The organism is Nitratireductor sp. ZSWI3, assembly GCF_024655565.1.
Classification (GTDB): Bacteria; Pseudomonadota; Alphaproteobacteria; order Rhizobiales; family Rhizobiaceae; genus Nitratireductor.
Map to the genome: position 1 here is coordinate 1 of NZ_JANKOF010000033.1, position 45,484 is coordinate 45,484.

General features: G+C 66.4%; 45 protein-coding genes. 21 read left to right on the plus strand and 24 right to left on the minus strand.

All coding sequences use genetic code 11. From position 1 onward, the window contains the following. Positions 1-39: 39 nt before the first annotated feature. Complete coding sequence (locus NUU27_RS12150) at positions 40-1,608, minus strand: alkaline phosphatase (RefSeq protein ID WP_257762374.1); 1,569 nt, start codon at positions 1,606-1,608, stop codon at positions 40-42. Between the two features lie 126 nt (positions 1,609-1,734). Then, positions 1,735-3,792 carry a M3 family metallopeptidase gene (locus NUU27_RS12155; protein WP_257762375.1) on the minus strand — a complete coding sequence of 686 codons (2,058 nt, stop codon included), beginning with the start codon at positions 3,790-3,792 and terminating at the stop codon, positions 1,735-1,737. A 146-nt stretch (positions 3,793-3,938) separates the two neighbouring features. Here NUU27_RS12155 and NUU27_RS12160 point away from each other — a divergent pair, with 146 nt between their 5' ends. The 3 genes from NUU27_RS12160 to NUU27_RS12170 all read left to right on the plus strand — a co-directional run bounded on the left by NUU27_RS12160 (position 3,939) and on the right by NUU27_RS12170 (position 6,518). Further along, positions 3,939-4,412, plus strand: a complete 474-nt coding sequence (locus tag NUU27_RS12160) for a MarR family winged helix-turn-helix transcriptional regulator (protein WP_257762376.1) — start codon at positions 3,939-3,941, stop codon at positions 4,410-4,412. Further along, positions 4,409-5,671 carry a multidrug effflux MFS transporter gene (locus NUU27_RS12165; RefSeq protein ID WP_257762377.1) on the plus strand — a complete coding sequence of 421 codons (1,263 nt, stop codon included), beginning with the start codon at positions 4,409-4,411 and terminating at the stop codon, positions 5,669-5,671. The genes NUU27_RS12160 and NUU27_RS12165 overlap by 4 nt, the downstream gene beginning before the upstream one ends. Before the next feature lie 235 nt (positions 5,672-5,906). Further along, a complete protein-coding gene (locus tag NUU27_RS12170; protein WP_257762378.1) occupies positions 5,907-6,518 on the plus strand; it encodes a LysE family translocator in 612 nt (203 codons plus the stop codon). A 41-nt stretch (positions 6,519-6,559) separates the two neighbouring features. On the opposite strand, the gene NUU27_RS12175 is transcribed toward NUU27_RS12170, so the two are convergent. The 6 genes from NUU27_RS12175 to ccmA form a co-directional block, all read right to left on the minus strand. Further along, complete coding sequence (locus NUU27_RS12175; protein WP_257762379.1) at positions 6,560-7,600, minus strand: DUF2332 domain-containing protein; 1,041 nt, start codon at positions 7,598-7,600, stop codon at positions 6,560-6,562. Positions 7,601-7,698: 98 nt separating this feature from the next. After that, positions 7,699-8,283: a DsbE family thiol:disulfide interchange protein gene (locus NUU27_RS12180; RefSeq protein ID WP_257762380.1), complete on the minus strand. Its 585-nt coding sequence runs from the start codon at positions 8,281-8,283 to the stop codon at positions 7,699-7,701. Then, positions 8,280-8,447, minus strand: a complete 168-nt coding sequence (gene ccmD / locus NUU27_RS12185) for a heme exporter protein CcmD (RefSeq protein ID WP_257762381.1) — start codon at positions 8,445-8,447, stop codon at positions 8,280-8,282. The genes NUU27_RS12180 and ccmD overlap by 4 nt, the downstream gene beginning before the upstream one ends. Next, on the minus strand, positions 8,444-9,232 hold the full coding sequence (locus tag NUU27_RS12190; protein ID WP_374566639.1) for a heme ABC transporter permease: 789 nt from the start codon (positions 9,230-9,232) through the stop codon (positions 8,444-8,446). The genes ccmD and NUU27_RS12190 overlap by 4 nt, the downstream gene beginning before the upstream one ends. 43 nt (positions 9,233-9,275) lie before the next feature. After that, positions 9,276-9,941, minus strand: a complete 666-nt coding sequence (ccmB, locus tag NUU27_RS12195; RefSeq protein WP_257762383.1) for a heme exporter protein CcmB — start codon at positions 9,939-9,941, stop codon at positions 9,276-9,278. A gap of 433 nt (positions 9,942-10,374) precedes the next feature. Continuing rightward, complete coding sequence (ccmA, locus tag NUU27_RS12200; protein ID WP_257762415.1) at positions 10,375-10,989, minus strand: heme ABC exporter ATP-binding protein CcmA; 615 nt, start codon at positions 10,987-10,989, stop codon at positions 10,375-10,377. Between the two features lie 25 nt (positions 10,990-11,014). On the opposite strand from ccmA, the gene NUU27_RS12205 reads away from it, so the two are divergent. The 4 genes from NUU27_RS12205 to NUU27_RS12220 all read left to right on the plus strand — a co-directional run bounded on the left by NUU27_RS12205 (position 11,015) and on the right by NUU27_RS12220 (position 15,928). Next, complete coding sequence (locus NUU27_RS12205; protein ID WP_257762384.1) at positions 11,015-11,218, plus strand: hypothetical protein; 204 nt, start codon at positions 11,015-11,017, stop codon at positions 11,216-11,218. 54 nt (positions 11,219-11,272) lie between these two features. Continuing rightward, positions 11,273-13,966 (plus strand): aconitate hydratase AcnA, encoded by a 2,694-nt coding sequence (gene acnA, locus NUU27_RS12210; protein WP_257762385.1) that lies wholly within the window; start codon positions 11,273-11,275, stop codon positions 13,964-13,966. Between the two features lie 355 nt (positions 13,967-14,321). Continuing rightward, a complete protein-coding gene (locus NUU27_RS12215) occupies positions 14,322-15,077 on the plus strand; it encodes a thioredoxin family protein (protein ID WP_257762386.1) in 756 nt (251 codons plus the stop codon). Between the two features lie 464 nt (positions 15,078-15,541). After that, the gene (locus NUU27_RS12220) at positions 15,542-15,928 is read left to right on the plus strand and encodes a DUF2794 domain-containing protein (RefSeq protein ID WP_257762387.1); all 387 of its coding nucleotides are present in this window, start codon (positions 15,542-15,544) and stop codon (positions 15,926-15,928) included. Between the two features lie 134 nt (positions 15,929-16,062). Here the strand turns inward: NUU27_RS12220 and NUU27_RS12225 are convergent, their stop codons facing one another. The 4 genes from NUU27_RS12225 to NUU27_RS12240 form a co-directional block, all read right to left on the minus strand. Next, positions 16,063-16,638 carry a GNAT family N-acetyltransferase gene (locus NUU27_RS12225; RefSeq protein ID WP_257762388.1) on the minus strand — a complete coding sequence of 192 codons (576 nt, stop codon included), beginning with the start codon at positions 16,636-16,638 and terminating at the stop codon, positions 16,063-16,065. 92 nt (positions 16,639-16,730) lie between these two features. Next, positions 16,731-17,471, minus strand: a complete 741-nt coding sequence (locus NUU27_RS12230; protein ID WP_257762389.1) for a Bax inhibitor-1/YccA family protein — start codon at positions 17,469-17,471, stop codon at positions 16,731-16,733. A gap of 212 nt (positions 17,472-17,683) precedes the next feature. Next, a complete protein-coding gene (locus NUU27_RS12235) occupies positions 17,684-20,233 on the minus strand; it encodes an ABC transporter permease (RefSeq protein WP_257762390.1) in 2,550 nt (849 codons plus the stop codon). Next, on the minus strand, positions 20,230-20,931 hold the full coding sequence (locus NUU27_RS12240; protein WP_257762391.1) for an ABC transporter ATP-binding protein: 702 nt from the start codon (positions 20,929-20,931) through the stop codon (positions 20,230-20,232). The genes NUU27_RS12235 and NUU27_RS12240 overlap by 4 nt, the downstream gene beginning before the upstream one ends. A gap of 81 nt (positions 20,932-21,012) precedes the next feature. Here NUU27_RS12240 and NUU27_RS12245 point away from each other — a divergent pair, with 81 nt between their 5' ends. Then, positions 21,013-21,684: an arylesterase gene (locus tag NUU27_RS12245; protein WP_257762392.1), complete on the plus strand. Its 672-nt coding sequence runs from the start codon at positions 21,013-21,015 to the stop codon at positions 21,682-21,684. 79 nt (positions 21,685-21,763) lie between these two features. Beyond that, complete coding sequence (thpR, locus tag NUU27_RS12250; protein WP_257762393.1) at positions 21,764-22,363, plus strand: RNA 2',3'-cyclic phosphodiesterase; 600 nt, start codon at positions 21,764-21,766, stop codon at positions 22,361-22,363. Here thpR and NUU27_RS12255 read toward each other — a convergent pair. Beyond that, complete coding sequence (locus tag NUU27_RS12255; RefSeq protein ID WP_257762394.1) at positions 22,312-22,785, minus strand: low molecular weight protein-tyrosine-phosphatase; 474 nt, start codon at positions 22,783-22,785, stop codon at positions 22,312-22,314. The two genes, thpR and NUU27_RS12255, sit on opposite strands and share 52 nt — an antisense overlap. Before the next feature lie 58 nt (positions 22,786-22,843). Between NUU27_RS12255 and NUU27_RS12260 the strand changes: the two genes are divergently transcribed. The 4 genes from NUU27_RS12260 (at position 22,844) to rlmN (ending at position 25,638) form a co-directional block, all read left to right on the plus strand. Beyond that, the gene (locus tag NUU27_RS12260; protein ID WP_257762395.1) at positions 22,844-23,134 is read left to right on the plus strand and encodes a 4a-hydroxytetrahydrobiopterin dehydratase; all 291 of its coding nucleotides are present in this window, start codon (positions 22,844-22,846) and stop codon (positions 23,132-23,134) included. A gap of 53 nt (positions 23,135-23,187) precedes the next feature. Next, complete coding sequence (locus NUU27_RS12265) at positions 23,188-23,568, plus strand: YkvA family protein (protein ID WP_257762396.1); 381 nt, start codon at positions 23,188-23,190, stop codon at positions 23,566-23,568. Between the two features lie 216 nt (positions 23,569-23,784). After that, positions 23,785-24,285 carry an invasion associated locus B family protein gene (locus NUU27_RS12270; protein WP_257762416.1) on the plus strand — a complete coding sequence of 167 codons (501 nt, stop codon included), beginning with the start codon at positions 23,785-23,787 and terminating at the stop codon, positions 24,283-24,285. A 126-nt stretch (positions 24,286-24,411) separates the two neighbouring features. Beyond that, entirely contained in the window at positions 24,412-25,638 is a 1,227-nt protein-coding gene (rlmN, locus tag NUU27_RS12275; protein ID WP_257762397.1) for a 23S rRNA (adenine(2503)-C(2))-methyltransferase RlmN, read from the plus strand. A gap of 59 nt (positions 25,639-25,697) precedes the next feature. On the opposite strand, the gene NUU27_RS12280 is transcribed toward rlmN, so the two are convergent. The 3 genes from NUU27_RS12280 to NUU27_RS12290 all read right to left on the minus strand — a co-directional run bounded on the left by NUU27_RS12280 (position 25,698) and on the right by NUU27_RS12290 (position 28,414). Further along, positions 25,698-26,339 (minus strand): LysE family translocator, encoded by a 642-nt coding sequence (locus NUU27_RS12280; protein WP_257762398.1) that lies wholly within the window; start codon positions 26,337-26,339, stop codon positions 25,698-25,700. A gap of 101 nt (positions 26,340-26,440) precedes the next feature. Further along, positions 26,441-27,472, minus strand: a complete 1,032-nt coding sequence (locus NUU27_RS12285; protein WP_257762417.1) for an SIS domain-containing protein — start codon at positions 27,470-27,472, stop codon at positions 26,441-26,443. A 51-nt stretch (positions 27,473-27,523) separates the two neighbouring features. Beyond that, positions 27,524-28,414 (minus strand): N-acetylmuramic acid 6-phosphate etherase, encoded by an 891-nt coding sequence (locus NUU27_RS12290; RefSeq protein WP_257762399.1) that lies wholly within the window; start codon positions 28,412-28,414, stop codon positions 27,524-27,526. A 296-nt stretch (positions 28,415-28,710) separates the two neighbouring features. On the opposite strand from NUU27_RS12290, the gene NUU27_RS12295 reads away from it, so the two are divergent. Further along, positions 28,711-29,550 carry a GntR family transcriptional regulator gene (locus NUU27_RS12295; RefSeq protein WP_257762400.1) on the plus strand — a complete coding sequence of 280 codons (840 nt, stop codon included), beginning with the start codon at positions 28,711-28,713 and terminating at the stop codon, positions 29,548-29,550. Positions 29,551-29,576: 26 nt separating this feature from the next. Here NUU27_RS12295 and NUU27_RS12300 read toward each other — a convergent pair whose 3' ends face one another. The 8 genes from NUU27_RS12300 to NUU27_RS12335 form a co-directional block, all read right to left on the minus strand. Continuing rightward, positions 29,577-31,091: a di-heme oxidoredictase family protein gene (locus tag NUU27_RS12300; protein ID WP_257762401.1), complete on the minus strand. Its 1,515-nt coding sequence runs from the start codon at positions 31,089-31,091 to the stop codon at positions 29,577-29,579. A gap of 56 nt (positions 31,092-31,147) precedes the next feature. Next, a complete protein-coding gene (locus NUU27_RS12305) occupies positions 31,148-32,404 on the minus strand; it encodes an imelysin family protein (protein WP_374566653.1) in 1,257 nt (418 codons plus the stop codon). 149 nt (positions 32,405-32,553) lie between these two features. After that, entirely contained in the window at positions 32,554-33,768 is a 1,215-nt protein-coding gene (locus NUU27_RS12310) for a beta-ketoacyl synthase (protein ID WP_257762402.1), read from the minus strand. After that, complete coding sequence (locus NUU27_RS12315) at positions 33,769-34,044, minus strand: acyl carrier protein (protein WP_257762403.1); 276 nt, start codon at positions 34,042-34,044, stop codon at positions 33,769-33,771. Between the two features lie 147 nt (positions 34,045-34,191). Continuing rightward, entirely contained in the window at positions 34,192-34,689 is a 498-nt protein-coding gene (locus NUU27_RS12320) for a hypothetical protein (RefSeq protein ID WP_257762404.1), read from the minus strand. A 78-nt stretch (positions 34,690-34,767) separates the two neighbouring features. After that, entirely contained in the window at positions 34,768-35,451 is a 684-nt protein-coding gene (locus tag NUU27_RS12325; protein ID WP_257762405.1) for a D-lyxose/D-mannose family sugar isomerase, read from the minus strand. Positions 35,452-35,581: 130 nt separating this feature from the next. Continuing rightward, positions 35,582-35,818, minus strand: a complete 237-nt coding sequence (locus tag NUU27_RS12330; protein ID WP_257762406.1) for an Lrp/AsnC ligand binding domain-containing protein — start codon at positions 35,816-35,818, stop codon at positions 35,582-35,584. A gap of 53 nt (positions 35,819-35,871) precedes the next feature. After that, entirely contained in the window at positions 35,872-36,702 is an 831-nt protein-coding gene (locus NUU27_RS12335; protein ID WP_257762407.1) for an alpha/beta hydrolase, read from the minus strand. 341 nt (positions 36,703-37,043) lie between these two features. Between NUU27_RS12335 and NUU27_RS12340 the strand changes: the two genes are divergently transcribed. The 7 genes from NUU27_RS12340 (at position 37,044) to kynA (ending at position 45,334) form a co-directional block, all read left to right on the plus strand. Next, the gene (locus tag NUU27_RS12340; RefSeq protein WP_257762408.1) at positions 37,044-39,335 is read left to right on the plus strand and encodes a bifunctional salicylyl-CoA 5-hydroxylase/oxidoreductase; all 2,292 of its coding nucleotides are present in this window, start codon (positions 37,044-37,046) and stop codon (positions 39,333-39,335) included. A gap of 166 nt (positions 39,336-39,501) precedes the next feature. Next, complete coding sequence (locus NUU27_RS12345) at positions 39,502-40,260, plus strand: SDR family NAD(P)-dependent oxidoreductase (protein WP_257762409.1); 759 nt, start codon at positions 39,502-39,504, stop codon at positions 40,258-40,260. Then, positions 40,254-40,730: a MarR family winged helix-turn-helix transcriptional regulator gene (locus NUU27_RS12350; RefSeq protein ID WP_257762410.1), complete on the plus strand. Its 477-nt coding sequence runs from the start codon at positions 40,254-40,256 to the stop codon at positions 40,728-40,730. The genes NUU27_RS12345 and NUU27_RS12350 overlap by 7 nt, the downstream gene beginning before the upstream one ends. Further along, the gene (locus NUU27_RS12355) at positions 40,727-41,539 is read left to right on the plus strand and encodes an enoyl-CoA hydratase family protein (protein WP_257762411.1); all 813 of its coding nucleotides are present in this window, start codon (positions 40,727-40,729) and stop codon (positions 41,537-41,539) included. Before NUU27_RS12350 ends, NUU27_RS12355 begins: the two co-directional genes overlap by 4 nt. 186 nt (positions 41,540-41,725) lie before the next feature. Continuing rightward, positions 41,726-42,868: an acyl-CoA dehydrogenase family protein gene (locus tag NUU27_RS12360; RefSeq protein WP_257762412.1), complete on the plus strand. Its 1,143-nt coding sequence runs from the start codon at positions 41,726-41,728 to the stop codon at positions 42,866-42,868. Positions 42,869-42,878: 10 nt separating this feature from the next. Further along, positions 42,879-44,504, plus strand: a complete 1,626-nt coding sequence (locus tag NUU27_RS12365) for an AMP-binding protein (RefSeq protein ID WP_257762413.1) — start codon at positions 42,879-42,881, stop codon at positions 44,502-44,504. Next, on the plus strand, positions 44,501-45,334 hold the full coding sequence (gene kynA, locus NUU27_RS12370; protein ID WP_257762414.1) for a tryptophan 2,3-dioxygenase: 834 nt from the start codon (positions 44,501-44,503) through the stop codon (positions 45,332-45,334). Before NUU27_RS12365 ends, kynA begins: the two co-directional genes overlap by 4 nt. Positions 45,335-45,484 lie beyond the last annotated feature (150 nt).

The following is a 45,484-nucleotide window of genomic DNA, read 5'->3' on the forward strand; positions in this document are numbered from 1 at the left end:
CCGGGGCCGTTCGCCCCGGCGCATGATCGGCCCGCCAGCTCAGGCCGAGCGGATGGGATCGAGCGTCGTCTTGTAGAGCTCGTTGTCGTCGCGGTCCATCAGGCGAACGGTCATCTGCTCGGTGACGGCATCGATGTCGACAAGGCCGAAGAACTGGAAGCCGGCGGAGGGCGGCAGGTTGGCGCCCTGCTCGGCGCTCGGCGCCTTGACGTATTTCAGCTCCGGGCCGAAGGTCTGGTCGAGATCGTTCGGGCCGAAGGTGCCGGCGTGCAGCGGGCCGGAGACGAACTCCCAGAACGGGTTGAAATCCTGGAACTGAGCCTTGTCCGGGTTGTAGTAATGCGCCGCCGTGTAGTGCACGTCGGCGGTCAGCCACACCGTGTTGTCGATGCCGGCGTTCTTGATGAAGCGCAAGAGGTCGGCGATCTCCAGCTCGCGGCCCCTGGCCGGGCCGTCGTCGCCATTGGCGACGGCCTCGATGTTGTCGTCGTCGCGCACCACCAGGCCGATCGGCATGTCGGCGGCGATCACCTTCCACGTGGCGCGGGAATTGGCCAATTCGCGCTTCAGCCACTGCACCTGCTGCTCGCCGAGGATGCGCGACTGGGGGGTGAGGCTTTCTTCCATCGAGGTCGTGTTCGGGCCGCGATAGGAGCGCATGTCGAGGAAGAAGACGTCGAGCAGCGGCCCATAGGCGATCTTGCGATGCACCCGGCCGGGTTCGGCCGGCGTGTAGCGGATCGGCGTCATCTCGTGGAACGCGCGCGCCGCGCGCGCCTGCAGCAGCGGCACCGACTTGACCTTGTAGCGGTCGTCGGCCGTCAGATCCTTGGAAGACGACCAGTTGTTGACGACCTCGTGGTCGTCCCACTGGAAGAAGGTCGGGCAGACGGCGTTCAGCGCACGCACATGCTCGTCCATCATGTTGTATTTCCACTGGCCCCGGAACTCATGCAGCGTTTCGGCGACCTTGCTCTTCTCCTCGGTCGTCACCTTGTTGATCCACTTGGTGCCGTCCTTCAGCTCGACCTCTTGCTGGATCGCGCCGTCGGCATAGATGGTGTCGCCCGAATGCAGGAAGAAGTCGGGCTGGTGACCGGCCATCGTCGCATAGGTCTTCATGCCGACTTCGTCGATGCCCCAGCCCTGGCCGGCGGTGTCGCCCGACCAGCTGAAGCGGATGTTGCGGCGGGCGGAAGGTGCGGTGCGGAAGCGGCCGACGATCGGCTCCGAGGAGGCCGAGACGTCGTCGAGATCGACCGCCGTCATGCGGTAGAAGAATTCCTGATCGGGGGTGAGGTCCTCGAGCAGGCGCTTCACCGTGAAATCCGTCTCGGGCAGGGCGTCCAGCGCCGACAGGCGCAAGGGACCGGCAAAGCTCTCGGTGGTCGACACCTCGAACTGGATGCGGGCCGGACGGTCGGTGCGCGTCCAGATCATGGCGCTCGTCGCATCGACGTCACCCGATTGCACGCCGTGCGTGAAGACCGGGCGGGCAGCGGCGCGCGAAATGGCCGGCAGGGCAAGGCCGCCGAGCGTGGTGGCCAGCGCCGTCGCGCCGGTGCCGACAAGGAACTTGCGGCGGGTACTCACTGCAAAGGACTTCATGACAGTCTCCCTCGAACTGATTGATTCGTGGGAGGCAATCTCGTCGCTGAATGTTGCAGCCGCTTATCGGCTCCATGACAGGAGCTTGAAGATTGCGTGACAGCCGGTTCGCCTGGGGCAGGCCCCTCAGGCGAGCCCCTTCTTCTCCATCATCGCCTCGGGGGTCGGCAGGCGGCCGCGGAAGGCCTTGTAGAGCTCTTCCGGATCCGCCGATCCGCCGGCCGAATAGATGTGCCGCCGCAGTTTCTCGGCGGTCTCTTCGTCGAACGGGTCGCCAGCCTCCTCGAAGGCGCGGAAGGCGTCGGCGTCGAGCACTTCCGACCACATGTAGGAATAATAGCCGGCCGAGTATCCGTCGCCGGCGAAGACGTGCAGGAAGTGCGGCGTCCGGTGGCGCATGACGATGGCGTCGGGCATGTCGAGCTGCTGCAGCGTCGCGGCCTCGAAGGCGAGCGGATCCGCCGGCGCGTCCGCGGTGCTGTGAAAGGCCATGTCGACAAGCGCCGAGGCCGTGAACTCGACGGTGGCGAAGCCGGCGTCGAAGGTCCGCGCGGCGATCATCTTCTCCAGAAGCTCCTCGGGCATCGGCGCGCCGGTCTCGTGGTGGAGGGCGAATTTCTGCAGCACCTGCGGGACGGTGAACCAGTGCTCGTAGAGCTGCGAGGGCAGTTCCACGAAATCGCGCGCCACCGAGGTGCCGGCGATCGACGGCCAGGTGACATCGCTGAGGAGCCCGTGCAGGGCGTGGCCGAACTCGTGGAACAGCGTGCGCGCCTCGTCCATCGAAAGCAGCGCCGGACGTCCCTTGGGCGGTTTGGCGAAGTTCATCACATTGTAGATGACCGGCGCCTTGCCCGTGCCCAGCCGATAGCCGGATTGCAGGGCGCTCATCCAGGCACCGGAGCGCTTCGAGGGGCGGTTGAAATAGTCGGCGAGGAAGACGCCACGCGCCGAGCCGCCGGCATTGCGCACGATGAAGCTGCGCACGTCCTCGTGCCAGGCGACGACGCCTTCCTGCTCCTCGAATGTGAGGCCGAACAGGCGGTTCGCCACATCGAAGGCGGCGGCAATGACGTTTTCGAGCGCCAGATAGGGCTTCAGCGCGCTTTCGTCGAAGGCGAAGCGCTCCGTGCGCCGCTTCTCGGCGTAGAAGCGCCAATCCCAGGGGGCGATGGCGTGGTTGTGCCCCTCGCCGGCGGCGATGCGGGCGAGATCCTTCTGGTCTTCTGCCGCCTTCTCGCGCGCCTTCTGCCATACCGGCTGCAACAGCTCCTGCACCGCTTCGGGCGTCTTGGCCATGGTGTCGTCCAGCTTCAGCGCCGCATATGTCTCGTAGCCGAGGAGGCGGGCCTTCTCGGCGCGCAGCTTCAGCGTCTCGCAAACGATCCCCGCATTGTCGGTGTCGCCGCCGTTCTCTCCGCGCCTCGTGAAGGCCTCGAACACCTTCTCGCGCAGATCGCGCCGCTCGGACGATGCGAGGAACGGCTCGACGATTGACCGCGACAGGGTGGCGGCGTAGCGACCGGCTTCGCCGCGCGAGGCGGCCGCTTCCGCCATGGCGCTCTTCAGCGAGTCGGAAAGCCCGGCAAGATCGCCCTCGTCCAGAAAGTGCGCCCAGCCGCTTTCGTCGGCGAGCACGTTCTGACCGAATTTCGCGCCGAGGCCGGCGAGCTCTTCGTTGATCTTCGCCAGCCGCGCCTTGTCGGCCGCGCCCAGTCTCGCACCGCCTCGCACAAAGCGTTTCCAGGTCTTTTCGAGGACGCGGTCGGTTTCGGCGTCGAGGCCCAGCGTCTGCCGGGCTTCGTAGAGCGCATCTATGCGCGCGAACAGGGCGTCGTTCATGAAGATCGCCGAGACGTGGCGTGCCATGCGCGGCGAAATCTCGCGCTCTAGGGACTGGATCGCCTCGTTCGTGTGCGCTCCCGCACGCGTCCAGAAGATCGCCGAGACCTTGGACAGCGCGTCGCCGGCAAGCTCCAGCGCCGCCAGCGTGTTCTCGATGGTTGGCGGCTCGGGGTTGCCGGCGATCTCGGCGATCTCGGCCGCGTGCGCGGCAAGCGCCGCATCGAAGACCGGCGCAAAGGCGACATCATCGAACGCTGCGAAATCAGGCAGACCGAGAGCGCCGTTCCAGTTCACAAGGGGATGGGTCTCGAGATCGACGGGAGCGACTGGCTTTTGCATGAGGGTTCCGGGACTGGGGATCGAAGGGTGTCGTCAGCGATGTAGGCGTCGCGGCGAGGTTGCGCAATGGCGGAATCTTGACGCCGCAGGGCGGGAACTCTACGTATGGCTTATAATAAGTATGCCTTATTACATGGTCGTGCCTCATGCCGCATCACGTCAATCCCGAATCCTTCGGCTTCCTCGTCACCGATCTCTACCGTCTGATCCGGGGAGAGATGGATCGCGCCATCGCCCAAGCGGGTCTCGGCGTGACGGCCGGCGAAGCGCGGACCCTGTCCCATGCTGCGCGGGCGGGCAGCGTCCGGCAGAATGTGCTGGCCGAGCGCATGGGCGTCGAGGCGATGACGCTGAGCGGCTATATCGACCGGCTCGAGGCGCGCGGCCTCGTCAGGCGGGTGAACGATCCCAGCGACCGCCGCGCCAAGCTGGTCGAGCTGACGGATGCCGCCGAGGATGTGCTGGCGGCGGTCGCCGATGTCGCTGCCCGGGTGCGCCGCAAAGCCGCCGGCTCCGCCTCGATAACGGAGTGGGAGCAGTTCCTTGCGCAGTTGAAGGCCGTGCGCGACAACCTGAGCAAGCCGGACGACGATGCCGCCGGGCAGAAAGCGCTGGTATGAACGCCCGGCCGGACCTCCTGGAGGCGTCGGGCGAGCCACCGCTCATGAGCGAGCGTCGCACCAGCCTGATCGGTGCGATGCTGGTGGCTCTCGGGCCCTTCTCCCTGGCCCTGTTCACGCCGGCCATGCCGGAAATCGTCCGCGCCTTCGGCACCACCGAGGCGGCGGTGAAGATGACGCTGTCGCTCTATTTCGCCGGGTTCGCCTTCGCCCAGCTCATCTGCGGGCCGATGTCCGACGGGTTCGGGCGCAAGCCCGTCACCTACTTCTTCATCGGCATCTATGTGCTGGCGAGCCTCGTCGCGCTCATCTCGCCGAACATCGAGACGCTGATCCTGGCTCGCTTCCTGCAAGGCGTCGGCGCGGCGGTGGGCGTTGCCGTCTCGCGCGCCATCGTGCGCGACCTGTTCACCCATGAGCGGTCGGCGCGAATCATGAACCTGATCGGCATGATCCTGGCGATCGGACCGGCCGTCGCACCGACGCTCGGCGGCCTGACCATGGAACTGGCCGGCTGGCACGCCATCTTCGCGCTGATGCTGGCGGCGGGGATCGGCATCGTGCTCATCGTTCATTTCTGCATGCGCGAAACGGTGGAGCGGGACCTCTCGCGCATCCGGCCGGGGGCGTTGCTGAAGTCCTATGCCACCTTGACGCGCAGCGGCTATTTCATGCTGTCCAGCCTGGTCGTCGCCGGCTCGGCGGGGGCGCTCTATTCGCTGGCGACCGTCCTGCCTTTCATCCTGATGGGTCGTGCAGGCCTGTCGCCGGCGCAGTTCGGCATCGGCATGCTGGCCCAGAGCGGCATGTATTTCATGGGCTCCGTGGCGGTGCGGTTCCTCATGCCGCGCGTCGGCGCCAGCATGCTGGTTCCGGTCGGGCTCGTCTTCATCGGCGTCGGCAGCCTTGCGGTCGCCCTGTCGCTCGGCCTCGTCCCGCCCAGCTTCATGAGCGTCATGGCGCCTGTCGGCCTCTATGCCTTCGGCATCGCCTTCGTCATGCCGGCGATGATGACGGCATCGCTGGCGCCCTTTCCGCGCATGGCCGGTTCCGCATCCTCCATGATGGGCTTCCTGCAGATGGGGGCCGGACTGGTCGGCGGTTCCTTCACGGCGCTCATCGGCGATCCCGTTCTCGGCATGATGATCGTCATTCCCGCGCTCGGCGCCACCGCCATCGTCTCATGGCTGATCTGGCGTCGATTGCCGGAACCGACACTGGCCACCGCGATGCGCCCCAATCCGCCCGGGCCGGCGTAAAGGCGGCTCCATGACCTGCCGCAGGACGACGGAGTGGGGGTGAGTGATCTCGTGTTGACCTAAGTTCCAAGCTCCGAACCTCCCCGCGGCGCCGCTTGACAGGCTCATGAGGCAGTGCACACTGCCGCTTTCATCGAGCGGGCCGTTTCCTTTGGAACGTGCCGATAATGCTCGGTTTTCTACAGCGCTTGCGGCGGGGCCCGTCCGGTCGCAGATGCTTCGATGGAGGCGGACCATGGATCCGGCATTTCTTCTCACGGCACTGATCGTGGTGCTCATCCCCGGCACGGGGGTGATCTACACGCTGGCGATTGCGCTGGGGCGCGGAGGCGCGGCGTCGGTCTCGGCAGCCTTCGGGTGCACGCTTGGAATCCTGCCGCACATCGCCGCTGCGATCCTCGGGCTGGCGGCCCTGCTTCACGCCAGCGCCATGCTGTTCCAGGTGGTGAAGTTCGCCGGCGTTCTCTATCTGCTTTGGATGGCCTGGGGTGCGCTCAGCGAAAAGGGTATACTCGATGCGCAGCCGGATCGTGCTCCGGCATCGCACTGGAAGATCATCCGCCGCGGCTTCCTGATCAACATCCTCAATCCGAAGCTGTCGATCTTCTTCCTCGCCTTCCTGCCGCAATTCATCCCGGCCGATACGGCCGCGCCGGCCGTGGCCATGGCTTGGCTCGGTTTCGTCTTCATGGTGATGACCTTCGTGATCTTCGTCTTCTACGGCCAGGCGGCGGCGCTGGTGCGCGGCAGGGTGCTTTCCAGCCCGGTCATCATGAAATGGCTTCGCCGCTCCTTTGCGGCGGCGTTCGCCGCGCTTGGCCTGCGCCTGGCATTCTCCGCACGATAGGCGCTTTGAAGGCCGGGCCGCAACGGCGCCTTCCTTCCTCCTCATCCTGCGATCCACTCGATCCAGCGGCCGTGGAAATCGCAGCGGGCGAGATCGCGCGTGATGCCGCCGGGCCATAGGGTCAGGCGCAGCGTGGCGTAGGGGTCCTGCGCGGTTACGGGCTCCATCCGCAGCCAGGCGATCGGCGCTCCGCCGTCCCGGCCGGCATCGGCCAGGGCCTGTTCGATGCGGCCGCGTGTCACCTGGGGCAGATATTGCCACATGATCGAATGGAACAGCACGAACATCGCGTCCGGCCGTCGCCCGGCGAGCGCGGTGCCGACGAAGTCGGCGGCATCCACCCGGTCGATGGCAAACGGCTCGCTCGCCGCCAGACCTATCGCAGCCGTCAGCCGCTGCAGTCGCTCCGTCTGGTCGGCCCAGATGTAGGAGGCCAGTCGCAGCCGTTCCTCCGGCCGGGCAATCTCGATGGGGGCGATGTCGCTTCCCTTGCGCCCGACGATGTCGAGAGCCCCTCCGAGCGCCGGAACGCGGCCGCGAATCTGCGGAGCCAGGCGAACCGGTGAAGCCTGGTCGCCCCATTCGGTATCTGCGTAGAGATAGTGGAACCGATCGAACAGCAGATTGAGGCCGGCACTCGAGCCGATCTCATGCAGATCGAGAGGCAGGCCGGCCTCCCGCGCAATGGCGAGGAAGCCGGGAAGCAGCATTCCGGAACGGGCGATCTCGTTGGTCTGCGGTGCGCTGTCGAGCGTGCGGCAAAGCTGCTCGTCATGAACGGCGATGGCACCGCCCAGCGCCTCCCGCAGCGCCTCCCGGGAAACGAGATGAGGCGGATAGGCTGCCGCCAGCCGAGGATCCTCGCCCGAGAGAACCAAGGCGTGCAGTCCGCCGCACAGCCTCAGCGCCAGGGCGTCTTCGGACGGGTTGCCGGGCCATTCCCGGACGCGTCTTCCCGTGGCCGTCGCCGTGTCCAGCAGGTCCGGCAGCAGGCGGCATAGCTGAGCGGTAAAGGGAGAGCCCATCCGGTCGCAGGCCCGCGCCTGCTTTTCGAAATGCCGGCTTATGTCGTCGCTGCCCATGACGTCCTCCATTCCGTGGACGTCTTTTTAGCACCTGCAGCAAAATCGTGTTGCGGCACCGCGGCGCTTCGGCTGAGCCATGGTCCCGTCGGGCTGGCTCAGCGGGACGGCATTTCCGACAGCGCCTTCTCCAGTTGGGGCATCAGCTCGTCACGCACGCTCTCGGGGGTGAAGGGACCCACATGCTTGTAGCGGATCGTGCCGTCGGGCCCGACGAGGAAGGTCTCCGGAACCCCGTAGACGCCCCAATCGATGGCGGCGCGGCCGCTCCGGTCGACGCCGATGGCATCGAACGGATTGCCCAGGTCACCGAGGAAGCGGCGGGCGTTCTCCGGCTTGTCCTTGTAGTTGAGACCGGCCAGAACGAAGCGCTCGTCCTGAGCGAGCTGCATCAGAAGGGGATGTTCCTGCCGGCAGGGCACACACCACGAGCCCCAGACATTGACGAGCGTCACCTTGCCGGAAAAATCCCCCGAGGAGAGCCCCGGCAGATCCATGCCCTCGAGCGGCGGAAGGTCGGTCGGCGGCGCCGCCTTGCCGATCAACGCGGAGGGTACGAGGGCCGTGTCGCGCCCGGAATAAAGCTGCATCAGGAAAATGGCGGCCAGCGCCAGAAAGGCCGCAAGCGGCAAGAGAAACAGGAGGCGCCGTGCCTGCCGGGGCCTTTGCCCGGAAACGCTCATCGCTGCCGGTCCTTCCGCTCCGAGCGGCGGCGGATGCCCTGTTCTTCCAGCTCCTTCAGTTCGCGCCTTCGGGCCGCCTGGTCCACAAGGATCCAAATGCCGAGAGCGGCGATGACCAGGGCTGAAACGCCATAGGCGGCAAACACATAGGCGGCGTGCGTCATCGTGCCGCCCTTTCCGCCTTGCGCGCCGACAGGCGCTGCATGGCGATCACGCGGCGGCGCCAGATTTCGGCGCGCATCGCCATCAGGTGCAGCGTCAGGAAGAGAAGCGTGAAGCCCAGCGCGCAGATCAGCAGCGGCCATAACAGCGAAGCGTGGATCGTCGGTCCGTCGAGCCGGAAGACCGAGGCGGGCTGGTGCAGCGTGTTCCACCAGTCGACGGAAAACTTGATGATCGGAATGTTGATGAAGCCGACGAGAGTCAGGATTGCCGCAGCCCGCGCCGAGCGGCCGGGGTCGTCCATGGCACGCGTCAGCGCAATGATGCCGAGATACATCAGGAACAACACGAAAACCGAGGTGAGCCGCGCATCCCAGACCCACCATGTGCCCCACATGGGCTTGCCCCAGATGGAGCCGGTGAGAAGCGCCAGGGCGGTGAACGCCGCACCGATGGGAGCTGCTGATTTGAGCGCGACGTCGGCCAGCGGGTGCTTCCACACCAGCGTGCCGAGCGCCGAGGCGGCCATCAGCGAATAGCAGAACATGGAAAGCCAGGCGAAGGGCACGTGGATATACATGATCCGCACCGTGCTGCCCTGCTGGTAATCCTCGGGCGCGGCGAAGGCCAGATAGAGGCCGACCGCCAGCACCACCAGCGCGATCCCGCCCAGCCAGGGCACGAGCCGGTCCGCCAGCGCGAGGAATCGCGTCGGGTTGGCCAGCGCCGTGAGGCGGCCGGAAAGCGTTGTGGCTTGCGGGTTGGCGTCTGTCATGCCTGCACCCATAGCGTTGCCCGTTCTGTTCCGCAATCTACGCGATTGCCGCACATCAGTCGCCGCTCCAGCGCAGGGCGAGGGCAGCGGCCAGCGGCCCGATCACCGCAAAGAAAAGCATCAGCGCGGCAAGAATGAGGAAGGGCGGCAGGAAAGGGTCCGGATCCGCCACGGCGCCGCGGGCCGCCGCCACCCCGAAGATCAGCACCGGGATCGTGAGCGGCAGGACCAGAACCGACACGAGCAGCCCGCCGCGCGGCAGGGCCACCGCCAGCGCCGCGCCCACCGCGCCGATGAAGGTGATCGCCGGGGTTCCCACCGCGAGCGTCGCCGTCGCCGCGGCGATGCCGAGCGGCTCCACATTCATGAACAGGCCGAGGAGCGGCGTGACCACCACCAGCGGCAGCACGTTGACCGCCCAGTGCGCCAGGCATTTGACGAAGACGGTGAGCGCCGTCATGTGCCGGCCGTCGGCGATGAGCAGCAGATCGAGCGACCCGTCTTCGCGATCGGCCTGAAACAGGCGCTCGAGCCCGAGCAGGCTCGCCAGGAGGGCGCCGATCCACAGAATGGCCGGGCCAATGCGGGACAACAGGTTGAGGTCCGGGCCGACGCCGAACGGGATGACGGCGACGACGGCGAGGAAGAACAGGACCCCGGTCAACGCCCCGCTGCCGGCACGCACGCCCAGCCGGGTTTCGCGAAGGAAGAGCGCTAGCATGGGCCTGCCGTCCGTCTTTCGTGCCGGAATGTGCGCCCCTGCGCACCCTCCTCTGGCCTCCTGAGCTTGTCGAACGGGGCGGCCATCTCCCCCTCAAGGGGCGGGACAAGCGCATATGGCGGCGCGGTACCCCCACCCCTTACCCCTCCCCTCAAGGGGGAGGGGGATGATCGAGCGCCCAGCCTTTCTTCCCTCCCCCTTGAGGGGAGGGATCGAGGGTGGGGGTCGCAGGCGGAGCCTGCAAGAAAAATCATAGGCCATTGCCCTGCCTCAAGGGGGGAGATCGGACGGCCGCAAGGGTTTCGCGAATCTCTTATGCTGCAGAAGAAGCGAAGCGCAGACGACAGCCGATCTCCCCCCTTGTGGGGGAGATGCCCGCCCCGTTCGACAAGCTCAGGAGGGCAGAGGGGGGTGTGACGCGCGGAAACCTCGATCATGCCGGCGCTCCGTCCCCCATTCGCAGTTCCCTCGCCCGCTCGAGCCCCAGCGGCAGGTGCGTGGCGGCGACGATGATCCCGCCATCTTCCAGATGCACGCCCATCAGCTCGGCAAATTGCGATTCGGACGCCTTGTCGAGGCCGGAGGTGGGCTCGTCGAGCAGCCAGACCGGACGGTAGCTGACGAGCAGGCGCGCTATGGCGGCGCGGCGGCGCTGGCCGGTGGAGAGATAGCCGAACGGCAGGTGGCCGATCGGCTCAAGGCCCACCATCTCCAGCGCCTCCCGCGGCGACAGATGGGCCCCGCCCAGAAAATCCTGCCAAAAGACCAGGTTCTCCACGACGCTGAGGGCCGCCTTCATGGCATTGCGATGGCCGAGATAGTGGCAGGCGGCGGCCACGTCCGGCCACTCCTCGCCGCCCCCCGTGAGGTGCACGCGGCCGCTCGCCAGCGGCAGAAGGCCGCACAGCACGCGCAGGAGGGTCGACTTGCCGGCGCCGTTCGGGCCGGTCACCGTCAGCGCCTCACCGCCCGCCAGCGTGAAGGACAGACCGGAGAACACGGGTTCGCCGCCGCGCTCGCCGCCCAGATCCTCGGCGGCAAGCCGCAAAATTTGCTGTTGGTCCGGCAAGGGAATGTTCCTGAATTTTTGCAATGCGGCGGTTTTGCCTCATATCGGTATGGAACTCTTTTACGAAATTCTCTATATGCCGGACAACCACGCCAGCGGTCGGCGTGTAATTCTTTGTGCCGATACCCGCGCGCGCGCCGCCTTTAACGGCCCGGGACGCTTGGGGGCGGACAGCGGAAATGACCGTACCCGCACCTTTTGCGCGTGATGCCTAGAGGAGTCCGTTCCCGTTTCGGATGAACAGACCAGGATAGGATCGCTCGTGTCAAAATCTCTCGATAGTTTCAATTGCCGCCGCACCCTCAAGGTGGGCGATGCCGAGTATGTGTATTTCGACCTCAAGGAGGCCGAGAACAACGGTCTTGCCGGCATCTCGCGTCTGCCCTTCTCGATGAAGGTGCTTCTCGAGAATCTTCTGCGCAACGAAGACGGACGCTCGGTCACCAAGTCCGATATCGAAGCGGTCGCGGCCTGGCTCGACGACAGGGGCACAGCCGGTCACGAGATCGCCTACCGCCCGGCCCGCGTGCTGATGCAGGATTTCACGGGCGTGCCGGCCGTGGTCGACCTGGCGGCCATGCGCGATGCCATGGTGTCGCTCGGCGGCGACCCGCAGAAGATCAACCCGCTCGTTCCGGTGGACCTCGTCATCGACCATTCGGTCATCGTCGATGAGTTTGGCACGCCGAAGGCTTTCGCCCGCAACGTGGAGCTGGAGTACCAGCGCAACGGCGAGCGCTACCGGTTCCTGAAATGGGGTCAGAAGGCGTTCAAGAATTTCCGCGTCGTGCCCCCCGGCACCGGCATCTGCCATCAGGTGAACCTCGAATATCTCGGCCAGACCGTCTGGACCAAGGATGAGGACGGGGTGACGGTCGCTTATCCCGACACCTGCGTGGGCACCGATTCGCACACCACCATGATCAACGGTCTCGGCGTGCTCGGCTGGGGCGTGGGCGGCATCGAGGCCGAGGCCGCCATGCTCGGCCAGCCGGTCTCCATGCTCCTGCCGGAAGTCATCGGCTTCAAGCTGACGGGCAGGATGAAGGAAGGCGTGACGGCGACCGACCTGGTGCTCACCGTCGTGCAGATGCTGCGCAAGAAGGGCGTCGTCGGCAAGTTCGTCGAGTTCTTCGGCGACGGGCTGGATCACCTGACGCTGGCCGACGCCGCCACGATCGGCAACATGGGTCCGGAATACGGCGCCACCTGCGGCTTCTTCCCAGTCGATTCGGAAACGCTCAACTACCTCAACGTCTCCGGCCGCTCGAAGGAACGCATCGCGCTGGTTGAGGCCTACTGCAAGGCACAGGGCATGTTCCGCGAGACGGGCAGCGAGCATCCGGTGTTCACCGACACGCTGGAGCTCGACCTCGGCGACGTCGTGCCCTCGATGGCCGGCCCGAAGCGCCCCGAGGGCCGCATCCCGCTCGAGAACATCGCCTCCGGCTTCGCCGAATCGCTGGAGAAGGAATACAAGAAGGATCCGGCGAGCCTCGAGAAGCGCTGGACGGTGGAGGGCGAGGACTACGATCTCGGCCATGGCGACGTGGCCATTGCCGCCATCACCTCCTGCACCAACACCTCCAATCCGAGCGTGCTGATCGGCGCCGGGCTGCTCGCCCGCAACGCCAATCGCCTCGGCCTGAAGCAGAAGCCCTGGGTCAAGACCTCGCTCGCTCCGGGCAGCCAGGTGGTGGCCGAGTATCTCGCCAATTCGGGCCTGCAGAAGGAGCTCGACCAGATCGGCTTCAACCTCGTCGGCTTCGGCTGCACGACCTGCATCGGCAATTCGGGCCCGCTGCCGGGACCGGTCTCCAAGACGATCAACGACAAGGGCCTCATCGCCGCCGGCGTGCTCTCGGGCAACCGCAACTTCGAAGGCCGCATCTCGCCGGACGTCCAGGCCAACTACCTGGCCTCGCCGCCGCTGGTGGTCGCCTACGCGCTCGCCGGCACGGTGACCAAGGACCTGACGAAGGAGCCGATCGGTCAGGACAAGGACGGCAACGACGTCTATCTGAAGGACATCTGGCCCTCCAACCAGGAGATCCAGGAGTTCATCCAGAAGAACGTCACGCGCGACCTCTTCGAGAAGAAATACGCCGAGGTCTTCAAGGGCGACGAGAACTGGCAGGCCGTGCAGGTGCCGGAAGGCGAGACCTATGCCTGGGACGACAAGTCGACCTATGTGCAGAACCCGCCCTATTTCGTCGGCATGAAGAAGACCGCCGGCGGCGTCAGTGACATCAAGGGCGCCCGCATCCTCGGCCTGTTCGGGGACAAGATCACCACCGACCACATCTCGCCGGCCGGTTCCATCAAGGCGGCTTCGCCGGCCGGCAAGTACCTGATGGACAATGGCGTGGGCGTCGCCGACTTCAACCAGTACGGCACGCGCCGCGGCAACCATGAGGTGATGATGCGCGGCACCTTCGCCAACATCCGCATCCGCAACCACATGCTGGGCGAGAACGGCACCGAAGGCGGCTACACGATCCACTATCCCTCCAAGGAGGAGATGTCGATCTACGATGCGGCCATGGAATACCGCAAGGAAAGCGTGCCGCTGGTGATCTTCTCCGGCGTTGAATACGGCAACGGCTCGTCGCGCGACTGGGCCGCCAAGGGCACCAACCTGCTCGGCGTGCGCGCCGTTATCGCTCAGAGCTACGAGCGCATCCACCGCTCGAATCTGGTCGGGATGGGCGTCATCCCCTTCGTCTTCGCCGAGAAGACGAGCTGGCAGGAACTGGGCCTGAAGGGCGATGAGACAGTAACGATCGACGGTCTCGAGACCATCAAGCCGCGTGCCACCGTCAATGCCACGATCACCTATGCCGACGGTTCGGTGAAGGAGGTTCCGCTGCTCTGCCGCATCGATACGCTGGACGAGCTGGAATACTTCAAGAACGGCGGCATCCTGCAGTACGTGCTGCGCGATCTGGCCGCTTGACCACGGCCGACACCCGCATCGCCAAGGCCGCCGGAGAGATCCGGCGGCCTTAGATCATCGCGATCGTTTTCAAAAAGTTAGAGCGGGATGCGGGCGGAAAACCGCTTCACACTTTTCCTCATCCCTTGCTTGGACCGGTTCATCGTTTCATGGAAACGTTGTCCCGTTCCATCTCTTTGTTTTTCCGCATTTATGCGGTCGTCAGGTGATTCCACCTGACTGCAAAATGCTCTGGTGTTGGAGGTCCGCGAGGCGGTCGCGACGGGTCTCACCGGAACGTGACTTCTGCTTGAGCTTTCCGACCCCCTATACTGCTTCGAAACAGACGGAAGTCTTCAGTTTCAGGACGGGAAGCATGACGTTTCAAGCCAGACGGCTCTGGCCGGCGGCCATGGTGCTGGCAGCCTGCCTCGCAACCGGCATGGCCCAGGCGCAGGATGCACGGCGCCCTCTGGGGGTGGTCGAGTTGTTCACCAGCCAGGGGTGCAGCTCGTGCCCGCCCGCCGACGCTCTCCTCAGCGAGCTGGCGCAAAAGGCCAATGTGATCGCTCTGGCATATCACGTGGACTATTGGGACTATCTCGGTTGGAAGGACGCCTTGGGCAGTGCCGAGAACACGGAGCGCCAGCGGGCCTATGCGAAGTCCCTGGAGAACGCTTCCGTCTACACGCCTCAGGCGATCGTCAACGGCCGGCGGGACATGAATGGGGCCCGTCGCGACAGCGTGCTCAGCGCCATGAACGGCATGGCAGAGACCGTCGACGGCCTGTCCGTCGACCTCTCGATCCGCGACACCGGCGACAGCATCGTCATCGACGCAGGGTCTCTGGAGGGTGGCGGAGCCGTCAACGCCCATGTTCTGCTGGTCGATTTCGCGCCACGGCAAACCGTCGCCATCCGGTCCGGCGAAAATCGGGGGCGGACCCTGGACTATTGGAATGCCGTCAACCGGATCCATACGGTCGGCATGTGGAACGGCGCGGCCAAGAGCTACGAGCTGCCGAAGAACGAGCTGGTCAAGGAAGGCAATGGCTGCGCGGTGCTGCTGCAGGTCGTCGACAAGAAGGGGCGGCCCGGCCCGATTCTCGGGGCGGCCAAGATGCAGCCTTAGAGCGCGGTGCTGTAAAGCACCGACCGTTCCGCCCCGACAATCAGCCAAAAAAAACCGGCGCTGACTGAACCAGCACCGGCATGACTTCCTTTGGGACCGTTGCCTTTTTCTCGCTGAGCGAGGTTGGTTCGATCCGGCCAACATCCCGAGGGCGGGGGGGCTTGGGGTTTTCGGGATCGGTGTCCGGACCGAACCGTCTCAGGCAACGGAGGAATGGTCGCGGGATAATGGGGCATGAGCTTGGACAAATTGTGGCAAGAATGTGTCACGACATCACCAATTCAGACAAAGCGTGCCCATTTGTTACTGTCGGCTAACGATAAGGGCTTGCAATTCACACGGCGGCCAGCCGCTTGCGCCCGGCTTCAACGACTTGATTTTAAAACATACTCTTTATGGGACTTGCATTTCGCGCACTGCCGGGCGAACCTTTTGCGTCACCAAATCGTCATGAGGTGCAACCGATGACAGATTACGGCAGCGCGGGGGAGGATAGGGACGACTCCGGGATATTGATCCCGCTGCATGAAGTGCGGAAGGTGAGATCGGACCTTCCCGTCACCTTCGAGCGGCGGGAGCTCGATCAGATCCTCCGCCTTTATGGCCGCATGGTCGCGGCCGGCGAGTGGCGCGACTATGCGATCGATCACCTGAAGGACCGGGCGATCTTCTCCGTGTTCCGGCGAACCAGCGAGATTCCGCTCTTCCAGATCGTCAAGGACCCCAAGCTGGCGCGCAAGCAGGGCGCCTACAGCGTCGTCGCCGCAACCGGAGCGATCCTGAAGCGCGGACACGAATTGCCCCGGGTGCTGACGGTTTTCGACAAGACGCTGCGTCTCGTCACGGGCTGAGCCTGGGCCGTGCGTAGTTCGACAAGCTCACCATGAGGGAGGGTGAGCTTGGCAGGGAGCCTGATCCCCAAGGCGTTGCGACCGGTTTTGCAACCAATATCGCCCCTCATGGTGAGCTCGTCGAACCACCCATTCTAGGAATGGGCGCTTTTGCGGAAGAGCCGTTCCGGCAGCGAATCCGGATCGGGCGGGCTTTGCGTTCCGCCGTTCAGTTCGATCTGCATGAAGACCGTGTCCAGCCAGCCGTCGAACTTGAAGCCGCTGCCCTTGAGCACCCCGGCATGGCGGAAGCCCAGCGCTTCATGCAGGCCGACGGAGGCGCGGTGGCGGGAGCCGTCGCCGATGACGGCGACGATCTGGCGAAAGCCACGCTCCCTGCAGGCTTCGACCAGCGCTTTCAAGAGATCCCGCCCGACACCCCGGCCCTGGGCCTGCGGCGCCACATAAACCGAATCCTCGACCATGAAGCGATAGGCGCGGCGGGGGCGGAACGGCCCCGCATAGGCATAGCCGAGAACCTCCTCGCCCGCCGCCGCCAGCAGATAGGGATAGTCCTTCTCGATCAGTGCCCGCATGCGCTGAAGCATCTCCGCTTCGTCCGGCGGCTCGAGCTCATAGCTGGCGGTGCCGTTGGCAACCGCATGTGCGTAGATGCGGGTGATGGCGGGTATGTCGGCGGGGGTTGCCGGACGGATGGTCAACGAGGTCATGCAGTTGCCGGTGTGGTGAGGCCTTGGGCCGAAGTGGAAACGAAAAAGGGCGGCCCGCAAGGCCGCCCTTTCCCGCACGATTCTGCGCAACGTTACTCGCGATTGCCGAGGAACTGCAGCAGGAACATGAACAGGTTGATGAAGTCGAGATAGAGCCGCAGCGCGCCCATGATCGCCTTGCGGCCGGACACGGCGCTGTCGTCGCCCTCGTAATACATCTCCTTGATCTGCTGGGTGTCGTAGGCGGTCAGGCCGGCGAACACCAGCACGCCGATCACCGAAATGGCGAACTGCAGGGCCGTGGAGCCGAGGAACAGGTTCACGATCGAGGCGATGATGATGCCGATCAGGCCCATGAACAGGAACGAGCCCATGCCCGACAGGTCGCGCTTGGTCGTATAGCCCCACAGCGACAGCGCGCCGAAGGAGGCGGCGGTGATGAAGAAGGTGCGGACGATGCTCTGCCCCGTATAGACGAGGAAGATGGTCGACAGCGAGAGGCCTACAAGGCCCGCATAGACCCAGAAGGTGGTCTGCGCGGCGGCGACGCTCATGTTCTGGATGCGGAAGCTGAGGAAGAACACCAGCGCCAGCGGTGCGAAGATCACCACCCAGCGGAAGGCGCTCGCATAGATCAGCTGGCCGAAACCGGTGAGCTGACCGTCGGCAACCGCAAGATTGAAGGCCCCAAACGCTGCCAGGCCCGTGATGGCCAGGCCGAGCGCCATGAGGTTGTAGACGCGAATCATATAGGCGCGCAGGCCCTCGTCGATGGCCGCATCCGCACGTACGCCGGGCGTCGCGCGGGCCTGATAGTTACGAAGGTCAGCCATAATTACCCCTTTCTGGCTCAATTCCCGTCCGGTGACGGCCGTCCGGCCGTGCGCCGCTGGCGGGAGTCCAGCATGCGTGCCCTCAAATATGATGTCTGTTTGTGTCGGCGACAAGCCCTTCCGCCGGGGAAATGCAGCCGCGACCAAAGTTCGCGGCAGCCGGCAAGCCTCACGAAGTCAAATGGTTAACGATTTGCCTGCTTTGGGCGAGGTCACAGGTTGCGCAGCACCGGCGCGGCCTTGTGGCCCAGCACCCGCCAGGTTCCCACCAGACCGAACCCGACGGTCAGCACGAGGGCGATGACCACGGTCGACAGGGCGACCTCCGGAAGGAAGCTTGCCGGCAGTCCCATCACCCGGGCGACCACGTACCAGGCGGCCACGCCACCGGCGAGGAGGGCGAACACCGCCGTGGCGAGCCCGATCAGCAGATACTCTAGGGTAAAGGCGGCGATCAGCGTGCGCCGCGTCGCGCCCAGCGTCTTCAGCACCACGGCATCGTGGATGCGGGCCCGGTTGCCGGCTGCCAGGGCACCCGAGAGCACCAGCACGGAGGCGATGAGCGCGACGGCCGCCGCCGCCCGGATGGCGGTCGCAAGCTGCTCCAGCAGCCGGTTGACGACATCGAGCGCATCCTTCACGCGGACGGTGGTGACTGTCGGGAAGCTGCGGGTCACGGCATTCAGGACCCGCGATTCGTCGGCCGGCGTGGCGTTTGCGTCGGTCAGCGTCGCGAGCCATGCGTGGGGGGCGCCGGCGAAGGTGTTGGGTGAGAAGACCATCACGAAATTGATCGCCAGCGTCTCCCATTCGACGCGGCGAAAATTGGCGATCCGCGCCGTGACGCTGCGGCCGAGCACGTTGACTGTGATCGTGTCGCCGACCTTCAGCCCGAGTTCGCCGCCCTCCTCGGCCGCGAACGACACCAGCGGCTCGCCCTGATAGTCGGGCGCCCACCACTGCCCGGCCGTCAGCGTGGCATTGTCCGGCGCGGTGTCGGAGTAGGTGATGCCGCGGTCGCCGCGCAGCACCCACCCGCCTTCCGGCGGGATCTTCATGTCGCGCACGTTCACCCCGTTGAGCGCGGTGATGCGGCCGCGCAGCATCGGCACGCGCTCGAGCCTGCCCTCCGGCGCCTCCTTGCCGACAAGCGCGGAGAAGGTCTCCACCTCGCCGCTCTGAACGTCGACGAAGAAGAAGTTCGGGGCCACCTCGGGCAGATTGCCGGTGATCTGGCGGCGCAGATTGCCGTCGATCAGCGCCAGCGTGGCGAGCAGGGTCAGGCCGAGGCCGAGGGAAAGAACGACGGAAGGCGTCAGCGCGCCGGGCCGATGGATGTTGCCGAGCGCGAGGCGGAGCGGCGTGGAGGCGATGCGCGGGCTGCGCCGGGCCAGCCACTCGATGCCGAGCGCCACGAAGCGCAGGACCAGGAAGGCGCCGACCGCGGCGCCGACGAAGATCGCCGCCATGCGGCGGTCGTCCGAAAACCAGATCGCAAAACCGGCCAGCACCGCCGCGATGGCTGCGGACAGCACGATATAGACGGGCCGCGGCCAGCCCCGGCCATCGATGCCCATTTCGCGGAACAGGGCCGTGGCCGGCACCTCGCGCGCCCTGCCGAGGGGGATCAGCGCGAAGACCAGCGTGATCATCACGCCGAACAGGGTGGCGATGGCAAGCGCCGCCGGGTAGAGGCCGCCCGCCGCGGGCACTGGAAGCATGTTCGACAGCACCGCCGAGGCGGCGAACGGCATCAGCATGCCGAGCGCCAGCCCCGCCAGGATGCCGATGCCGGCGATGAGCATGATCTGCACGAGATAGACGGTGAAGACGAAGCCGCCGGAGGCGCCAAGGCTCTTGAAAGTGGCGATCACCGCACGCTTGCTGTCCAGATAGGCACGCACCGCATTGGCGACGCCGACGCCGCCGACCACCAGGGCGGTCAGCCCGACCAGGGTCAGGAACTGCGAGAAACGTTCGATGTTGCTCGACAGCGAGGGAGCGGCGTTGCTGCGCGAGCGGATGTTCCAGCCAGCATCGGGAAACGCCTCGCCTGCCTGCTGCCGGGCGGCTTCGAGCGCGGCTTCGCCGGCATCCGCCGGCAGGCGCACCTTGTAGACATGCCTGATCAGGCTGCCCGGCTGCACGAGGCCGGTCGCCTCGAGCGCCGGCAGCGAGATCATCAGGCGTGGCGCGAAGCCGAACCCGTCCGAAACCGCATCCGGCTCGGTCACCAGCATGGCCCGCAGCTCGATGGCCTGGCCGCCGAGCATGATGCGGTCGCCGGGCTCGAGGCCGAGCCGCTCGAACAGGAGTTCGGGCGCGGCGGCGCCGAACGCCCCGTCCCTCTCGCCGAACAGATCCTCCTGCGCCAGCTGCGGCTGCGTCACCAGCTCGCCATAGAGCGGATAGAGCGCGTCGACGGCCTTCACCTCCACCAATGCCTGGTCGGACCCGTCGGCGAGCCTTGCCATGGAGCGCATGTTGGCGCTCTCGGCCGTATCGCCGAGACCGGTGAGGAAGGCTCGCTCCGCATCGGTGGCGCGCCTCTGCGTCAATGCGAAGCGAAGATCGGCGGCCAGCAGCGACTGGCCCTGCGTCTCCACGGCCTCGCCGATGGCGCGCGCCACCGAATTGACGCCGCCGATGGCGGCGACGCCCAGGGCAATGCAGGCCAGAAAGACGAAGAAGCCGGCCAGCCCGCCGCGCATCTCGCGCAACGAGAAGCGAAACGCCAGACGCAGCGTGCGCGTGAAGCTCATGCGGTTGCCGCCTTGATCGCGGGCGCCGTCGGCTCGATCCGGCCGGAGCGCATGGCGACCTGTCGCGCGCAGCGTGCGGCAAGCGCCGGATCGTGGGTCACCAGCACCAGGGACGTGCCGCGTTCCTCGGCCTTGGCGAACAGGAGATCGGCGATCTGCCGCCCCGTCGCCTGGTCGAGATTGCCGGTGGGCTCGTCGGCGATCAGGATGGCGGGCGCCGGCGCAAGCGCGCGGGCGATGGCGACGCGCTGCTGCTCGCCGCCCGACAATTCACCCGGATAATGCGTCAACCGGCCGCTGAGGCCGACCGCCGCCAGCTCGGCTTCCGCCGCCGCGAAGGGATCGGGGTGATGCGCCAGCTCCAGCGGCACGGCGACGTTTTCGAGCGCCGTCATGTTGGGAATGAGATGGAAGGACTGGAACACGATGCCGATCGTGCGGCCGCGAAAGGCGGCAACGGCATCCTCGCCGAGCCGGTTCAGCTCCGTTCCGTCGACGCGCACTGCGCCGCTGTCGATCCGCTCCAGCCCGGCGATCACCATCAGCAGGGTGGATTTTCCCGAACCGGAAGGACCGATGATCGCCGTCGACTGGCCGCGCGCGACCGACAGGCTCACATCCTTCAGGACATGGACGGACGAAGCGCCCTCGCCCAGGGTCAGCGACACGTCCTCCAGCTCGATCACGGGTTCTGTCACGGAAAAGACATCCTATATTGGGAAGACATGGCGTGGCGGTCGTACAAGGCGGACGATTTCGGCAAATATGGGTTTTCCCGGATGGCATTCAAATTCTTTCCGCATTTTCAGCCGTTCAAAAAGAGTTCATTTCTCCTGCTGGCGTTCCTGCTGGCCGTGCCGGCATCCGGTGCGGCAAGGGCCGAGCCCGTGCAGATCGTGGGCTTCGGCGACAGCCTGATGGCCGGTTACGGGCTGGGGCCCGGCGAATCCTTTCCCGAGAAGCTGGAAGCGGCGCTCCAGGCGAAGGGGTTCGACGTGGCGGTCGCAAATGCCGGCGTCTCGGGCGACACGACGAGCGGCGGGCTGACGCGGCTCGAGTGGTCGGTGCCGGAAGAGGCCGATGTCGTCGTCGTGGAGCTCGGCGCCAACGACATGCTGCGTGGCATACCGCCGGCCTCCACCGAGGCCAATCTCGAGGCCATCGTCGAGAAGCTTCAGGCGCGCGGCCACCGGGTGGTTCTCGCCGGCATGCGCGCGGCGCCGAATCTCGGTCCCGATTACGCCGCCGCCTTCGATCCGATCTATGAGCGCCTGGCCGGGAAGTACGGCCTGACGCTTATCCCCTTCTTTCTCGACGGTGTCGCAGCCGAGCCGACGTTTCTGCAGGAAGACGGGATGCACCCCAACGCAAAAGGCATCGAGCGCATGGTCGAGCGCCTGCTGCCGGTGATCGCAAGAGTGCTTGAAGAGCAGAAGGAGGAGGACGCCTGAACCGGACCCAAGAAACCGCTTGCCCGTGACGGCAATCGGTGATTCGCTGTCATTGACAGTGCGATTCGAGGAGGTTGCCATGCCGCGACTTTTCACCGCCCTCGAGATCCCGCGTGACGCGGCCTTGTCGTTGTCACTCCTGCGCGGGGGCCTCCAAGGAGCTCGTTGGATCGACGTCGAAAACTATCACCTGACCCTGCGTTTCTTTGGCGATATCGAAGGCCACACGGCCGATGAGATCGCCAATGCGCTCGACAGGATTCGGCGCCCCTCCTTCACTCTCAAGCTCTCGGGCGTCGGCGCCTTCGGGCAGAAGAAGCCGCATGCGCTCTGGGCGGGCGTTTCCGCGTCGCCGGACCTTTATGCGCTGCAGGGCGAGATCGAGGGGATCTGCCGGCGGCTGCGCCTGCCGCCCGATCCGCGCAAGTTCACCCCGCATGTGACGTTGGCGCGGCTGAAGAACGCCAATCCGCACGATGTCGCAGCCTATTTATCGGCGCGCGGCAACTTCGCCTCGGTGCCGTTCACCGTGGGCCGTTTCGTGCTGATGTCGTCGCGCGCCTCGGTCGGCGGCGGGCCCTACATCATCGAAGAGGCCTGGCCCCTGGTCGGCGGCGAGAACGATCGTCAGTCGAGCTTCGCAAACAGCGCTTCGGAGGCTTCCCGGATCATGTGGTAGACGGCCGCAAAGCCGTCGTCCCCGCCGTAATAGGGATCCGGAACGTCGACGGCCCTGCCGCCGGCATGGTCCAGGAACAGACGGATTTTTCCCGTTGCCGACTGCGGCGCCCGTGAAAGCAGCGTCTGCACATTGCTGCGGTCCATGCCGAGGATCAGGTCGAAGCGCCGGAAGTCCTCCTTGTTGACCTGGCGTGCCCGTTGGCCGGAAATATCGACGCCGAAGCGGCGGGCGACGGCCATCGAACGCGGATCCGGTTGCTCCCCGACATGCCAGGCGCCCGTGCCGGCGGATTCGATATGGAAGGCGCTGGAGCGTCCGTGCTCGTCGACGACGGCGCGAAAGACGCCCTCGGCCAGCGGCGAGCGGCAGATGTTGCCCAGGCAGACGAACAGGATGGCGTATCGGGGCTTTGCGTTCATGGACGGGACGCTATCTTCGGGTCAGGCGGTAAACAAGGCGATACCACGGAGAGGCACGATGGCAAGACAAAAGCTCGACACGACCGCGGCTGAAGAGGCGCTGAGGACCATCGACGGATGGGCGCTGGCCGATGACGGCCTTTCCATTCACCGACGCTTCACCTTCCGCAATTTCTCCGAGGCCTTCGCCTTCATGACGCGGTCGGCGCTTGCGGCGGAAAAGCTCAATCACCACCCCGACTGGTCGAACGTCTACAAAAGCGTCGACGTGACACTTTCCACGCACGATGCGGGCGGCCTCACCGAGCTCGACTTCGCGCTGGCCAAGGCCATGAACGACTTCGTCTAGCATTGCATTTGCGGGCGCATTGTCCCACATCATGGCGGACCGGGAGCATGACGATGGACGACGTGAAAATCGGCGAGATCCTCGGGCCGGTCGGTCCGGGCGAGAGCAGGCGGCGCGAGGAACGCGTGCGCGAGCGGTTCTGGCGCACCGCCAAGAAAGCCGCGCGACAGGTCCCCTTCATGGAGGAGCTGGTGGCCGGTTACTATTGCGCGCTCGACAACGAAACGCCGCCGCGCGTGCGCGGCATCCTGCTGGCCGCCCTTGCCTATTTCGTCCTGCCGCTCGACCTGGTGCCCGATTTCCTGGCCGGTTTCGGCTTCACCGACGACGTGGCGGTCATCATGGCGGCGCTCAACGCCGTGCGCGGCCATATCACGCCGGCACACCGGCTGGCGGCCAGGCGGGCGCTTCACGAGACTGAAGTCGACCTTTAGCAAGTCAAATTCTTGCCTTTTTCATTCGTTTCAAACGGTAACGAAGGGGTGTTCGCCGCCGGCCGCGACAGGGCCTGCAGCGGGTATCGGGGTACGGCGCATGAAGATCGCTTGATTCGCTTCACGCTTTGGTAACCCAGATTAAGTAAAAATGAAGTGATCGAGGCTGAGGCTGATCGGCTTCAAGACACTGGCAAAAAAAAGACGGTCATGACGATGCGCGTACTGATTTCGACACTCATGCTCATTTGCGGAATGGCGGCGGCGAGCCCGGCCCTGGCACAGGCCACGGCGGTCGGCCAGCACCGCGACTGGGGCGTCTACAGCTACCAGTCGGGCAACGGCAAGGTGTGCTATGCGATGAGCGTGCCGAAGGAAAAGCTGCCGGGCAGCCTCGACCATGGTGACATCTTCTTCTTCGTGAGCCAGAAGCCCGGGCAGAACGTGGCGTCCGAGCCGCAATTCATCGCGTCCTACAATTTCCAGGACGGATCGAAGGTGACGGCGACGGTGGGCGACAAGAGCTTCACCATGTTCACCCAGGGCAAGTCCGCCTGGCTGGAGAATGCCGCCGAGGAACCGCAGCTCATCGCCGCGATGAAGGGCGGATCGACGATGAAGGTCGCTGCAAAGTCGGGCCGTGGCAACGACACCAGCTATGTGTTCTCGCTGAGCGGCGTGACGGCGGCGATCGACGCGACCAAGAACTGCAAATAGGCAGCCTCGACACGGAGCTTCGCCACCGCAGGTGACGCGGACGGCGGAGCGTGCTATGAGCGCCGCAAATGAACGGGCGGCCCCGCGCTGCGGAGCGTGCCGCCCACAGCCCGTTTCAAGAACGCCATGGCACTGACACTCGACCTGAGCACGCCCGAGAGCCGCGCGGAACTGCGCCCCGGGGTAACACCGGACAAGAAGCCGCTGATCGGCCTTTCGCGCGACGAGCTGGCCGAGGCGCTTGCCGCGCTCGGCGTTCCCGAGCGGCAGACGCGCATGCGCGTGCGCCAGCTCTGGCATTGGCTCTATGTGCGCGGCGTGTCCGATTTCGCGCATATGTTCAACATCTCCAAGGACCTGCGGGCGGCGCTCGAGGAGGAATTCACCATCGCACGCCCCGAGATCGTCGAAGAGCAGATCTCGCAAGACGGCACGCGCAAATGGCTGATGCGCTTCCCGCCGCGCGGCGCCGGCCGGCCGGTCGACGTGGAGACGGTCTACATTCCCGAGGAAGGGCGCGGGACGCTGTGCATATCCAGCCAGGTGGGCTGCACGCTGACCTGCTCCTTCTGCCACACCGGCACCCAGAAGCTGGTGCGCAACCTGACGCCGGGCGAAATCCTCGACCAGCTTCTCGTCGCCCGCGACCGGCTGGGCGATTTTCCGGACGCCGACACGCCCGACGGCGCGATCGTTCCGGCCGAGGGCCGCAAGATCACCAACATCGTCATGATGGGCATGGGCGAGCCGCTGTACAATTTCGACCATGTGAAACAGGCCCTGCTGATCGCCTCCGACGGCGAGGGCCTGTCGCTGTCGAAGCGCCGGATCACCCTGTCGACCTCCGGCGTGGTGCCGGAAATCTACCGCACCGGCGAGGAGATCGGCGTGATGCTGGCGATCTCGCTGCACGCCGTGCGCGACGAGTTGCGCGACGCGCTGGTGCCGATCAACAAGAAGTATCCGCTGAAGGACCTGCTCGAGGCGTGCCGGGCCTATCCGGGCCTGTCGAACGCCCGCCGCATCACCTTCGAATATGTGATGCTGAAGGGCGTCAACGATTCGCTCGAGGACGCGCGCGAGCTGGTGCGGCTTTTGAAGGGCATTCCGGCGAAGATCAACCTGATCCCGTTCAATCCGTGGCCCGGCAGCGACTATGAATGCTCCGACTGGGAGCAGATCGAGGAGTTCGCCGACCTGGTGAACAAGGCCGGCTACGCCTCGCCCATCCGCACGCCGCGCGGGCGCGACATCCTGGCCGCCTGCGGCCAGCTCAAATCCGCCTCCGAGCGCATGAAGAAGGCCGACCGGCTGAGGCTCGAGGCGATGATGATCGCCGGACACGGCGAGTAAGCCCGAAAAACTTGCTTGCTTCGCCTTCACCGTGGGCTGTGGCCGGCGCTTAAGGCCGCTTATCGGGCCTGCGCGGTGAGGATCTTGAGCGCAAAGGCGGAGAAGACGCCGGCGAACAGGTAGTCGACCACGCGGGTGACGCGCGGGCTCTTTTTCAGGAGCCTGGAAAACCCGTCGGCCGCGATCACCATCGGTGCGGTGATCGGCAGGGCCAGCGGAATGAACAGAAGGCCGAGAAAGAACAGCTTGCCTGGCGCATGCGGGTCGCTGGCCGAGACGAATTGCGGCAGGAAGGTCATGAAGAACAGGATGATCTTCGGGTTGAGGAGATTGATCCCCAGTCCCGTCGCCCAGTTGCGCAGCAGCGAGCGGCCGTTGCCGGCCTTGCTTTCCGGCGAGAAGGCGGATCCCTTGCGGATCGCCTGGACGGCCAGCCAGATCAGATAGCCGGCTCCGAACACTTTCAGCACCAGGAAGGCCTGCGGCGAGGCGACGATCAGCGCCGACAGGCCGAGCGCCACCAGCGCCGTGTGGATCATGATGCCGGTCATGGCGCCGAACATGCAGGCAAAGCCGGCCGCGCGGCCCTGGCTGAGCGCCCGGCCGACGAACAGCGTCATGTCGGGGCCCGGCGTGATCGAGATGACGAAGGTGGCAAGCGCGAATTGCAGGATGGTCGCGGAATCGGGGATGAAATCCATGACTGAGAACCCAGGCGGCTGATCGGCTCGGAAGCTAACGCAGCTTTTGCCGCAACGCCAGAGCGCGAGGCAAAAGTCGAATTTGAACTTCGTTCCGGGCGTCAGATCGTCTCGGTGACCTTCTTCAGCTTGTCGGGCGTGTCGGGGTTCAGCCCGCGTTCGCGCGCGACGCGCTCGATGAGGCGGTAATAGCCGACCAGCGCCACCAGCGGGTCGACCTGGCCGTGACCCGTCGCGGGCGTGGCGACCGTGATCTCGCCGACCTCACGCGAAGAGAAAGCCGCAACGCGCGCGCCGAGGCGGCGCAGCTTCTCGAGCGAGTCGGTGCTCGAGGCGAGCGCCGCATCCTCGGGCACGAAGGCGATGATGGGAAAGCCCTTGTCGACGAGCTGCATCGGCCCGTGCATCAGCTCGGCCAGCGAAAAGGCCTCGGCGTGGAGCTGTGCTGTTTCCTTGGCCTTCAGTGCCGCCTCCAGCGCGATGGCGAAGCCCGGGCCGCGGCCGGCGGTGTAGAGCGAGGCGGCACCGGAAAGGATGGGCAGGACCGGCGACCAGTCGACATCGCAGGCGCTGCTCAGCGCCTGCGGCAGGCGGGCCAGCGCGCCGGCAAGGGCCTCGTCGCCGGAAGCCGCCTGGGCGATGCCGGCAAGAGCCGCTGCCGAGGCGATGAAGCTCTTGGTCGCGGCGACGCTGCGCTCGGGTCCGGCATGGATGGGCAGCACGATGTCGGCCGCCTGCGCCAGCGGGCTGTCGGCGACATTGACGACGGCCACCGTCACCGCGCCGCCCTTTCTGGCCGATGCCTGGGCGGCGACGATGTCGGGGCTGGCGCCGGACTGCGAGATGGTGACGTGCAGAGCGCGGTCGAGCTTCAACGGAGCGTCGTAGACCGAGGCGACGGAAGGGCCGATCGAGGCGACCGGAATGCCGGCGTGAATCTCGAACAGATATTTGAAGAAGCTCGCCGCATGATCGGAGGAGCCGCGCGCCGAGGTGCTGACGACGGCCGGCCGGCGCTCGGCGATGACGCGGCCGATCTCGGCGAAGGTGCCGGCCTCGCGGGCGAAGAGCCGCTCCACGGCGTCCGCCGCCTCGGCGGTTTCGAGGAACATCAGCGAGGGCGTATCGGTCATCATGCTTCTTTCCGGTTGGTTGGCGGGCCGGCTCGCCGGCCGGCCGGCAGGTCAGTCGAGATCGGCAAGGGCGCGGCGCAGATCGTCGCCGTTGCGGGCGAGGGCGGCGGCGGCCTGCTCGGCCGTGAGGCCGCGAGCGACGAGCACCGCCGGCTTGACGTGAAATCCCGTCGCTTCCAGCGCCGCGGTCGCGGCAGCTTCGTCGCAGCCGGCCACTTCGGCCAGCATGGAGACGGCGCGGCGGCGCAGCTTCCGGTTGGTCGGTTTCATATCCACCATGCGGCCGCGATAGACCTTGCCGAGGCGCATCATGACGGCGGTGGAGAACATGTTGAGGGCGATCTTCTGAGCGGTGCCGGCGGCCATGCGGGTGGAACCGGCGAGCACCTCCGGCCCGGTTTCCAGAAGCACGCCGATGGCGGCCCGCTCGACCAGCGGGCTGCCGGGATTGTTGGCAAAGCCGATGGTGAGGGCGCCGCGTGCCCGCGCCGCCTCGATGGCGGCCAGCGTGTATGGCGTGCTGCCGCTGGCGGCGAGCCCGAGAACCACGTCGGCGGGGCCGCAATCGATGGCGGCGATGGCGTCGCGGCCCGCCGCCTCGTCGTCCTCGGCGCTCTCGCGGGCTTCGGCAACGCTCGCCTCGCCGCCGGCGAGCAGGAAGCGGGTGCGGGCCTCGGGCCAGCCGAAGGTGGGATAGAGCTCGACCGCGTCGAGCATGGCGAGCCGGCCCGACGTGCCGGCGCCGACATAGACGAGGCGGCTGGCCGGATCGGCAAGCCGCAGAGCGGCCTCCGTCACAGCCCGTTCGAGTGACGGGACGGCGGCCGCGGCGGCGTGGAGCGCGGCGCCCTGCCCTTCGAGCAACGCCCGCAGCATGTCGCCGGTCTCGAAACACTCGATGTCGTGGAAGGCGAGGTCCGAACTCTCCGTGGACGTGGTCATGCTGTGCTCGTCTGTGCTGGCGGATCCAAAGTCATATAGACCAATTTAATACCAAACTTCCCGCTAGTGATCTAGTGTGGGAATTTGGTTCGGCCAGTGCCGCCGCTGTTCTTGCATCCCGGCGCTCATGTTCGCACCAGTCTAGCCCAATATGGCGGCAGGATGTGTCGGCTGCATGAACCAACAACTCGGGTGGGGTCGCACGGGTTGCGCCTTGTCGCAAATTCATCGATAATTGGTCTCATGGATATAAGACCAATGCATGGGGTCCTGCGCCGATCCTCCGAAGGCCGGCCGTGAAGCCCGGCGGAAACCTGGGGGACCTGCTCTCGCGCCAGCAGTTCGCTGGCGGGAGAGGCGATCCGACACCGCTCTACATCCGTCTGGCGAGCGCGCTGCGCAGCCTGGTGGAGAGCGGCCGGCTGGCGACGGGCAGCGCCCTGCCCGCCGAACGGGCGATCGTCGAGGCGACGGGCCTGTCGCGCGTCACGGTGCGGCGCGGGCTCGACCTTCTGGCGCGCGAGGGCCTGGTGGAGCAGCGGCGCGGCTCCGGCACCTATGTGCGCGGACCGGCGGAGCGATTCGAGCAGCCGCTGGCGGCGATCACCAGCTTCAGCGACGATGTCCTATCCTATGGCCGCCGGCCGGCGACGCGCTGGCTGGCGCGCGAGCATGCCGCCCCGTCGCCGCAGGAGGCGATGATGCTCGGCCTGTCGCCGGGCGACCTTGTGGCGCGACTGCACCGGCTGCGCCTTGCCGACGACCTGCCGCTGGCGGTGGAGCTTGCCGTCGTGCCGGCGCGCTTCCTGCCGTCGCTGGAAATGCCGGGCGATTCGCTCTATCGGGCGCTGGCGCAGAATGGAGCCGCTCCGCACAAGGCGCTGCAGCGCATGCATGCCTGCGCCCTGCCCGCGTTCGAGGCGGGGCTGCTGGCGGCGGAGGCGGGCGAGCCGGCGCTTTTCCTGGAGCGCGTCTCGCGCACGGCCGACGGCGCGGTGGTGGAGTTCACCCGCTCCCATTTCAAGGGCGACCGGTTCGACTTCGTCGCCGAGCTGACCCTGGAGCGGGATGAGGGAAAGTATGAAGCGGTTTCCCGCCCGTTTTCCGCTCCCCCGTCTCCCGCTGCAATGGATTGAGAGAAAACCGGCGGGCGTTCCAGGGCTCAGAGCGATTCCAGGAAGCGGATGAGGTTGGCGCGGTCCTGCCTGTCCATGGCGACGACGCGGTCGCGCGCCGCCTGCGCCTCGCCGCCATGCCACAGCACGGCCTCGAGCAGCGTGCGCGCCCGTCCGTCATGCAGGAAACCGGCCTCGCCATTGACGGTTCCGGTCAGGCCGATGCCCCAGAGCGGCGGCGTGCGCCATTCGTAGCCGTCGGCCAGGCCTTCCGTCCGGTTGTCGGCAAGGTCCGCGCCCATGTCGTGCAGGAGCATGTCGGTGTAGGGCCAGATGAGCTGGAAGCGCAGCGCCGGGTCCTCGACATCGCGGCGGGTGACGTATTTCGGCCGGTGGCAGGAGGCGCAGCCCGCTTCATAGAAGACCTTCTTGCCGGCCAGCACGGCCTTGTCGTTGACCTTGCGGCGGGCCGGCACGGCCAGGTGCCGGGAATAGAAGGCGACGAGGTCGAGCAGGTCGCCCGGCACCTCCTCGGCGCCGAGCCGCTCCTGTGCGCCGTGCGGCAAGGCGCGGCAGGGATCCTGCGCCTCGGTGCAATCGCCCCAATGGTCGGGCGCGAGCGGCGTCGACAGGCCCATGTCGCCGGAGAAGGCGCCGGCGGACTGCTCGATGATCGACGGGGCGATGCCCTTCCAGCCGAAGCGGCCGAGCTGCCATCGGCCGTCGCTGTCGCGCACGCGGGCCGGACGGCCGGAGATGCCGTCGCCGTTACGGTCGTCGGGATCGGCGAAGGCAAGGATGTCCTCTTCGGCGACGCTCTCCAGAAGGCCGAGGCCGATCATCGGCGGGGCGACACGGGCCGACATCATCATGTCGGGATGGAACCTGCCGAAGCCGGGATCGGCGATCGACAGGGCGGGCTTGCGCAGCGTCACGGTCTCACCGCCGGAGAGCGCGACCGGGACGTCCTCGTAGGCGATCTCGACGCGGCCCTCGGCGGCGAGCCCGGCGACGGCGAAATCCTGCAGCTGGAGGCCGTAGACCGGCTCGGGCGCGGCCGGCAGCCGTCCATCGGCGATGGCGGCGGCCTGTTCCTGCGTGGGCGGGATCGACAGGCGCACGAGAAGCGAGACGGCGGGATCGTCGATCTTGGCCGGGGCGTGGCCGCGCCCGTCCTTGATGTGGCAGGACTGGCAGGCGCGGGCATTGAACAGCGGCCCGAGACCGTCGGAGGCCTGGGTGGAGGACGGGGCGGAGACCCAATCCTTGCGGAACAGGCCGTTGCCAAGCAGGAAGCGCTGCAGCTCGGCGAACTCCAGATTGGCCGAGGGATGCGAGAAGGCATCGGCATTGATGCGCTTGGTGGAGGTGGCGGCGCCGGCCTGCATGCGCTCGAAGCGCTCTGCCTTGCTGAAATCGGCAGTCGGCTTGGTAACCTCGGCGGCGCGCGCACGGTCCTCGGGCGAGAGGTCCTTGCGCAGCGACATATCGCCGGCATGCGCGCCAACGGCCAGACTGGAGATGAGGCCGACAAGCGTCGCGCCGCGGGTAAATCTGTTCATGAACGGGATTTACAAGCAAGATCGCCGGGCCGGCAAGCGGCCCGGCAGACTGTGACTCATTCGAAGACGGCGCTCGGATTGTCGAGACTGTCGGAGCCTTCGAGTTCGATGCCGGACAGGTCGAGCGCCGCGATGACGCGCTCCAGGGAGCGGGTCTGGTCGACCAGACCGTCGATGGCGGCCTGCACGACGGCGTTGCCCTCTTCATTGCCCTGGCCGATCATCTGGTCATAGGTCTCACCGCCTTCGGCGCGCTCCTTGAGCGCGGTCATGGCTGCGAGCGTCGCGTCGAGCCTGGCCTTCACCTCGTCGGCGAGCGCGGCGTCCTTGTCGGCGACGAGGTCGGCGAGGCTCGGCCCCTCGACCTTGGATCCGTCGACGCGCTCATAGGAGCCGAAATAAACGTTCCGGATGCCGAGTAGGTCGTAATAGTGGCTGTTGTGGGTGTTGTCGGAGAAGCAGTCGTGCTCCTCCTCGGGATCGTTCAGGAGCAGGCCGAGCTTCATGCGCTCGCCGGCGAGCTCGCCGTAGGAGAGCGACCCCAGCCCGGTCAGCATGGCCGTCAGGCCGGCCTTCGGATCGGCAGCCACCTCGGCGCGCGCCTCACCGTCGGCCTGCCAGTTGGCGACCATCTCCTCAAGGTCGGAGACGAGCAGATCCGCAGCCGCGGTCAGATACTGGATGCGGCGTTCGCAATGGCCGCCGGTGCAGTTGGCCGCATCGAAATCCGTGTAGGGACGATCGCCGGCGCCGGCATCGGTGCCGTTCAGATCCTGCCCCCAAAGGAGAAACTCGATGGCATGGTAGCCGGTCGCCACATTGGCCTCGATGCCGCCGACCTCGTGCAGCGACTGGAGGACCTCGGGGGTTATGGTCGTCGCGTCGATGTCCGTGCCGCCGACGCTGATCCTGTCGTTGGCGATGATGTTGGCCGTGTAGAACTGGTTGGTGTCGGATTCCGTGCCGTAGCCGGCGTCGACATAGTCGATCAGGCCTTCGTCGAGCGGCCAGGCGTTCACGCGGCCCTCCCACTCGTCGACGATGGCGTTGCCGAATCGGAATGCCTCGCTCTGCTGGTAGGGCACGCGCGCGGCGAGCCAGGCGCCGCGTGCGGCTGCGAGCGTCTCCTCGGAGGGCGCCTCGACCAGCTTGCCGATCGCCTTGCGCAGGGCGTTGGCAGCCGTCAGGCTGTCCTCGTAGGTGGCCAGAGCGATGTCCGCATAGGTGGAGACGACGGCCTGCGGCTCGGCGGCGATGGACGGCATGGCCGTTCCCGCCATAAGAGCCGCGGTAAGCAGTATGACGCGCTTCATGAAGATTCCCCTCTCTGTGCGGTCCGCGCTGCGGGGCCTGCGGACCGAAACCCAAAACAGCGCGGCAGCCCGAGCATCGCGCGCTGGTTAGTGGATTTAAATTATCAAGTTTTAGATGGCAACCCGCTGCCTGCCTGTCGCGGCAGAAACTACTCGCAGGCCTTCACGGCGATCACCGCGTTGGTTCCGCCGAAGGCGAAGCCATTGCTGATGGCGACGCGCACCGGGCGCTGGCGCGCCACATTGGGGGTCACGTCGAGGTCGCAATCGGGATCGGGCTGGCGATAGCCGGCCGTCGGGGGCACTATTCCCTCACGAATGGCCATGACGCAGGCGATCAGCTCAAGAGCCCCGGAAGCGCCCAGGCAGTGCGCGTGCATCGACTTGGTGGAGGAGACGGAGACCCGATCGGCGGCGGTGCCGAAAACCCTGCGGATGGCTTCCGTCTCGATCCTGTCGTTGGCCTTCGTGCCGGTGCCGTGGGCGTTGATGTAGTCGACATCGCCGGCGCAAAGGCCGGCCTCGTCCAGACAGGCCTGCATGGCGGCCGCCGGCCCCTCGACCGTCGGTGCGACGATGTCCGACGCATCGGCGGTCATGCCGCCGCCGGCCAGTTCGGCGAGGATGGTGGCGCCGCGCGCCTGCGCGTGCTCGAAGGTTTCGAGCACGGCGATGCCCGCGCCTTCGCCGAGCACCAGACCCTGACGGTCGGCGGAGAAGGGACGGCAGGTCTCGGGCGCCAGCACGCGCAGCGCCTCCCAGGCCTTCATGATCCCGTAGATGAGCGGCGCTTCGGCGCCACCGGCGAGCATGACGTCGGCGCGGCCGAGACGAAGCTGGTCGGCGGCCGAGATGATCGCGTGGTTGGAAGAGGAGCAGGCGGACGTCGCGCCGAAGACGGGACCGCGCAGACCGAGCGTCATGCTGACCTGCCCGGCGGCGGCGGCTGGCATGGCGCGCGGCACGGAGAAGATGCCGGCGCGCGGCTTGCCTTCGAGCAGAATGGCCCGGTAGTTCTCCTCGATCGATTCCCAGCCGCACACACCGACGCCGACGACAGCGCCGATGCGCCCCGTGTTGGCCGGCGTCACGGCGATGCCCGACTGCGCCAGCGCCTCCCTGGCGGCCACCGCCGCGAGCAGGCTGAACCGGTCCATGGTCACCAGGCGCTTATGCTCGATGCCGTGATCCGGCAGGTGCTTGATCTCAGCGCCGACGCGGGTCTTCACCTCGTGCAGGTCCACATTGGTGATGGGGCCGATGGCCTGACGGCCCTCCCGCATGCCCGACCAGATCGCCGGCGCATCCGTGCCGAGGGCGCAGAGCCCGCCGAGCCCCGTTATGACGATCCGCGGCGCCGTCATTTAGCTTTTGGCGCTCACCAGCTCGCGCACGGCAGCGACGATGTCGTTGACCGTTTCGAGATTCTCCCAGGCCTCCGCCGTGTTCATCTCGACCTCGATGCCGAATTCGTCCTCGACATCGAAAATGATCTCGGTCAGCTCGAGAGAATGGATGCCAAGGTCGGCCAGCGGGGTTTCCAGCGTGATGTTCGACGCATCTTCCTGGGCGTGCGTCCTGATTTTCTCAAGAATCGTCTGGCCGATATCGTCGGTCTTCTCGCGACTTTCAGCAGTCATGAAGCCTCTCCTCAATTCCCTTCACGCCAGCCAGGTGTCGCATAACGAGGTCCCCGCGCCCAGCCATCAGATCCGGTGGACCATAAGAGACCAAAGCAAGCTTTGCGGCAAGTGTGCACCGCACAGATTCAGACGGGCCGGGAACCCTCATCCTCCGTTCGGCTCGCCCTTGACGAAGATCGTCACGGCGCCGCCCTCGGCGTATTCCAGCGCGACGATGTCGCGCGTCATGATCGAACGCGAATCCACCGCGTGATAGAAAAGGGCGCTTCCTTCGACAGCCTCGCGCAGCGCTTCGATGTCGCGCTCATGATCGGCCATCGCCGTGGCGATGGCGCCGGACTTCTCGTCGAGATCCGGCAGGAAGACGATGTCGAGCCCTTCGAGGGAGAACGTCTTGCGCACCCGCTCGGCGTTGGTGTTCGACGCATTGATGGCCGCGACCAGCCGCTCGGTCGCCGCGTTCGCCTTGGTCTCCTCGGTCTTCACATCCGAGCCGACGATCGCGTCGATCGTCTCCTCACTGTCGAGGCCCTGGGCCATAAGAGGCGTCTGCAGGGCAAAGGCGACCGCCAAGGCAAGGGCGATCATCCAGTGTGTTTCGGTTTCCAGCCTCGAGGGCCGGCGTCCGAGCTGCAAAATCATTTGTCCATCCCGTGTCATCGTGGCGCAGAAAACATGATCCTTCGTTGAACGCAACGGGGGAATGCCACGCGGGTTCCCTCAAAGCCAGGTCGGATAGTCCGAGACCAGCAGCCGATAGGGAGGCTCGTCCTCCTCGATATGCGAGAACCGGGGGACGGAATCGGCGAAGATGTTGTCGGTCAGATCGTCGTTGACCGTCGACACCTCGCCGATCAGCACATCCTGCCCTTCGCCCCAGAAGGCGTGCCAGACGCCGGGCAGGAGGGTGACGCTTTCGCCGGGCTCGAGACGCAACACGCCGCCCGCATCGACGTGCCGCTTGACGCCGTCGGTGGGCACGATGACGGGAGCCGTGCGGTCGATGCTGCCGTCGGCAGCGGCCGCAAAGAGCTCGATGCAGAGGGTGCCGCCGCCGCGGTTGATGATGTCCTCGGCCTTGACGACATGCCGGTGCATCGGCGCGACCTGATCGCGGCGCGAGATCATGATCTTCTCAGCATAGAGCATGCCGCTGCCCTTCGCCAGGTCGGCGGGATCGCCGTTGCGCACCGTGAAGAGGAACAATCCGAGCTTGTCGAACGCGTTGCCGCCATAATCGGTGACGTCCCAGCCAAGGCGGGCCTCGACGATGCCGTCGATCTCGCCGCGCCGCCGCCTCATCTCATCCGGCGTCCAATCCGCAAACGGTGGCAACGCGTAGCCGAAAGAGCGGATGAACGCTTCACCCTGGCGCAAAATCTCGTTGACCTGTGAGCGCTTCATCGCGGCCTCCCTGTATGAACCGATCCGGGTGGTCGGTTGGTATCCCAAGCGAAGGCCGCCGCCAAGCGCGATTCCGGCAATCTCGGACGATGATCGGGATCATGCATCCGCGACTGCGCGGGTCGAATCCCTAGAATGCCTTGAAGGTGAGCGTCGTCAGCGACCGGCGGATGCCCGGAACGTTGGCGATGTTCTCGCTGACGAACTTGCCGATGTCGACCCCGTCCTCGATGTAGACCTTCATCAGGAGATCGTAGTCGCCGCTGGTCGAGTAGAGCTCCGAGGCGATCTCGCGCTTGTAGAGCTCGTCGGCGACCTCATAGGTCTTGCCGGGTTTGCAGCGGACTTGAACGAAGACGGGTCTCATGAGGGCTCCATGGAGCGGATGCGAAGGGAACGGGCCAAGTTTGGCCCAACGGGTCAGGCTGTCAACAGACAGCGCACCATCTGATGCTGCGAATCGGCAAGGCCGTCAATGACGTCGAAATGATGCCGGTCGGGTTCCTCCACCACCGCCGTCACCGCCCCAAGACCGGTCCAGACGTTGGCGAGCAGCGCGTTCTGGCGCAGGAACTCGCCGCGTTCCGAGGCGCCCGCCCAACAGGTGAGCCGGAGGTCGGGCAAGGGCGACAGGAGCGCCGGGCTTTCGGCCAAGGCTTCCCGTTCGTCGATCTTCAGGCCTTCGTTCATCGCCGTCCGCATCATCGGGCGCAGGTCGTGCACGCCGGAAATGGACAGGACATGGCGCAGGCGTGCCCGCACCGGGGCGGGGAGCGGCGAATCGGTGCAGGCCATGCGCGTGGCGAGGTGGCCGCCGGCGGAATGGCCGGTCAGAAGCAGCGGTCCGTCGATGCGCTCGGCGGCGGCGGTGACCGCGAGGCCGATCTCGGCTGTGATGCCGGAGATCGTGTTTTCCGGACACAGCGTGTAGGAGGGCATCGCTACCGCATAGCCGCTGTCGACCGCGCCGGCCGCCAGGTGCGACCAGAAGCTCTTGTCGAGCTTCAGCCAGAAGCCGCCATGGATGAAGACCACGAGGCCGGCCGGCTTGCCTTCAGGCCTGAACAGGTCGAAGCGGTTGCGCGCGCCTTCGCCGTAGGCAACGTCGAGTTCGGCCCTGCCCTCGGCGGCAAGCCGCTCGCGATAGGCGCGCGCGGGCTCGACCCAGGCCTGCGGCCAGCGCTCGCCGCCGGGAATGTTGGCGCCATTGGCATAGGCATCGTCCCAATCGGTGATTTTCCGGTAGAACACGTCCAGATCCTCCATCAGCGGCCAGGGCAGTCGAACCCGTGCATAATCCCTCGCCCGCTTCCTGTCATCACCCCGGCATATGCTGTAGACTGAGGCCAGGGCGGATATATTTCAACCTTAAAATTTCATACTTGAAATGTCTTGCCGTGAGTGTCATGCTCCGGGCCTGGGCATAATGATGATCGACGGGATATCATCATGGTCCTGACCTGGAACGCCTGGCGCCGACCAGGATGCGCAAAGCGCTGTAAACTGTTGAACTGCGCTTCGACCTTGCCGAAGATCGATCCGTCGATCTCGGGCCGATGCGCAAAGCGATCCCGGGAGGACGGAGCGCGAGCATGAAAATCGCTATTCTGGGCGGTGGCCCCGCGGGCCTCTATTTCGCAATCTCGATGAAGCTGCGCGACGCGGCGCACGACATCACGGTCTACGAGCGCAACAAGCCGGACGACACGTTCGGCTGGGGCGTGGTCCTGTCGGACGAGACGCTGGACAACCTTGCCCGGAACGATGCGGTCAGCGCCGAGCGCATCCGCGAGCACTTCGCCTATTGGGACGACATCGCGGTGATCCACAAGGGCACGCGCACGCTGTCGACCGGACACGGCTTCTGCGGCATCGGGCGCATGCGGCTGCTGATCCTCCTGCAGGAGCGGGCCCGCGAGCTCGGCATCAAGATGCAGTTCCAGACGGAGATCGACGATCCGCGCCCCTTCATGGCCGACAACGACATGGTGCTGGCCGCGGACGGGCTGAACTCAAGGGTGCGGTCCACCTTCGCAGAGGTGTTCAAGCCCGACGTCGATATGCGCAAGTGCAAATTCGTCTGGCTCGGCACGCATCAGAAGTTCGACGATGCCTTCACCTTCATCTTCGAGAAGACCGAGCATGGCTGGGTGTGGGCGCATGCCTACCAGTTCGACGACGAGACGGCGACCTTCATCGTCGAATGCAGCCAGGACACCTGGGAGAAGTTCGGCTTCGGCGCGATGAGCCAGCAGGAGTCCATCGCCGTCTGCGAGCGCATCTTCAAGGCGCATCTCGGCGGTCACGCGCTGATGACGAACGCCAACCACATCCGCGGCTCGGCCTGGATCAGCTTCCCGCGCGTGCTCTGTGAGCGCTGGTCGCACGACAACCTCGCCCTGATGGGCGACGCGGCGGCGACGGCGCATTTCTCGATCGGCTCGGGCACGAAGCTGGCGCTGGAATCGGCCATCGCGCTCGCCGATTACCTGCATTCGGAGCCGACGCTGAAGGACGCCTTCGACAAATACGAGGACGCGCGGCGGCTGGAGGTGCTGCGCCTGCAGTCGGCGGCGCGCAACTCCATGGAATGGTTCGAGGAGGTGGAGCGTTATCTCGATCTCGACCCGGTGCAGTTCAACTATTCGCTTCTGACCCGCTCGCAACGCATCAGCCACGAGAACCTGCGCCTGCGCGATCCCGCATGGCTGTCGGGAGCCGAGGCCTGGTTCCAGCGGCAGGCCGGCGCCGGCGGCAATGTGGCGCGGGCGCCGATGTTCGCGCCCTACAGGCTGCGCGGTCTGACGCTGAAGAACCGCATCGTCGTCTCGCCGATGGCGCAGTACAAGGCCGTCGACGGCTGCCCGACCGACTGGCATTTCGTGCATTACTGCGAGCGCGCCAAGGGCGGCGCCGGGCTCGTCTATATCGAGATGACCTGCGTCAGCCCCGAGGGCCGCATCACGCCCGGCTGCCCCGGCTTCTACAAGCCCGAGCACGAGGCGGCGTGGAAGCGCATCGTCGATTTCGTGCACCGTGAGACCGACGCAAAGATCTGCGCGCAGATCGGCCATTCGGGACCGAAGGGCTCGACCCAACTCGGCTGGGAGGAGATGGATGCGCCGCTGGCCGGCGGCAACTGGCCGCTGCTCGCCGCCTCGGAGGTCGCCTGGTCGGAGAAGAACCAGACGCCGAAGGCGATGGACCGCGCCGACATGGACATGGTGCGCGACCAGTTCGTCGCCGCCGCGCAGATGGCCGAGCGCTGCGGCTTCGACATGCTGGAGCTGCACTACGCGCACGGCTACCTGCTTTCCTCCTTCATCTCGCCGCTCACCAACAGGCGCACCGACGACTATGGCGGCAGCCTCGAAAACCGCATGCGCTATCCGCTGGAAGTGTTTCGTGCCGTGCGCGCCGTGTGGCCCGAGGACAAGCCGATCTCGGTGCGCATCTCGGCCAACGACTGGGTGGGCGAGGAAGGCATCACCCCGGCCGATGCGGTGGAGATCGCCCGCATGCTGCGCGAAGCCGGCGTCGACATCTGCGACGTCTCGGCCGGCCAGACCTCGAAGCGCGCCCGGCCCGTCTATGGCCGCATGTTCCAGACGCCGTTTTCGGACCGCATCCGAAACGAGACGGGCATGGCAACGATCGCCGTCGGCAACATCTATGAGCCGGACCATGTCAACTCGATCCTGATGGCGGGCCGCGCCGATCTCGTCTGCCTCGCCCGGCCGCATCTGGCCGATCCCTACTGGACGCTGCATGCGGCCGTGGCGCTGGGCGACCGCGAGGTGATGTGGCCCTCTCCCTACCTGCCCGGCCGCGATCAGGTCTACCGGCTCGCCGAGCGCGCCGAGCAGATGACGGGGAAGGTGTGACGATGTCTTTCAAGCGTTGGCGCGGCCCTTCATCCGCCTGCCGGCACCTTCTCCCCGCACGCGGGGAGAAGGAGGAAGCGGTGACCTCTGTGCCCCCTTCTCCCCGCGTGCGGGGAGAAGGTGAGGATGAGGGGCGAGCGCCTACGTCAAACCGGGGAGCGCATCGATGACCGCCTCACGCCATGCCCTCGTCACCGGCGGCGGCTCGGGTGTCGGCGAGGCGATCGCGCTGGCGCTCGCCGAGGCGGGCATCGACGTGACCGTCTGCGGGCGCCGCGCCGAGCCGCTGGAAAAGGTGTCGGCGGGCCACGCCCGCATTCACGCGATGACCGCCGACGTGACGGACGAGGCTTCCGTCAAGGCGCTCTACGAGACGGCGGAGGCGGAACGCGGCCCCTTCGACATTGTCATCGCCAATGCCGGCATCGCCTCCAGCGCGCCGGCCCACAGGACCACGCTCGAGGACTGGAACAGGATCGTCGACGTCAACCTGACGGGCGCTTTTCTGACGGTGAAGCCGGCGCTGCAGCCGATGGCCAAGCGCGGCAGCGGGCGCATCGTCTTCATCGCCTCGGTGGCCGGTCTCAGGGGCTACGCCTATGTGGCGCCCTATGTCGCCTCCAAGCACGGCGTGATCGGGCTGATGCGCGCGCTGTCGGTCGAGCTGGTCAAGACGGGCGTGACCGTCAACGCCATCTGCCCGGGCTACGTGGAAACCGAGATGCTGGAAGAGTCCATCGCGCGCGTGGTCGAGAAGACGGGGCGCAGCCGCGAGGAGGCCCGCAAGGGCTTCATCGAGGCCAATCCGCACGGCCGGCTGATCAAGCCGCGCGAGGTGGCGGCCGCGGCGCTGTGGCTCGTCAGCCCCGAGGCCGCCTCGGTCACCGGCCAGTCGATTTCCATTTCCGGAGGTGAAACATGGTAAGCGCTCCCCTGACGGCGGTCCGATCCGGCGCTCCCGCCAAGGAACGGCTGCGCCTGTGGATCAGGATCCTGCGCGCCTCGCGCCTGATCGAGGCGGTGCTGCGCGAACGGCTGAAGACGCGCTTCGACACCACCCTGCCGCGCTTCGACGTTCTTTCGGCGCTCGACCGTGCCCCCGAGGGCATGGCGATGAGTGACATATCGCGCTTCCTGCTGGTGTCGAACGGCAACGTGACCGGCATCGTCGAGCGCCTGGTGAGCGACGGGCTGGCCAGCCGCGCCAAGCGCGACGGCGACCGCCGCACCTCGATCGTCAAGCTGACGCCGGCCGGCAAGGAGGCCTTCGCGGCCATGGCCGAGGCCCATGAACGGTGGATCGACGAACTGCTGGGCAGCCTGCCGGAGGATGAGGCGAGGATGCTTGCGGCGACGCTGAAGACGTTCGAAAGCAACTGGGAGGGCGAAGCATGAGCGCCATGGCGGATCTGAAGCCGCGCCATTTTCTCTGGCGCATGGAGGGCAGCGTGGCGCTGATCCAGCTCGACCGGCCGGAGCGCAAGAATCCGCTCACCTTCGAGTCCTATGCCGAGCTGCGCGACACGTTTCGCGCGCTCGCCTATGCCGAGGATGTCGATGCCGTCGTGATTCTGCCGAACGGCGGCAATTTCTGCTCCGGCGGTGACGTGCATGACATCATCGGCCCGCTGGTGAAGATGGACATGAAGGGCCTGCTCGCCTTCACCCGCATGACCGGCGACCTGGTCAAGGCGATGCTCGCCTGCGGCAAGCCGATCATCTCTGCGGTGGACGGCGTGGCGGTGGGGGCCGGCGCCATCATCGCCATGGCGTCGGACATGCGGCTGGCGACGCCGGAGGCGAAGACCGGCTTCCTGTTCACCCGCGTCGGCCTTGCCGGCTGCGACATGGGTGCCTGCGCCATGCTGCCGCGCATCATCGGCCAGGGCCGTGCCGCCGAGCTGCTTTACACCGGCCGCACCATGAGCGCCGAGGAAGGCGAGCGCTGGGGCTTCTACAACCGCCTCGTCTCGGCCGATGCGCTGGAGGCGGAGGCGCTCGGGCTTGCCGCCCGCATCGCCGCCGGGCCGACCTTCGCGCACGGCATTACCAAGACGCAGCTCAACCAGGAATGGTCGATGGGGCTCGAGCAGGCCATCGAGGCGGAAGCCCAGGCGCAGGCGATCTGCATGCAGACCAAGGATTTCGAACGCGCCTACCGCGCCTTCGTGGCCAGGGAAAAACCGGTGTTCGAGGGGGATTAGCGGAGATGGAGGCGCTTCACGGACAAAGGCCGGCGCTGCCCCTCATCCGGTCCTTCGGACCACCTTCTCCCCGCAGGCGGGGAGAAGGGAAGATGGCGGCGACGTTTGTGCTCCCCTCTCCCCGCTTGCGGGGAGAGGGTGAGGGTGAGGGGCGGCGCAAGCCTTTGAACCACAGGGAACCTACCCATGCCTGACCGCACCTTCCTCGACTGGCCGTTCTTCGAGCAGCGCCACCGCGACTGGGCGCAAAAGCTGGAGGCCTGGTGCGCGGCAAACCTGCCGGTGGATCATGGCGACGTCGACGCCGCCTGCCGCGACCTGGTGGCGAGGCTCGGCGAAGCCGGTCTGCTGAAGCCCACCGCGCTCGATACCGCCAATCCAGGCCCGCTCGATGTGCGCACCCTGTGCATCACGCGCGAGACGCTGGCGCGCCACGACGGGCTTGCCGATTTCGCCTTCGCCATGCAGGGGCTCGGCACGGGCGCCATAAGCTTCTTCGGCACCGCCGAGCAGCAGGCGTGGCTCGACCGGACGCGCGCCGGCAAGGCGCTCTCGGCCTTCGCGCTTTCCGAGCCGCGCTCGGGCTCGGATGTCGCCAACATGGACATGACGGCGCGGCGCGACGGCGGCGATTACGTGCTCTCCGGCGAGAAGACCTGGATCTCCAACGGCGGCATCGCCGACCTCTACACCGTCTTCGCGCGCACCGGCGAGGCGCCGGGCGCGAAGGGCATCTCGGCCTTCCTGGTGCCGGCCGACACGCCGGGCCTGACGGTCGCCGAGCGGATCGAGGTGATCGCCCCGCATCCGCTGGCGCGCCTTTCCTTCGAGGATGTGCGGGTGCCGGCCTCGGCCATGATCGGCAAGCCCGGCGAGGGTTTCAAGATCGCCATGTCGGTGCTCGACGTGTTCCGCTCGACCGTCGGCGCGGCGGCGCTCGGCTTCGCACGCCGGGCGCTGGACGAGACCGTCGGGCGGGCGGCGGAGCGCCAGCTCTTCGGCGCGCCGCTCGCCGACCTGCAGATGGTGCAGGGCCACATCGCCGACATGGCGCTCGACGTGGATGCGGCCGCCCTGCTCGTCTACCGCGCCGCATGGACCAAGGACATGGGGGCGCCGCGTGTCACCCGCGAGGCGGCGATGGCCAAGCTCTTCGCCACCGACAAGGCGCAGGAGGTGATCGACAAGGCCGTGCAGATCCATGGCGGAGACGGCGTGCGCCGCGGCCACATCGTCGAGAGCCTCTATCGGGAGATCAGGGCGCTCCGCATCTATGAGGGCGCGTCAGACGTCCAGAAAGTCGTCATCGCACGGCAAACGATAAAATGAGGGTGAACACATGCTCGGACCGACGGGTCATACAGACACATTCGCGCGGGACAACCTCCCGCCCGAGGATCAGTGGCCAAAGTTCCTGCTCGAGGGCTTCGATTACCCGGATTATCTGAATGCCGGCGTCGAGCTGACCGACCGCATGGTCGAGCGCGGCTTCGGCGATCACGTGGCGCTGATCGGCAACGGGCGGCGGCGCACCTACAAGGAGCTGGCCGACTGGACGAGCCGGCTGGCGCATGCGCTCACCGAGGATTACGGCGTCAAGCCGGGCAACCGCATCCTGATCCGCTCGGCCAACAACCCGGCCATGGTCGCCTGTTGGCTGGCAGCCACCAAGGCCGGCGCGGTGGTGGTCAACACCATGCCGATGCTGCGGGCCGGCGAGCTCGCCAAGATCGTCGACAAGGCGGAGATCGGCCTTGCCTTATGCGACACGCGCATCAAGGACGAGCTGGTCGCCTGCGCCAAGGAAAGCCGGTTCCTCAAGCAGGTGGTGGGCTTCGACGGCACGGCCAATTTCGACGCCGAGCTCGACCGCATCGCGCTCGACAAGCCGGTGCAGTTCGAGGCGGTGAAAACCGGCCGCGACGATGTCGCGCTGCTCGGCTTCACCTCGGGCACGACCGGCATTCCCAAGGCGACGATGCATTTCCACCGCGATCTGCTGATCATCGCCGACGCCTATGCGAAGGAGGTGCTGCAGGTGACGCCCGACGACGTGTTCGTCGGCTCGCCGCCGCTCGCCTTCACCTTCGGCCTCGGCGGGCTGGCGATCTTTCCGCTGCGCTTCGGCGCGGCCGCGACGCTGCTCGAAAACGCCTCGCCGCCGAACATGATCGAGATCATCGAGAAATACGGGGCGACGGTCAGCTTCACCGCCCCCACCGCGTACCGCGCCATGATGGCGGCGATGGACAACGGCGCCGATCTTTCCTCGCTGCGGGTCGCGGTGTCGGCCGGCGAGACCCTGCCGGGGCCGGTTTTCGAGGAGTGGACGAAGAAGACCGGCAAGCCGATCCTCGACGGCATCGGCGCCACCGAGATGCTGCACATCTTCATCTCCAACCGCTTCAACGACAGGCACCCGGCCTGCACCGGCCGCCCGGTGACGGGCTATGAGGCGCGGATCGTCGACGAGTCGATGAACGAGCTGCCGCGCGGCGAGATCGGGCGGCTGGCGGTGCGCGGCCCGACGGGATGCCGCTATCTCGCCGACGAGCGGCAACAGGACTATGTGCGCGACGGCTGGAACCTGACCGGCGATTCCTTCTTCCAGGACGAGGACGGCCGGTTCCATTTCGCCGCCCGCTCCGACGACATGATCGTCTCGGCGGGCTACAACATCGCCGGCCCCGAGGTGGAGGCGGCCCTGCTCGCCCATGCCGACGTGCTCGAATGCGCGGTGATCGGCGCGCCCAGCGAGGAGCGCGGCCAGATCGTCGAGGCCTATGTGGTGCTGGTCGAGGGCGTGGCGCGCGACGCGGCGGCGGTGAAGCGCCTGCAGGACCATGTGAAGGCGGTGATCGCGCCCTACAAATATCCGCGTTCGGTCAAGTTCATCGACGCGCTGCCGAAGACGCAGACCGGCAAGATTCAGCGGTTCCGCCTGCGGGAGGGCGAGGGAGAATGAGCGCCGAACGCAACCTCGACGACGAAAGGGCGGCCGACATCAAGCCGCCCATGTCCTACAGCGACTATCTGCATCTGGAAAAGGTGCTCGACGCCCAGGAGCCGTTATCGACGGCGCGGGACGAGCTCCTGTTCATCATCCAGCACCAGACATCCGAACTGTGGATGAAACTGGCGATTTTCGAGATCCGCGCGGCGCGTGCGGCGATCGCCGAGGACAGCCTGCGGCCCGCCTTCAAGATGCTGACGCGCGTGGCCCGCATCTTCGAGCAGCTCAACAGCGCCTGGGACGTGCTGCGCACCATGACGCCCAGCGAATATTCCAAATTCCGCGACGCGCTCGGCCAATCGTCCGGCTTCCAGTCGTGGCAGTACCGGTCGATCGAGTTCCTGGCCGGCAACCGCAACCTTGCGATGCTGAAGCCGCATTCCGACCGGCCGGAGATCACCGCCCGGCTGGAGGAGATCCTTGGCGAGCCGAGCCTCTATGACGAGGCGCTGCTGCTCCTGGCGCGGCAGGGCTTCGACATCGGCGCCGACGCCTCGCGCACCGACTGGCGCGAGCGACGCCAGCCGGACGAGCGGGTGCAGGCCGCCTGGAAAGCCGTCTACGCCAGGCCCGACGAGCACTGGGCGCTCTACGAACTGGCCGAGAAGCTGATCGATTTCGAGGATTATTTCCGTCGCTGGCGCTTCAACCACGTGACGACGGTGGAGCGCATCATCGGCCTGAAGCGGGGAACCGGCGGCACATCGGGGGTTTCCTATTTGCGCAAGATGCTGGATGTGGAACTATTCCCAGAGCTTTGGCGGGTGAGGACGGAGATGTGAGGCGATGATGATCGGCCGCCGAGCCGGCCCCTCACCCTCACCCTCTCCCCGCAAGCGGGGAGAGGGAGGCATAGACGTCGCAACCGTCCTCCTTCTCCCCGCCCGCGGGGAGAAGGTGCCGGCAGGCGGATGAGGGGCAGACACCTGCCC

Coding starts and splice junctions, on each gene's coding strand:
- NUU27_RS12150 (WP_257762374.1), bottom strand. CDS start 1,608: ATGAAGTCCTTTGCAGTGAGTACCCGCCGCAAGTTCCTTGTCGGCACC.
- NUU27_RS12155 (WP_257762375.1), bottom strand. CDS start 3,792: ATGCAAAAGCCAGTCGCTCCCGTCGATCTCGAGACCCATCCCCTTGTG.
- NUU27_RS12160 (WP_257762376.1), top strand. CDS start 3,939: ATGCCGCATCACGTCAATCCCGAATCCTTCGGCTTCCTCGTCACCGAT.
- NUU27_RS12165 (WP_257762377.1), top strand. CDS start 4,409: ATGAACGCCCGGCCGGACCTCCTGGAGGCGTCGGGCGAGCCACCGCTC.
- NUU27_RS12170 (WP_257762378.1), top strand. CDS start 5,907: ATGGATCCGGCATTTCTTCTCACGGCACTGATCGTGGTGCTCATCCCC.
- NUU27_RS12175 (WP_257762379.1), bottom strand. CDS start 7,600: ATGGGCAGCGACGACATAAGCCGGCATTTCGAAAAGCAGGCGCGGGCC.
- NUU27_RS12180 (WP_257762380.1), bottom strand. CDS start 8,283: ATGAGCGTTTCCGGGCAAAGGCCCCGGCAGGCACGGCGCCTCCTGTTT.
- ccmD (WP_257762381.1), bottom strand. CDS start 8,447: ATGACGCACGCCGCCTATGTGTTTGCCGCCTATGGCGTTTCAGCCCTG.
- NUU27_RS12190 (WP_374566639.1), bottom strand. CDS start 9,232: ATGGGTGCAGGCATGACAGACGCCAACCCGCAAGCCACAACGCTTTCC.
- ccmB (WP_257762383.1), bottom strand. CDS start 9,941: ATGCTAGCGCTCTTCCTTCGCGAAACCCGGCTGGGCGTGCGTGCCGGC.
- NUU27_RS12205 (WP_257762384.1), top strand. CDS start 11,015: ATGTTCCTGAATTTTTGCAATGCGGCGGTTTTGCCTCATATCGGTATG.
- NUU27_RS12215 (WP_257762386.1), top strand. CDS start 14,322: ATGACGTTTCAAGCCAGACGGCTCTGGCCGGCGGCCATGGTGCTGGCA.
- NUU27_RS12220 (WP_257762387.1), top strand. CDS start 15,542: ATGACAGATTACGGCAGCGCGGGGGAGGATAGGGACGACTCCGGGATA.
- NUU27_RS12225 (WP_257762388.1), bottom strand. CDS start 16,638: ATGACCTCGTTGACCATCCGTCCGGCAACCCCCGCCGACATACCCGCC.
- NUU27_RS12230 (WP_257762389.1), bottom strand. CDS start 17,471: ATGGCTGACCTTCGTAACTATCAGGCCCGCGCGACGCCCGGCGTACGT.
- NUU27_RS12235 (WP_257762390.1), bottom strand. CDS start 20,233: ATGAGCTTCACGCGCACGCTGCGTCTGGCGTTTCGCTTCTCGTTGCGC.
- NUU27_RS12245 (WP_257762392.1), top strand. CDS start 21,013: ATGGCATTCAAATTCTTTCCGCATTTTCAGCCGTTCAAAAAGAGTTCA.
- thpR (WP_257762393.1), top strand. CDS start 21,764: ATGCCGCGACTTTTCACCGCCCTCGAGATCCCGCGTGACGCGGCCTTG.
- NUU27_RS12255 (WP_257762394.1), bottom strand. CDS start 22,785: ATGAACGCAAAGCCCCGATACGCCATCCTGTTCGTCTGCCTGGGCAAC.
- NUU27_RS12260 (WP_257762395.1), top strand. CDS start 22,844: ATGGCAAGACAAAAGCTCGACACGACCGCGGCTGAAGAGGCGCTGAGG.
- NUU27_RS12265 (WP_257762396.1), top strand. CDS start 23,188: ATGGACGACGTGAAAATCGGCGAGATCCTCGGGCCGGTCGGTCCGGGC.
- NUU27_RS12270 (WP_257762416.1), top strand. CDS start 23,785: ATGCGCGTACTGATTTCGACACTCATGCTCATTTGCGGAATGGCGGCG.
- rlmN (WP_257762397.1), top strand. CDS start 24,412: ATGGCACTGACACTCGACCTGAGCACGCCCGAGAGCCGCGCGGAACTG.
- NUU27_RS12280 (WP_257762398.1), bottom strand. CDS start 26,339: ATGGATTTCATCCCCGATTCCGCGACCATCCTGCAATTCGCGCTTGCC.
- NUU27_RS12285 (WP_257762417.1), bottom strand. CDS start 27,472: ATGACCGATACGCCCTCGCTGATGTTCCTCGAAACCGCCGAGGCGGCG.
- NUU27_RS12290 (WP_257762399.1), bottom strand. CDS start 28,414: ATGACCACGTCCACGGAGAGTTCGGACCTCGCCTTCCACGACATCGAG.
- NUU27_RS12300 (WP_257762401.1), bottom strand. CDS start 31,091: ATGAACAGATTTACCCGCGGCGCGACGCTTGTCGGCCTCATCTCCAGT.
- NUU27_RS12305 (WP_374566653.1), bottom strand. CDS start 32,404: ATGAAGCGCGTCATACTGCTTACCGCGGCTCTTATGGCGGGAACGGCC.
- NUU27_RS12310 (WP_257762402.1), bottom strand. CDS start 33,768: ATGACGGCGCCGCGGATCGTCATAACGGGGCTCGGCGGGCTCTGCGCC.
- NUU27_RS12315 (WP_257762403.1), bottom strand. CDS start 34,044: ATGACTGCTGAAAGTCGCGAGAAGACCGACGATATCGGCCAGACGATT.
- NUU27_RS12320 (WP_257762404.1), bottom strand. CDS start 34,689: ATGATTTTGCAGCTCGGACGCCGGCCCTCGAGGCTGGAAACCGAAACA.
- NUU27_RS12325 (WP_257762405.1), bottom strand. CDS start 35,451: ATGAAGCGCTCACAGGTCAACGAGATTTTGCGCCAGGGTGAAGCGTTC.
- NUU27_RS12330 (WP_257762406.1), bottom strand. CDS start 35,818: ATGAGACCCGTCTTCGTTCAAGTCCGCTGCAAACCCGGCAAGACCTAT.
- NUU27_RS12340 (WP_257762408.1), top strand. CDS start 37,044: ATGAAAATCGCTATTCTGGGCGGTGGCCCCGCGGGCCTCTATTTCGCA.
- NUU27_RS12345 (WP_257762409.1), top strand. CDS start 39,502: ATGACCGCCTCACGCCATGCCCTCGTCACCGGCGGCGGCTCGGGTGTC.
- NUU27_RS12350 (WP_257762410.1), top strand. CDS start 40,254: ATGGTAAGCGCTCCCCTGACGGCGGTCCGATCCGGCGCTCCCGCCAAG.
- NUU27_RS12355 (WP_257762411.1), top strand. CDS start 40,727: ATGAGCGCCATGGCGGATCTGAAGCCGCGCCATTTTCTCTGGCGCATG.
- NUU27_RS12360 (WP_257762412.1), top strand. CDS start 41,726: ATGCCTGACCGCACCTTCCTCGACTGGCCGTTCTTCGAGCAGCGCCAC.
- NUU27_RS12365 (WP_257762413.1), top strand. CDS start 42,879: ATGCTCGGACCGACGGGTCATACAGACACATTCGCGCGGGACAACCTC.
- kynA (WP_257762414.1), top strand. CDS start 44,501: ATGAGCGCCGAACGCAACCTCGACGACGAAAGGGCGGCCGACATCAAG.